Here is a 41,666-nt window from a genome sequence, read left to right as displayed (position 1 = left end):
TAAACACTAAATACCTTGAAGCAAAAAAGCTATCACGAAATGTAGAAAACTATTCATCTCGTCCCAAATGACGAGACTACTAAACCAGTTATGCTTTTAAAATTTATTTTACTAAAAAGTCCTAAAATTATACTTCAAGGATTTTTTTATTTAATAACCTTGTAAAGTTATAGGTATAGTATATTTGACTCTAACATTTAATCCTCTTTGTTTTCCTGGAATCCAATTTTCATATTTTAATAGTACACGAATAGCTTCTTGATCTAAACCATAACCTAAACCTTTAATAATTTTTGGTTCTACAATTTTACCTGTTGCATCAATAACAAATTCAATTAAAATTTTACCCTTAATTTTTAATTGTATAGATTCGATTGTATAGTTAAAATTACCACCAATAAATTTATAAAAATGAGTAATTCCTTTTTTTGGTTCAGGTTTTTGCTCAACAATTAAATAACTAATTTTATTTCCTTCTTTATCCGTGATTACACCAGAAATAAATTTTCCTTCATCATAAGATTCAACATAACTAACTTGATTTAAAGTTGATTCACCTGTCCAAACACCATTTTTATAGCCATTTTTTATAGCTCCAGAATCTTTACTTTTTTTAACCGAATTATTATAAAAACCATTTCCATCAACAACTAACTGATTATTATTTTCATCCCAAAATTGAACTATTTTATAAGATTTTCCAGTTTCCCATTCTTCAATTGTAAATTCTCCAACCTCTCTTTTATTTCCATTTTCATACCATTTTTCTACCTTTCCAAAAGGTTTTCCATCTATAAAGAATGTTGAGTCTTCTTTGTTTCCATTTTTAAAGTAAGTTAGAATTTCTTTATTTAATTTTCCGCTTTCTTTTTTATCAATAAATCCTTCTTGATAAACGCTTCCAGATTTATAGTATTTAAAAAACTTATATTCTAATTTTTCCAATGAATAATCTTTAATTACTTTTTTATAAAAATAATTTTCAGCGATAGTTTCTCTTTCCAATGAATCTAAATAAATAATTTTATCATTTGATTCTTGTGCAAAAAGCACTTTTGTAAAAAATAGAAAGAATAAGATAGTTTTTTTCATAAAAGCATTTTTAAACTGCAACAACTCCTTTAATTAATGGATGTGGATCATAACCTTCAAGTTTAAAATCTTCAAATGTAAAATCGAAAATGTTTTTTATTGCTGGATTTAAAATCATTTTTGGTAATGGCTTTATATCTCTAGATAATTGTAATTCAAGTTGCTCAAAATGATTGTTGTAAATGTGTGCATCGCCAAATGTGTGTATAAATTCGCCAACTTGTAAATTACAAACTTGCGCAATCATCATTGTAAACAAAGCATAAGAAGCAATATTAAATGGTACGCCAAGAAAAATATCTGCACTTCTTTGGTATAATTGACATGATAATTTTCCTTCTGAAACATAAAATTGAAAAAATGCGTGACATGGTGGCAAAGCTACTTTTCCGTTTTCTATATTTTCTGCAAATGATTTAGTTGTATCGGGTAAAACTGATGGATTCCAAGCAGAAACTAACATTCGTCTGCTGTTTTGATTTGTTTTTAAAGTTTCAATTAATTCGGTAATTTGGTCTATCTCTTCACTGTTCCAGTTGCGCCATTGATGACCATAAACTGGACCTAAATCGCCATTTTCATTTGCCCATTCGTCCCAAATTCGTACTCCATTTTCTTTTAAATAACCAATATTGGTATCGCCTTTTAAAAACCAAAGCAATTCGTAGATTATAGATTTTAGGTGTAACTTTTTGGTTGTTACCATTGGAAAACCATCGGCTAAATCGAAACGCATTTGATAGCCAAAAACACTTTTAGTTCCTGTACCAGTTCTATCGCCTTTTTGTGTTCCGTTTTCTAAAACGTGTTTTACTAAATCGTGGTATTGTTTCAAGAGAAAAAGTTTAAGAGTTTAAAATTGTTTAAAAGTTTAAAAAGAGTTTAAGTGTTTAAAAATGTTAAAAAGTTATGTGTTTAAAATTGTTTAAAGTTTTAATATTCTAATTTTTTACTGATAGCTACAACTGAAAACTGAATACTGAAAACTGAATACTGAACACTGAGTACTTTCTTACGATTCTCTTTTAGAAATTTCATCACGAATTCGTGCTGCTTTTTCATAATCTTCTTCTTGTACAGCCATTTCTAGAAACTCGTGCAACTCTATTAAGCTAAATTTTTTATAATCGTTTTTAGAAGTTGTGTCGTCATTTTCTATTCCAAATGTTTCTGGAGTTGAAAGTACGCCTTCATCATCAGCATTTTGATTTTCTATATCGTTTGGATTGGCGTTTAAATAAATTCCGGCTTTATCGAGAATGTTTTTATAGGTAAAAATTGGTGCAGCAAATCGAAGTGCTAATGCAATTGCATCTGATGTTCGTGCATCTATAATTTCTTCTATTTTGTCTCTTTCGCAAATGATACTTGAGTAGAAAACGCCATCGACCAACTTGTGAATTATTACTTGTTTTACTACAATATCAAATCTATCTGCAAAACTTTTAAATAAATCGTGGGTTAATGGTCTTGGTGGTTTTATTTCTTTTTCTAAAGCTATTGCTATAGATTGTGCTTCGAATGCTCCAATTACTATTGGTAATTTTCTTTCGCCATCAACTTCGTTCAAAATTAATGCATAAGCACCGTTTTGGGTTTGACTATAAGAAATTCCTTTTATTGTTAGTTTTACTAAACTCATATTATTTTGTTTTGCCACAAAGGCGCAAAGTCACAAAGCTTTTTTTTAAACTCGCAAAATTGCTGAGATAAAAAAAATATTTTTATTAATTAAATAGTGTTGAATCTTTTACATTTTCTTATTGAAAAGTGAATTAAAATTCAATACAATCGGACAATTAGCCCTGATAGAAGCGGTATCTTTTTAACCTGTCAGGTTTTAAAAACCTGACAGGTTAAAAAATTTAGCGTATAGCAGGAATTACCATCGCAAAGAAACAAAAAACTTTTGCTTCTAAAAAAAATAAGCTACCTAAAAATTAATTTTAGATAGCTTTTATTATAAATTTAAAAAAGTAAACTTTAAATTTTAATTCTGTTGTGCTTTAAATTCTTTTAATTTTGCTGTTAATCTTGGCAAAATATCAAATGCATCACCAACTATTCCATAATCAGCAACTTTAAAAAATGGCGCATCGGCATCAGCATTTATTACTACTTTTACTTTTGACGAATTTACTCCAGCAATGTGTTGAATGGCGCCAGAAATTCCTACTGCAATGTATAAATTGGTTGCAACTGGTTTTCCTGTTTGCCCAACGTGCTCACTGTGAGGACGCCAACCTAAATCAGAAACTGGTTTAGAGCAAGCGGTTGCTGCGCCAAGTACTGATGCTAAATCTTCTATTAATCCCCAATTTTCTGGACCTTTTAATCCACGACCACCAGAAACTACAACGTCTGCATCGGCAATTGTTACTTTTCCTGATGCTTTTTCTACAGAAATTACTTTTACCGAGAAATCGTCTTCATTTAATGTTGGAGCAAAATCTTCTTGAGTTAATGTTGAAGAATTTTCTACTAATCCGAAAGAATTTTTTCCAATTGAAAGTACTTTTACATCAGTTGAAATTTCGGTTGTGTTGAAAGCTTTATTAGAAAATGCTGTTCTTTTTACCTGAAAAGGCGAAGTTGAAATTGGTAAACCAACAACATTAGATGCAAATCCAGCTTCTAAACCAACGGCAACAAGTGGCGCAAGATATAAACTGTCTGTTGTTGAAGAAAGTACAATTACTTTGGCATTTTCTTTTTGTGCTGCTTGTTTTATAACATCGGCGAAAGCTTTAGCCGTGAAATTGGTTAGTTTATCGTTAGTTACTTTCAAAACTTTGTCAACACCATATGTAGATAATTCTGAAACATCTGTAGCGTTTATAGTAACTGCTGTTACAGTTGTGCCAAGTGATTCAGCTACTTTTTTAGCATAAGAAGCCAATTCGAAAGCTACTTTTTTTAATTTTCCTTCTGCAGATTCTGCGTATATTAATAATGACATAATTATTTTTGTTTAAAGTTTAAATAAAGTTTATAAGTTTACAAGTTTAGTTCTAAAACTCGAAACCCAAAAACTTGAAACGCGAAACTAAATTACCTTTGCTTCGTTATGTAAAGCATTTACAAGTCCATCCAAATCGTCTGCAGAAAATAATTTTACTACCGATTTTGGTGCTGGTTTTTCAAATTTTACAGCTTTAGTTTCTACTGACGCATCAACTGGTTCTAAAACAGTTAAAACCTTAGTTCTTGCTGTCATAATTCCTCTCATGTTTGGAATTCGTAAATCTTTTTCTTCTACAAGACCTTTTTGACCTCCAACAATTAATGGTAATGAGGTTGCAATAAGTTCTTTTCCTCCATCAATTTCTCTTGATGCTTTTGCAGATGTTCCATCAACAGTAAGTTCGGTACATGAATTTACAAAATTGTAACCTAATAATCCTGCTAACATTCCTGGAACCATTCCGCCATTATAATCTAATGATTCTTTTCCGCAAATGATTAAATCATAACTTCCTGTTTTTATAACTTCGGCTAGTTGTTTTGCAACATAAAAACCGTCAGTTGCTGCTGCGTTTACACGAATTGCTTCGTTTGCTCCAATTGCCAATGCTTTTCTTAACGTTGGTTCTGTATCTGGAGTTCCAACATTTACAACAGTAACATTTGCTCCTTGTTGTTCTTGAAACCAAATAGCTCTTGTTAGTCCAAACTCATCATTTGGATTAATAACATATTGAACACCATTGGTATCAAACTCTGAATCGCCATTTACAAAGTTAATTTTGGAAGTAGTATCAGGAACGTGACTGATGCAAACTAATATTTTCATTATTTATTTTTTAAAAGATTTTTTCAGATTGTAAAAGTATAAAATATATTTCTAATTTTAGTATGCGCGCATATAATTTTTATAAATTTTATCAGTATTATATCGATTTCGTAGCAAATGTAAATTGGGATAGTAAATATTTAACTTTTGTTGAATACTAAAAGTAAGAAAAGGCAAGTGATTATTTACAAGTAATATGTTTTAATGTCATTTTTAATTTTTATTTTTGCCATTCAAAATTTCCCTCGACTGCGCTCGGGATGACAAAAAAAGTTATACAATATGAGAACGATACAATTTAGAGAAGCAATTTGTGAGGCAATGAGTGAAGAAATGCGTCGCGACGAATCTGTATATTTAATGGGTGAAGAAGTTGCCGAATATAATGGTGCATACAAAGCATCAAAAGGAATGCTTGACGAATTTGGTCCAAAAAGAGTAATTGATACTCCAATTGCAGAACTTGGTTATGCTGGAATTGCAGTTGGATCTGCAATGAATGGATGTCGTCCAATAGTAGAATACATGACATTTAACTTTTCATTGGTTGGAATTGACCAAATTATAAATAATGCTGCCAAAATGCGTCAAATGAGTGCAGGACAATTTCCTATGCCAATGGTTTTTCGTGGACCAACAGCTTCTGCAGGACAACTTGGAGCAACACATTCTCAAGCATTTGAAAACTGGTTTGCCAATACTCCAGGATTAAAAGTAGTTGTACCAAGCACAGTTTATGATGCCAAAGGTTTATTAAAAGCTGCAATTAGAGATAACGATCCTGTTATTTTTATGGAAAGCGAACAAATGTATGGCGACAAAGGAGAAGTTCCAGAAGAAGATTATATTATTCCGCTTGGTGTTGCCGATATTAAAAGAGAAGGTACAGATGTAACCATAGTTTCTTTTGGAAAAATAATAAAAGAAGCATTTATCGCTGCAGATGAATTGGCTAAAGAAGGAATATCTTGTGAAATTATCGATTTAAGGACCGTTCGCCCAATGGATTATGATTGTATTTTAACATCAGTTAAAAAAACAAATCGACTTGTAGTGCTTGAAGAAGCTTGGCCTTTTGCAAGTGTAGCTTCTGAAATTACCTATATGGTTCAAAATAAAGCATTCGATTTTCTTGATGCACCAATTCAAAGAATTACAACTGCCGATACACCAGCGCCATATTCTCCAACTTTATTAAAAGAATGGTTGCCAAATGCTAGCGAAGTTGTTAAAGCTGTTAAAAAAGTAATGTACAAATAATATAATCTATTATATTTGAAGTCACGCTTTGTCGTGACTTTTTTTTTATAAATAACTATTACTATATATGAATAAAAATATATTTTTTCTTGCCCTAACATTTTTATTATTTGGAAGTTCTTTATTTGGACAAACAAAAATTAGTGGTATTGTAATTGACAAAAAAAATCAACCCGTTGCTTATGCAAATATAGTTTTTAAAGGTTCTAATGAAGGAATTGTAACCGATGAAAACGGAAGATTTTATATGGAATCTCAAGTTACTTACAATGCAATTGTAATAGCTTTTGTGGGTTTTGCCAATAATGAAGTTGAGTTACTAAAACCAGTTACTTACGATATGAAAATTGTAATGGAAAGTGAAGAAATGCTAAAAGAAGTTGTTATTTATAACGGTAAAACTTCTAAAAAAAATAATCCAGCATTGGATATTCTTAGAAAAATTTGGGAACGTAAACGTAAAAACGGACTTAAAATGTTTGCTCAATATCAGTATGAAAAATATGAAAAAGTAGAATTTGATTTAAATACAATTGATAGTGCTTTTATGAAAAGCAAGATTTTTAAAGGAATGGAATTTGTATTTGATAAAGTAGATACTTCTAAAATTACAGGAAAAACATATCTACCAATATTTATAAATGAGTCATTATATGATGTTTATGGTGATAATAAATTTAAGAAAAACAAGGAAACTATAAAAGCCAATAAAAACTCTGGATTAACCAATGGCGATGGAATTAACACTTTTATAAAAGATTTATATAACGATTACAATATTTATGATAATTACTTAACATTTTTTGACAAAAGTTTTACAAGTCCTTTATCAACAACAGGAATTGACGTTTATAATTATGTTTTGTCAGACAGTTCATATATTGATAACAAATGGTGTTACAATATTATTTTCTATCCAAGAAGAAAAAACGAACTCACTTTTAAAGGTGATTTTTGGGTAAACGATTCCACTTATGCAATTAAAAACATCAATATGTCGGTTTCTAAAAGTGCCAATATTAACTGGGTAAAAGAAATTTATATTGAGCAAGATTTTGAAGTAGTTAGTGATTCGGTTTTTCTATTAACTAGAGATCAAATGATGACAGATTTTGCTTTAAATAAAAAAGAAAAATCGAAAGGTGTTTATGGCAAACGAACCTCTTTATACAGAAATCATAAATTTGATGATGAAAAACCAGAAAAATTTTATAAAAATGAAGTCAATTATATAGACAATGAAGTCTATCAACGTAGCGATCAATATTGGGAAGAAAATAGATTTGAAAAGCTCAATAAAGACGAAGCTGGAGTTTATAAAATGCTTGACACACTAAAAACAGTCAAGAAATTTAAGCGACTTTATAGTTTTGCATCCATTTTAGGAAGTGGTTATGTTGAGTTTAAAAACTTTGATTACGGACCAATATTTTCATCTGTAGGAACTAATGAAGTGGAAGGAATTCGATTGCGAGTTGGAGGAAGAACCTATTTTGGAAAAAACGATATTTGGCGATTACAAGGTTACACCGCTTATGGATTTAAAGATGATAAATTCAAATATGGATTGTCTGGAAAATGGATGATTGACAAAAAAAATAGAATAATAATTTCTGGAGGAAATCGTCGCGATGTAGAACAAATTGGAGCCAGTTTAACCACAACTAACGACGTTTTGGGTAGAAGTTACGCATCATCAGCACTATTTACATCTGGCAGTAATGGTAAATTGACCAATATAAATTTATCTACAGTTGCATTAGAAATTGAACCTGTTAAAAATTTTAGAATTCTAACTGGGTTTTCCTATAGAACATTAGAATCTGCATCATCAACTTTTAGCTTAGATTACTTTACAGATGCTACTTTAACAACAACAAAAAGCGATGTAAAACAAAGCGAAGCCAACATTCAATTAGAATTTACACCAGGAATGAAAAATGTAGGTTATGGTGTAGAAAGATTACCGGTAGACAGTCCATACAGCAGGTTTTTTGTAAATTATAGTCAAGGTTTTAAAGGGTTAATGAATAGCGATTTCGATTATCAAAAAGTACAATTATATTACAAACAACCTATAGTTATTGGACCACTTGGAAGAACAAATTTAACAATGGAATTGGGTAAAACATTTGGCAAAATTCCGTTAGGATTACTAAGTGTAATTCCAGGAAATCAAACCTATTTTATAATTGGTAACACTTTTAGCAATTTAAACTTCTACGAATTTGTAGCAGATGAATATGCAACACTAGTTTGGGAACATAATTTTAACGGTAAAATATTTTCACGAGTTCCGTTTATGAGAAAACTAAATTGGAGAGAAATAATAGGCATTAGAACCGTTTACGGAACAATTTCTGACCAAAACAAACTTATAAATGCGTCAGGATTAGTTTATAATTCACCAACAAAACCATACTATGAATACAGTGCAGGAATAGGAAATATTTTTAAAGTATTTCGTTTAGACTTTAGTTGGAGAGGAAATTACCGCGATATTCAAGACGCAAGTAACTTTGCAATTAAAGGAGCATTTGGATTTTATTTTTAATTTAAAGCTATTTCCAATCGTCCATTTCAAGAATTTATATAAAAATGGCAATTTTGTAAAAAGTAAAAAGAGCTTCTATGGTCGCTTTTTTACTTCAACAAAATTTGCCATTTTTATATAAATTGCTTTTCATTACCACTTGGGCTAATACACATTATTCTTATGAAAGAAGCAATAAAATATCTATCCAAAAAAGACCAAACATTACTTCATATTCTAGAGAATTTTGGAAATCCTGTCATTCAAAAAAGAGAAGAAGGATTTGCATCCATGTGTCATATCATTCTAGAACAACAAGTTTCTATTGCTTCTGCTCAAGCTTGTTACAATAAACTACAAAGTTACTTTATAGAAATAAATCCAATAAATATTTTAAATGCAACAGACGAAGAACTAAAAAAATGTGGTATTTCTCGTCAAAAAATTATTTATTTAAAAGATTTAGCAATCAAAGTTATTACTAATGAAATAGATTTTGCAAGCTTTTCCTTAAAAACAGAAACTCAAATTCGAGCCGAGTTAATAAAAATAAAAGGCGTTGGCAATTGGAGTATTGAAGTTTATTTAATGTTTTGCCTCCAATCTCCAGATATTATTCCACTTGGAGACATTGCAATTAAAAACACTTTAAAAGAATTGTACAATTGCCAAACAATTGAAGAAATGGAACTACTTTCTAATAATTGGAAACCATTTAGAACCTTTGCATCTTATACCATTTGGCATTATTATTTAAAAAAGAGAGGTAAGATTTAAAATTAATTTAGCTCAATCAAATAATTAAATTTAAAGCTTCTTCAAACAAATTTTGTAATTGTTTTTTATAAAACCAATCAATTTGCAATAGTTCTTAAAAATTTGTTATTTTTGCACGCGATAAAATTTATAACAAAATTATATTTATGGAATCAATGATGATTTATGTGCCAATAGTTATGGCAATTATCGGTTTGCTATTTATGGCTGCCAAAAGAAGTTGGGTTTTAAAACAAGATGCTGGAGATGGTAAAATGAAAGAAATTTCAGATTACATTTACGAAGGTGCATTGGCTTTCTTAAAAGCAGAATACCGATTATTAGCAATATTTGTAGTATTAGCAAGTATAGTTTTAGCTGGAATTTCATTTGTAGTTCCAACAACACACATATTAATAGTAGTAGCTTTTATTTTCGGAGCATTTTTCTCAGCATTAGCTGGAAATATGGGAATGAAAATTGCAACTAAAACCAATGTTAGAACAACGCAAGCTGCTCGTACTAGTTTACCACAAGCACTAAAAGTTTCTTTTGGTGGTGGAACAGTAATGGGATTAGGAGTTGCTGGTTTAGCAGTTCTTGGTTTAACAGGTTTCTTTATATTATTATTCCAATTTTTCATGAAAGGTGTTTGGACTTCAACCGAAGACATGACTATCGTTCTTGAAACACTTGCTGGTTTCTCTCTTGGAGCAGAATCTATTGCTCTATTTGCAAGAGTTGGTGGTGGAATTTATACAAAAGCTGCCGATGTTGGAGCAGATTTAGTTGGTAAAGTAGAAGCTGGAATTCCAGAAGATGATCCAAGAAATCCTGCTACAATTGCAGATAATGTTGGTGACAACGTTGGTGATGTTGCCGGAATGGGAGCAGATTTATTTGGTTCTTACGTAGCAACAGTTCTTGCAGCAATGGTTCTTGGTAACTACGTTATTAAAGATATGGGTGGAAGAATTGAAGATGCTTTTGGCGGAATTGGTCCAATTTTATTACCAATGTCAATTGCTGGTTTCGGAATTATATTTTCTATAATTGGAACACTATTAGTTAAAATTAAAGATAATGACGCTAAAGAAAAACAAGTTCAAGGTGCGTTAAACATTGGAAACTGGGTTTCTATTGTTTTAACTGCAATTTCTTGTTATATTTTAGTAAAATTCATGTTGCCAGAAACTATGAAAATGGAATTCTTTGGTGAAGGATTGAAAGATATTTCTTCAATGAGAGTTTTTTATGCAACAATCGTTGGTTTAGTTGTTGGTGGTGTTATTTCATCAGTAACCGAATATTATACAGGTTTAGGTACAAAACCAGTTTTGGCAATTGTACAAAAATCATCAACTGGAGCAGGAACTAACGTAATTGCTGGTTTAGCGACAGGAATGATTTCAACGTTTCCAACAGTATTATTATTTGCTGCTGCAATTTGGAGTTCTTATGCTTTTGCAGGATTTTATGGAGTTGCACTTGCAGCTTCGGCAATGATGGCAACTACGGCAATGCAATTAGCAATTGACGCTTTCGGACCAATTTCTGATAACGCTGGTGGAATTGCCGAAATGAGTGAATTACCTAAAGAAGTTCGTACAAGAACAGATATTTTAGATTCAGTTGGTAACACAACTGCCGCTACAGGAAAAGGTTTTGCAATAGCTTCGGCTGCATTGACTTCGTTAGCATTATTTGCTGCTTATGTAACTTTTACAGGAATTGACGGAATTAATATTTTTAAAGCACCAGTTTTAGCAATGTTATTCGTTGGTGGAATGATACCTGTAGTTTTCTCTGCTTTAGCAATGAATTCAGTAGGAAAAGCTGCAATGGATATGGTATATGAAGTACGTCGTCAATTTAAAGAAATTCCGGGTATTATGGAAGGAACTGGAAAACCAGAGTATGCTAAATGTGTAGATATTTCAACAAAAGCTGCATTACGTGAAATGATGTTACCTGGAATTTTAACAATAGGTTTTCCAATTGCAATTGTACTTTTAGGAAAATTAGTTTACGGAGACAACAACCAATTAATAGCAGAAATGTTAGGTGGATATATGGCCGGAGTTACCGTTTCGGGTGTACTTTGGGCAGTTTTTCAAAACAATGCTGGTGGCGCTTGGGATAATGCAAAAAAATCTTTTGAAGCTGGAGTTATGATTAATGGTGAAATGACGTACAAAGGTTCTGATGCTCACAAAGCTGCAGTAACTGGAGATACAGTTGGAGATCCATTTAAAGATACTTCTGGACCATCAATGAACATATTAATAAAACTTACTTGTTTAATTGGATTAGTAATTGCTCCAATTTTAGGAAGTGGAGTTCATACTGATACTGCTTCTGCAAATGCAATGGCTTCTTGTTGTGTAATGCCAGAAAAATGTGCAAAAATGAGCAAAGAAGAATGTGCAAAAATGGGTTGTACAGAAGATATGACTTGCAATTCTATGAGCAAAGAAGAGTGCATGGAAAAAGGTTGTAAAAGCACAACTTGTAAATTTATGAATGCAACTGAAGCAAAAGAAGAAATTTCTAGAAAAATTATGATCGAAAAATCTATAAGTAATGGAGTTACTAAAGCTAAAGTTACTACTAATGAAAACGGAACTGAAAAAGTATTAAACTTTGAAGGAACAGATGCAGAAGTACAAGCAAAATTAGATTCTATTAAATAAGAATTGAAATGAATTATATAAAATGTCTCAAGAAATTGAGGCATTTTTTTTGGCAAAAATTTATTTTCATTCTATACTATTTCGAGAAATTTCATGTTATATTATAAATGTATATCTATGAAAATTATAAAATTACTTTTTCTACTTTCAATAATTTCTTTCTTTTCTTGTAAAGATATCGATGTAAAAAAAACTGAAATAAAAATTGAAACTTTCAATTATAAAGTAACCACAACTCCAGAATTTTTCACACAATTAATTGACAACCATTACAAAGACTTTAAAACAATTGATGTAACACAATTTGAAGAAATCTGTGAAAACCATAATTTAAAAACTACCGATTTAATAACAATTAGAAAATTTTATACTTTAGAAATTCTTCATAAACTTTTTACAAGTTCGTCTGCACAAAATGGTTCAAGAGGCGAAATTTTAAACATACCATATTTTTGGCATTGGACAAATCCAAATCCGAGACATTCAATTATTTTATTAGAAACCAATCAAAAATTGAGTGATGTTAAATCTCCAGCATCATTTTCTAAATATAAATCATTTGCAGATATTGACAGAACACCATATCTATTTTTAAGCGAACTGCTTCTTGAAAATCCAAAATATAAAACACCAAGTTTAGGAGAATTTAGCACATTTGGTTGGTGTAGCGAAAGAGAAATGGCATTTGTAAGTTTGCTAGAAACTTTAAATATAAAAGGAAAAGTGTTTTCTGATGGCAATCACAGTTGGTCAGAATTTTTAATTCCAATAACAAACAATCAAAATAAAGTTGTAAATTTTGTAGCTAAAATAGACAATACTTTTGATAACATTGAATGGAAAACAATTGCAGATAACAAAATATCTTCTTGGAAAAACAATCTAGGAAACGTTCCATTAGCAAAATGGTATAATGAAAAAGCACATTCTAAAACTGAAATTGAAAAAATAAAAACAATACAAGTTTCAGTTAAAACTTCTTCGTTTATAGAAACTCAATTGGTGAGTTACATCAATAAAAAAATCCGTTAATCAATAAAGAAAAACGGATTTTTTACCTTTTTAAGTAAAGTTAACTACACTTCTAGAACGCTATTTTCTGCTCCAGCAAATTCATTCCAACGGTAACTATCGGCTTCAACTTCGTTAAAATAAGCACCATCAACAATATATTTGTATTCAAATGAATTGTCTTTTGTAACATCAAAAGCACCTTTAAAAGTTCCGTTTTTTAATTTAGATAATTCGCCAACTTCTGGATTCCAATTGTTAAAATCTCCAACAACTGCTACACTGTTTGCCTCTTTAGCTTCCAATGAGAAAGTTACTTTACAAACTGGTTTTGTTTTTATAAATTGTTTCTTAACTGCCATAACTATTTAATATTTAGATTAATGGCACAAAGTAAAGTAATATTTTGCATACTTTAAAATTCAAATAAAGAATTATTAGTTTAGCAAAAACTTACCCAAAAAAAAGGTAATTTCTTATTAATTAGTCATTTAATTTAAATAAAATAAATATGAAAACGTTTTCACGATATATAAAATCAAATCACTATTTTTGAATTTTAAAACAATAGAACACTTTTATAATAAAATTCTATCGCTATGGAAACAGAACAACACGAAATGTACGAATACGCACGTAGAAGAATTAAACAAAAAAAATCACTCTATTTTCACTTTGTTTTACTGTTTCTTGGAGGTATTTTTTTATTCGTAGCCAATAAATTATTAAATATTGGCGAACCAACAAATTGGTACATTTGGGCAATTACTGCTTGGTTATTTATTTTTATTTTGCATTTTATAAAAGTATTTATAACCGATAGTTTTATGAACAAAAACTGGGAACGAGAACAAATAAACCGACTAGTTTCTATGCAAGAAACCAAAATAGAAAAACTAAAAAACGACGTCGAAAATCAAGTTAAAACTCAATAAATGATTATTCAAATTGCTGCAGCAGCAGAAAATAATGCACTAGGAAAAGACAATAAACTAGTGTGGCATTTACCCAACGACTTTAAAAGATTTAAAGAAATAACCTCTGGACATTATATAATTTTGGGTAGAAAAACGTTCGAAAGTTTTCCAAAACCTTTGCCAAACCGCACTCATGTTATCATTACAAGAAATAAAAATTATAAAGCCGAAGGTTGCATTATTGTAAATTCACTTGAAGAAGCATTAAATAAAGTTCCCAAAAACCAAGATACTTACATAATTGGTGGTGCCGAAATTTACAAGCAATCCATCAATATTACAGATAAAATTGAACTTACAAGAGTTCACACAACCTGCGAAGCCGACGCGTTTTTTCCAGAAATTAATTTATTAGAATGGAAATTAATTTTCGAAGAACATCATTCCAAAGATGAAAAACACAATTTCAATTACACTTTTCAAACCTTCGTTAAAAAGTAATTTTTGTTTAAAACTTGTGCAGATGAATATAAGTAGCGAATGGCTTGGGCATTTTAGCAATCCATTTTCCTGCTGCAAAAACTCGCTTTCTTTTCGTTAAAAAAACGAAAAGAAGAGCTCAAACAATTTTAGCATCAGGACTAGAAATTTTTCGTAGCACTAAATTCAAATTCTTTATTACTATTATAATTGCAAACAAATTTTGTATTTTTGCACCACAAAAAAATTGCAAAACTAAAATGTCTAAAAACATAACGCCTTACAAAGATTCAACCTTAGGAAAAAAAGAACAAGTAACCCAAATGTTCGATACCATTTCTGGAAATTACGATGGATTAAACCGAGTAATATCATTTGGAATAGACATAAAATGGCGTAGAAAAGTACTTAATCTTGTAGCAGCAAGAAATCCAAACAATATTCTAGATATTGCAACAGGAACAGGCGATTTAGCAATACTAATGGCACAAACCAACGCCACAAAAATAATAGGACTAGACATTTCATCTGGAATGCTAGAAGTTGGAAAAAAGAAAATTCTAGACAAAAAACTAGAAAATAAAATAGAAATGATAGTTGGCGATTCAGAAAATATGCCTTTTCCAGACAATCATTTCGATGCTATAACCGTATCGTTCGGAATTAGAAATTTTGAAACATTAGATAAAGGACTTGCAGAAATACTTCGTGTGTTAAAACCAAACGGAATTTTTGTAATTCTAGAAACTTCCAATCCAACTAAAACACCATACAAACAAGGATATAAATTTTATACCAAAAACATACTTCCAGTTATAGGAAAATTATTCTCTAAAGACAATGTCGCTTATGGATATTTATCAGAATCGGCTTCGGTTTTTCCATTTGGCGAAGTATTAAACAATATTTTACATAAAATTGGGTTTATAGATGTGGAAGCTATGCCACAAACATTTGGAGTTGCAACAATATATACAGCATCCAAAAAGTAAAATATAGAAATTGTTCACATCAATATGAAAAAAATAATTTGCATCATAATCATACTGTTTTCCTTGCATAACAATGCGCAATCAAAAGGAATTTTTAGTAAAGACCCAATTATAAATCTAGAAAATTTTGACAAACAAAAAATGTATTTTGGTTTTTATTTAGGATTTAATAGTTATGATTTTAAAATAGATTATTTCAACACACCACAAAAAGATATAGTTGTAAATGGAACTTCAGGGTTTAATGTTGGTGTAGTTGCCGATTTAAGATTACATGAATACATTAATTTACGTTTTGAACCAGGTTTATACAATACACAACGAAACCTTACCTACTTTGGTTTTACAAAACAATTGGACGCAGAAAGAGAAATAAAATCAACTTATATTCATTTTCCGCTACTGTTAAAATTTTCATCTAAAAGACTTGGAAACATTCGTCCGTATTTACTTGGTGGCGCATCTGCAACTTTAAATTTATCAAGTAATTCTAAATCTGTAGACGATAATTTACAACAACGTTTTAGAGTTAAACCTTGGACAACCAATTACGAACTAGGTTTTGGAATAGATTTATATACAGAATATTTTAAATTCTCTCCATCAATAAGAGGCGTTTTTGGTATTAACGACGAAATTATTCAAGATAATGACCCAAACAGTCCTTGGACAAGCAATATTGATGCTTTAAAAACTAGAGCAATTTTTATTAATTTTACTTTTCATTAAGGTTTTCTCTTAAATTCACTAAGAAATATTGCTGTTGCAGTTGCAACATTTAAACTTTCTGTTATTTGTAAATTTCCAAATCTAGGAATTGCAATACTATTAGTTACATATTTTTCTATACTTGGTGAAATTCCATTTGCTTCGTTTCCTAAGATTAAAACTGATTTTTCAATTAACTTTTCGCCATATATATTTTTTCCATCCATAAAAGTTCCATAAACTGGCATCGTATTTTTAGATAAAAAATCTTCTAAATTTTGGTAAGAAATTGAAACTCTAGAAATAGAACCCATGGTTGCTTGTATCACTTTAGGATTATAAATATCAACCGTTTGAGTTGAACATACAAGTTGTTTTATACCAAACCAATCGCACAACCTTATAATAGTTCCAAGATTTCCAGGATCACGAATATCATCAAGAACTAAAGTTAAATCATTGGCAAATACAACATTTGAAACCGGAATTTTAAACAATGCCAAGCAATTATTAGGAGTTGTTAATGCAGTTATTTTTTTTAAATCTTGCTCAGAAATTATTTCAAATTTATCTTGACTTACATTTATAAAAATCAATTCTGTTTGATACAAATAATGCAACTCAAAATTAGAATTCAGTAATTCTTCAATCACTTTTGCACCTTCGGCAATAAACAATTTATGAACTTGTCTAAATTTTTTTTGCTGTAAACTAGTAATTAACTTTATTTGGTTTTTACTAACCATAAAATAAATGTATTTTTGAATTAAATTTTGCATCCATTGAAAAAACGCTTCACAAAAATATCACTATTTATTTTAATTGCACTGATAATTGTTGCTTGTAACACAACTAAACGTGTTGGTGAAGACAAAAAATTACTAATAAAAAATGAAATTATAGTTGATAATAAGAAAAACAACAATGAAAATGTAATAAATCAATTGTATCAAAAACCAAATACTTCAATACTTGGTTACAGATTGCGTTTAAATCTTTACAACTTAGCTAAACAAAAAGCCGATTCTAATTATCATGTATGGTTAGATAAAAATGAAAAAACTAAAAAATCATTAACTAATTTATTATCAGAAAAACAAGTTGATAGATTGGGAAAATCATTTGTAATATCTGGTTTTAATAATTTTTTAATGAAAACAGGAGAAAAACCAGTAATTTTTGACTCCATAAGTACAAAAAAATCATTAAAAAGATTGCAATCTTACTATTATAATAATGGTTATTTTGATGCAAAAACTTCTTACACTAAAGACACATCTACAATAAAAAAAATAAAATTAAAGTACAATGTAGTTTTAGGAAAAGCATTTATTATTGACACCATAAAAACCTCAATTGCAACTCCAGTTTTAGATTCGTTGTATAAAACTAGAGAAAAAAATTCGTTTATAAAATCTAAAAATCAATATAAAACAGAAGATTTAAACCAAGAAAGAATTAGAATTACTAACGAATTTAGAAATAATGGTGCATTTTTATTTCAACCCAATTATATTTCTTATAATCTTGATACAATTGGAAGTAACAAAAAAACAAATGTAGAATTAATTATAAAAGACTTATCATACAGAGAAAATGACACCGCTAAAACTGCACCATTTAAATTATACAGAATTAGTAAAGTTAACATCTACACTGATTACTCGCCCAATAAAAATGATGTTAAAATAAAAGATAGTGTTGAGTATAACAATTTCACTTTATACAGTGAGCAAAAATTAAAATACCGTCCAAAATCAATTACAGATGCTGTTTTTGTTACTAAAGGAAGCTTATATTCAGACAATAATTCTACTTTAACTACTAAATATCTAAGCAATTTAAAAGTGTTTAATTATCCAACTATTCAATATAAAATTGATCCAAAAAACGCAAACTCTTTAATTGCAAGTATTTTTTTAACACCAAGAGCAAAATATACATTTAATCCATCAGTAGATTTTACGCATTCTAATATTCAAGATTTTGGTATATCTGGAAATGTTTCTTTAGCAATTAGAAATGTTTTTAATGGCGCAGAAACTTTTGATGTAGGTTTTAGAGGAAATGTTGGAGCATCAAGAGATTTAGCTAATCCTAACAATAATTTTTTCAATATTTCGGAAGTTGGTATCGATTCTAGATTAAATTTTCCTAGGATATTTTTTCCGTTTAATACAGATAAAATTATTCCAAAAACAATGCTTCCTACTACAACAATTGCTGTTGGTTTTGCCAAGCAAAGAAATATTGGATTAGACAAACAAAACTTTACTAGTTCATTTACTTACAATTGGTTACCAACTAAAAATACTTCTTTTAGATTTGATATTTTTAATATTCAATTTGTAAAAAATGTTAACGTTAGTAATTATTTTAATATTTATCAATCTTCTTTTAATGCTTTAAACTCTATTGCAATTAATACTCCTGGAGTAAATACTAATTATTTTGTAGATAATAAGCTTTCAATTGAAGAAGGAACCAATGGTTTTATTAATGCTATTTTAAATCAAAATCTTTCTACTAACGAAAATAATATAAAAACTGTAAGAAGTATTGAAGAAAGAAAGAAAAGACTAACAGAAAATAATTTAATTTTTGCCTCAAGTTTAAGTTTTACAAAAACCACAAATAAAGGACTTACTGATAATAATTTTTATTCCATCAAAACCAAAGTAGAATCGGCAGGAAATGTACTTTCTATTCTAGCAAGAGCATCCAAACAATTGCAAAATCAAGGTGGCGCAAATACTATATTTGAAGTAGAATTTTCGCAATATATAAAAACAGAATTCGAATATATAAAACATTGGGATTTATCTGGTAAGAAAGTTTTGGCTGTTAGAAGTTTTTCGGGAATTGCAATTCCGTACGGAAATTCTAAAAGTGTACCATTTTCTAGAAGTTATTTTTCTGGTGGATCAAATGATAACCGAGCTTGGCAACCGTACAGTCTTGGTCCAGGAAAAAGTGGTGGAATAAATGATTTTAATGAAGCCAATTTAAAACTATCATTTAATGCCGAATTACGATTTAATATTTTTGAAAAATTTAATGGTTCAATTTTTGCCGATGCAGGAAATATTTGGAATATTTTTGACGATGTAGAAGAAGAATCATTCAAATTTAAAGGATTAAAATCATTAGAAGAATTGGCTTTAGGAACAGGATTTGGACTTAGATACGATCAAGGATTATTTGTTGTTAGATTAGATTTAGGATTTAAAACCTACAATCCATCTAAAGAAGTAAATGAAAAATGGTTTAAAGAACTCAATTTCTCTAAATCGGTAATAAATATTGGTATAAATTATCCGTTCTAAAACTTGAAATTACTATTTTTGTAATCTTAACTAAAAAAACAATACAATGGCTCATAACATAAAACCTGGAGTTGCAACTGGAGATGAAGTACAAGCAATTTTTAATTATGCAAAAGAAAAAGGATTTGCATTACCTGCTGTAAACGTAACAGGAAGTAGCACTATAAATGGAGTTTTAGAAACTGCTGCTAAGTTAAATGCGCCAGTTATAATTCAGTTTTCTAATGGTGGAGCACAATTTAATGCAGGAAAAGGATTGTCTAATGCAGGTGAAAAAGCAGCAATTGCTGGTGGAATTGCAGGAGCAAAACACATTCATACTTTAGCAGAAGCTTATGGTGCAACTGTAATACTTCATACTGACCATTGCGCAAAAAAATTATTACCTTGGATTGATGGTTTATTAGATGCTTCTGAAAAACATTTTGCTGAGACAGGAAAACCATTGTATTCTTCTCATATGATAGATTTATCTGAAGAACCAATTGAAGAAAATATAGAAATTTGTAAAACCTATTTAGCAAGAATGAGTAAAATGGGAATGACATTAGAAATAGAATTAGGAATTACTGGTGGCGAAGAAGATGGTGTAGATAATAGTGATGTTGACAGTTCTAAATTGTACACACAACCAGAAGAAGTTGCTTATGCTTATGAAGAACTTTTAAAAATTTCTCCACGATTTACAATTGCAGCAGCATTTGGAAACGTTCACGGAGTTTACAAACCTGGAAATGTAAAATTGACGCCTAAAATCTTGAAAAATTCTCAAGATTATGTTCAAAATAAATTTAATACTGGTCATAATCCTGTAGATTTTGTTTTTCATGGTGGAAGTGGTTCAACACTAGAAGAAATTAGAGAAGGAATTTCTTATGGAGTAATAAAAATGAATATCGATACCGATTTACAATTTGCTTTTACAGAAGGAATTCGTGATTATATGGTAAACAATATTGATTATTTAAAAACGCAAATTGGAAATCCAGAAGGTTCTGATGCTCCAAATAAAAAACACTATGATCCAAGAAAATGGGTTCGTGAAGGCGAAGTTACTTTCAACACAAGATTAGAGCAAGCATTTGCTGACTTGAATAACGTAAACACATTATAAATTGTATATTGTAAATTGTATAATGTATAAACAGAATACATTATACAATTTTACATTATACAATAAAATCATAATATTAATAAATTGTTTTGGAAACAGAAGATTTAAACTTCTAACTTCCAACTTCTAACTTCCAACTTAATTATGGCTTGGTTTAAAAGAACACAAAAAGGTATAACAACGGCAACCGAAGATAAAAAAGACGTTCCAAAAGGACTTTGGTACAAATCGCCAACAGGAAAAATTATTGCCCAAGACGAACTAGCAAGAAATCTTTGGGTAAGTCCAGAAGATGATTTTCATGTTAGAATTGGTAGTAAAGAATACTTTGAAATCTTGTTCGACGACAATGAGTTTAAAGAACTAGATGCCAAAATGACTTCTAAAGATCCACTTGGGTTTGTAGACACTAAAAAATATTCTGATAGATTAAAAGATGCTCAAGAAAAAACACATTTAAAAGATGCTGTTAGAACTGGAGTTGGAAAATCTAAAGGAAAAGAATTAGTAGTTTGCTGTATGGATTTTGCCTTTATTGGCGGATCAATGGGTGCAGTTGTAGGAGAAAAAATAGCTCGTGGAATAGATTATTCTATAAAAAATAAAGTTCCGTTTGTAATGATTTCAAAATCTGGTGGAGCAAGAATGATGGAAGCTGCTTATTCACTTATGCAATTAGCAAAAACTTCTGCTAAATTGGCGCAACTTGCCGAAGCTAAAATTCCATACATTTCATTGTGTACAGATCCAACAACTGGCGGAACAACCGCTTCTTATGCAATGCTTGGCGATGTAAATATTTCTGAACCTGGCGCATTAATTGGTTTTGCTGGACCAAGAGTTGTAAAAGACACTACAGGAAAAGAATTACCAGAAGGTTTTCAAACTGCCGAATTTGTTTTAGAACACGGTTTTTTAGATTTTATAACACCAAGAAAAGAATTGAAAGATAAAATTAATTTGTACCTCGATTTGATTTTGAATGAAGAGGTAAGATAGATTTTATTTTTTTAAATAATTTAAAGCGTAAATTTTATTTGCGCTTTTTTTATTCTAAATTTAAACTTTCAACCATTGTTTTTAGTTCGTTAGGTTTTAAATTTTCTTTTTCACTTTTATCATAAATTGTGAGTAAGTAAACAGTTTCTGTTTCAATAAAAATATAAGTGATTGTTCTTGCTCCTCCACTTTTTCCTTTTCCTTTACTTTGAATTGCAACTCTAATTTTATAGCAATTATTACCTAAAAAAGTTCCTGATTTAGGATTTTTAATAATTTCTTCTATGAGTTCAGCATATTCTTCTTTGAGAGATGGAAATTTTTTTATTAATCGCTTCAACTCATTTTCAAATTTGCTGGTTGGTAAAATGCTATAACTCATTCAATAACTGTTGGGCAGTTTTTAATTTAATTTTTCCACTTTTATGCAGTTTTACTTCATTAGCAGCAATTTTTAAGTCTTCCCATAAATCTATTTTATCTTGACTCATAGGTTTTGCTTTTTTAATGAAATCTAAACTGCGTAATACCTCAAGACCAAAGTTTGCTTTGTTATCTGGGATTTCAACAAGTACTTGCATAATTTATATATTTAAACAAAGTTAGTTAAAAAATTAATTAAACTACATAGTAATGTAATTTGATACTATTGAAAATTTCATTAGGCAACATTTTGAATAGTTTGACCAGATAAATACATTTTAGCAAATTTAAGACACGCTAAAATATCATCTTTTTCTAGTTCTGGATGATCTTCAATAATATCATCACTAGATATACCAGAACCAAGTAAATCAATTACCATTTCAACTGACCATCGCATTCCTCTTATTGCAGGTTTACCGTGAAGTATTTCTTGATTTATTGTAATTCTTTCTAGTAAATTCATAATATATTGTTTTAAACAAAATTACTAAATTTTACTACTACTTTTAAAACTTAAACCAACATTTATTTACTACTACCCAATAATTTTAAAAATAATTCGTTTTGTTGTTGTAATAAAATGGTAATTTTATTTTGGTTGTCTAGGAAGTTTTGTATTAGTTCTGGTGGTGTAGAATGATTTACTGTAAAATTTTGGGCAAAAGCGGCATAAGAGTGACCTTTAAATTTAGCATTAGCAAAGTTTACATTAGAAACATCTTCAAGAAGGTTGTACACATCAGTTTCGTAATAATTACAAAGGTGTAATAGGTTTTCAAAATTTGGTTTGGCTTTATCTGCTTCCCATTTTCCAATAGCAACTTTAGAAATTTCTAACTCAAAAGCTAGTTTTTCTAACGATAATTTTTTATCTATTCGAAGATTGCGTAGTTTTGTTCCAAGTGTCATACCTTAATTTTTATGCTAAAGTAAAAAAATAAACTTTAGTTTTCAATTTTATAAACTTTAGTTTCTAAGTTGTAAGAAAAATAATGTTTTAATTTGATAAAATTATTTTTACATTCGTATGTATTATTTTGTGCACGAGATAGATGTATTTATGTTGAATGATTTAAATAAATATTAATCATTAAATTTATTATTATGAAAAAATTAGATTCAAAATTATTTCAAAAACTTGAAGATGCTATCATTTCAAAACAATCTTTAGCAAAAATCAATGGTGGTAAAGCTATGGGACCAGGTGGAACGACAAATGATTGTACTGGCACTGGCGGAGATTGTTGGGATGCTGATTGCGGTACGAATGTTGTTGATGATATGACTTGGACAGGCGGAAAAGATTCAGGTAACGATGCTTGCAACTAAATTTCTAAATTAATTGAATAGAATAATTTTTTAATTATTCTATTCTCTAACTATCATATTATGAATTTAATAAATAAAATTGTATTTTTCTCTATAATATTACTTAGTCTAAATAATTTATTTAGTCAAAATTCTAGAGATTTATTTATAAAAGATTCTATAATTAAATTGATAAACACCAATGAAATAATTACTCTACAAACTTATAATAAGGTTTATAATTATATAAAAAAATGTGATAAATTATATAATTATGAATCTGATTTACATAAAAGATTTTTAGAATTTAGTTATTCTCATGGTGACATAAAGAATTTTAAAAAAGATTTATCTATACTAGTTGAAAATTATGGATTTCAAATTATTTATATGAATAATAAAGAAAACTATTATGAAACAATCACTAAAGGTTCACTATCATTTTGGTTTAAAAAAATGTATTTAAAAAATCATTTAAATTGGTTAAAACAAAATTTTGAAAAACAATATGATTTAAAAAAAATAAACGAATTATTTCTTAAGGATCAAATTTATGCTAATTTATATTCTGATTTAAAAAACACTTTAATTTTAGACAGTTTAAATCAAAAAAAATTAGATGACATTATAATAAATAAAAATTTTGAAAATATTAAAACCTTATTTAATATTTCAAATTCGAGAAATAAAATTCCAAATTCAAAAAATTTTGCAGTTATTCAAAATAGTTACAATACATTATTTATTCATAATTTAAATGATAATATAGATAAAACTTGGGAGTTATTCTTTCCATTATTTAAAAAAGCTTACTTAAACAACGAAATTGATTATACTATTTTTCAAAATTATGATTTTTATTGTTACAAAAAGTATGGTTACCAAGAATTTAATAGTTTTAAAATTAATCAAATACCAGAACAATTTAGAAAAAACAATAATGAAATTCCTTTAAAGAATAAAGATGATTTTGATAAAATAAAGACGGAATTTAAATGGTATTAATAATTACGAGTGAAGATGATTTATCATCAAATGATGTTATAGATTGGTTAATTTATTATAAAGTGCCATTTTTAAGAATCTCTCATAACGATAAAATATATTATAAAAGTTTATCTATTAATAATCTAAAATTTGAAGTAGTTTTAAAAATAAATGAAATTACATATAATTTAACAGATTTTAAAGCTTTTTGGTATCGCAGAAGTTTTATTAATATGCTTACAAAAGAATATAATATAAAAAATAAATTAGATAGTGAAATAAAAAAACACTTAATAAACGAAGCTCAAGAATTTAACAGTGTAGTAAAACGATATATCGAATTACATTCTATAAATAAACATAATGATATTTTTTTAAACAAGTTAGAAATTTTAAGGATTGCAAGTAATACTGGATTTCAAATACCAAATTCAATTATAACAGATAACAAATCTGATTTATTAATTTTTAAAAAAACTTTTGAAAAAATAATTACAAAAAATTTTTCTCAGGGAATTTTTATAAATAATAAAGATACTATTTTAGGAAATAGTACAAAAATAGTTGACAATTCAATAATAAATTTAATTCCAGATCATTTTCACTATTCGTTTTTTCAAGAATGTATAGAAAAAAGTTTTGAATTAAGAATTTTCTTTTTGAAAAGTAAATTCTATACTTGTGCAATTTTTTCTCAAAATAATGAAAAAACAAAAATTGATTTTAGGAATTATGATACTGATAATTTGAACAGAACTCCTCCATTTGAATTACCGCAAATTATAAAAAAGAAATTAATAAAATTAATATCAATTATTAAAATAAATTCAGGGTCAATTGATATGATTGTTTCAAAAAAAAATGAATATATTTTTTTAGAAATTAACCCAATAGGTCAATTTTCACAATTGTCAATACCTTGTAATTATTACATTGAGAGAAAAATTGCATTTGAATTAATAAAGAAAAATAATGGAACTATTAAATAAACAAGAATTACCTATTATACTTAGAACAGGTAAATTTTATAAAAAAAATGGCAAATTGGTTGTTTATTCTTTTTCAAAAAAATATAATACAAGAAATTATCCAGTAAGAAAATTTCATAAACCAATTATTTTTTAAAATGATTTTGAAAAATTATTCCGAAACACCAATAGTAAAAGGATTTAATAGGAGTTGTATTTATGATTTACCAAGACAAAATTATGATTTAGTTTCAAATCATATTGTAGATAAATTAGATAAATTAAGCAATTTAAATTTTGAAGATTTAATTAAAACTTTGAATGTCGATGAAATAGAATGGGTTAATTTTTTTTTAATAAAAGAATATTATTTTTTAATTTCAAATGAATTTTCAAACAGTTTTCCTAAAATTAATTTTGAATGGCATTATCCTTTTTTAATCAATAATTGTATAATTGAAATAACAAATATTAAATTAAATGTATTAAAAATATTTTCAAGACTTGAAGATATCAATTGTAAACATTTATTAATAAAATTTAATAATATTGAAAATACAAATGAAATAATTGACTTTCTAAAATTAAATTTAGAAAATTTAACATTTAAATCTATCGATTTAATTATAGAAGATAACAAAAACAAAAAAATTAATTTACAAAATTTTTATAATCTAGTAAAAAAAGAAATAGCTCAAATTACAAGTATTAAAACTAATCCATTTTTTAAAATAAATGAATTATATTTTAAACCTCAGTTTTTAGTTAATATAAATATGTTTTCGGAATCCAAATCTTATAACGTATATTACAATAGAAAATTATATATTGATGATAATGGACACATAAAAAACGGAATTGAAACAACTAAATCATTTGGTAATATTTATAGTTCCATTGAAAATTTTGAAAAGATTATTAAAAGTAAAAAATTTAAATCTTTAAGTAAGATTAATAAAGACAAAATAGATGTTTGTAAAGACTGTGAATTTCGCTACATGTGTATTGATAATAGAATACCATTAAAAAGAGACGATAATACTTATTTTTTTCAAAAAGAATGTTCATATAATCCTTATATAAGTAAATGGCACATTGACGAGAATTATAAATCACTTACCGAAGTTGGTGTCTATTCTAATGAAAAAGAATTTTATATAAACATTAAAAAAGTTCAAAATTATAATAACATAGTTTGGAAAGATGCATAAAAATGTTTTATATATACCTTAATTTTATACTAAAGTAAAAAAATAAACTTTAGTTTTCAATTTTATAAACTTTAGTTTCTAAGTTGTAAGAAAATTAATGATTTAATTTGACGAAAATATTATTACATTTGTTTAAACACTTTTTTCAATAAATTAAGGTTTAAATTCATATTGAATATTTTAAAATGAAATATAAACAACTGAAAATTTTATTAAAATGAAAACATTAAAAGATTTTAGCAAAAATGAAGCTAATTTGAAGAGTATTTCTGGTGGAAAAATTTTTGTAGGCAATTTATTTGCAACAGAATATCAAAAACCTGCATCAGATCCTGATTGCTGTTATGTTTATAATGATTGGTTCGCAGATTCAAATGGTAACGGTCAATGGGATCAATCTTTTGAGACTGGAGGAACTTACAATCCAGGAGGAACTTATACTTGTCCATAAATCTATATGTTTTACTTAATAAATCACTAGCACTTTTTTAAAGATGTTAGTGATTATTTTTTTATATGAAAAAACTATTTTATTTTATTTTTTGTTTATGGTTCTGTTCTTGTTCAAAGGACTACTTGTTTAATAGAAATCAACAAAAGATATCTAACAAGTTGAAATCAATTATAAACAAAGACCAAGGCGTTAGAAAATATGAGGCAATGTTAAACATTAAATATAAAATTAGAGATTTTAATTTTATCTGTGATAGTCTATATAATTCCGGAGTAAGAGGAAATCTAAATAATTATTTTGATTTCTCTAAAATTGAAAATAGAGAATTACAAATTTCAAAATTTACAGAAAAACAAAAAAACGATTATAAAGATGAAATAGAATTTGGGAGAAAATTTATGAGTAATGTAGATGAATCAAACAAAAATGAAATATATAAAATAATAAAAAAATATGGATATCCATCATTCTATAATCGAAAATGGAATGATACAACAAATTTGAGAGTTGGAATTACTTTTGTCCTTACACATACAGACGTCTATAGTAAAGTTGGAAAAAAACTCTTAAAATTAATGATTGTAGAATATAAAAAAGGAAGGGTCGAAGAAGGAGAAATGAAGCATTTTTTATGGCATGCGAATGGCAGAATTACTGGCGCTCCTTATGAATATAGTTTTGATATAAAAGAATGGGAAAAGAAATTAAAAAAGTTTTAATAATTTCTGAAAGTGTAGATGGTTCAACTAATAAGGTTATAGAATGGTTAATATCTTATGGAATTAAGTTTGAAAGAAAAAATGTAGATGTAGATTTTAAAAAGTTTAGTATAAATATAAACAATAAACTAAAAACTAACTTTGATAATTATATAATTTGGAATAGAAGAGGATATATTCCTATCACACCTCATAAATTATACTCTAATATCTGGGGAAATTTCTTAAAACAGCAACAACTAACAGTTATTGAATCGATAGAATCATTTATAAATAAACAATTAATATCCTCATATTCTAAAGAATACCAAAACAATAAGATAATTAATCTACAAACTGCCAAAGAATGTGGATTCAAAGTGCCCAAAACAATAATAACTAATAACAAAGAAGATTTATTTTCATTTATTAAGAAAAATAAATCTTACATAACTAAATCAATATACTTACCACCTAATGTTGAAACAAAAGAATTTAAATATTTTGGATCTGGTACTATTGAACTTGATTTAAAAAATATTGATGATTTTTTTGCTCCATCTTTAATTCAAGAATATGTTGAAAAAGAGTTTGAAATAAGGGTCTTTTTTATCAATAATAAGTTTTATCCTATGGCAATTTTTTCTCAAAATGATTATAAAACAAAAATTGATTACCGAAATTATAATATTGAAAAACCAAATAGAAATATACCTTTCAAATTGCCAAATAATTTGGAAATAAAAATATTGAAATTTATAAATAAATTAGAATGTAATTCAGGTTCAATTGATATTATATATTCTACTAAAAAAAAATATGTTTTCTTAGAAATAAACCCAATGGGTCAATATGATTGGGTTTCGCAATACTGTAATTATAATATTGATAAAAAAATTGCAGAAATGATTAAAGATAAATTACTATATGAATAAAGAAAATTCGCAGATGCCTTTGGAGTTTCAAAAAATTAATATGCAAAAAATTGATATAAATGTTAAAATTGAAAAAGAATATTTTGTAGTGGTAGAACTTTATAAAACAAATAAAGTTATTCCAGAAAACTTTTATAAACCAATATCAAAAATTTTAGATTTTGATTACAAATAAAAACATCAAACTATATAGTTCATGTATTTTAGTTAAGGGGTCAAATAGAACAATTATCTGCGATTTACAAAGAAATTCATATACTTTAATCCCAAATGACATGTATGATATTTTAAATAATCATGATGGCAAAAGTATTCAGAAAATACAAAATGAATATGAAAACAAATACAACTATATTATTGATGAATATTTCAAATTCCTGATAGAAAATGAGTTTGTTTTTTTAACAGAAAATCCAAGTTTATTTCCGAAAATGAGTTTAGAGTGGTACGAACCATTTGATGTTAATAATGCAATACTTGATATTGAAAATCAGTTTTATCATAAAAAAGTTTTACATCAGTTAGCTAAATTAAATTGTAAAAATGTTGAAATAAGGTTTTTCAATAAAAAATTTGAAACTTCATTAAATGAAATTTTAAATTATCTAAATATTGAAAAATCCATAACAAACTCAGTAGGTTTAATTTTACCATATTTGAAAAATTCAGAAACTTTATTTGAAAAATTGATAAGGGAAAACTCTAGAATAAGATATATTATAATTTATAATAGTAAAGAGAATATTGTAATTGATTCAATTAGAAAAGGATCTGGTCATCTAATTTATTCTAAAGAAAACATATCTTCTAGTAAAAGTTGTGGCTTAATAAGTAACAAACAGTTCGTTATAAATACAAAAATGTTCACCGAATCCCAAAACCACAACACTTGTCTAAACCGAAAAATATCCATTGACAAAGACGGAAACATAAAAAACTGTCCATCAATGGCAGAAAGTTTTGGTAATATAAAAGATACTACGCTAGAAGAAGCATTAAATCATCCCAACTTTAAAAAATACTGGAATATTAATAAAGACCAAATAGAAGTGTGTAAAGATTGTGAGTTCAGACACATTTGTACAGATTGTCGTGCCTTTATTGAAGAACCAAATAATCAATATTCTAAACCTTTAAAATGTGGTTACAGTCCATATACTAATGAATGGGAAGAATGGAGCACTAATCCATTAAAACAAAAAGCAATTGAATTTTATGGTATGCAAGATTTAGTAAAAAAAAATGTCTAAAACCTTCCCAACCTACAAACAACCAGACTCCAAAGACTGCGGACCAACTTGCCTAAAAATTATAACCAAACATTATGGCAAAATAATAAACATACAAAAGTTACGTACACTTAGCGAAACTACAAGAGAAGGAAGCAATTTACTAACCTTGAGTGATGCAGCAGAAAAAATTGGGTTTAGAACACTTGGTGTAAAATTAAGTGTGAATAAATTACTAGAAGCACCTTTGCCATGCATACTGCATTGGAATAACGATCATTATGTGGTTTTGTATAAAATTAAAAAGTCAAAGTTAAAAAGTTGGTTTAGAAAAGATTCCTACGGAATGACAAATAATGCGAGTTATTGTATTTCTGACCCAGCAATTGGTTTACTAGAGTATAATCAATCAGAATTTTTAAAATTTTGGATAGGAAACAATGCAGATGAAACCACAGAAGAAGGTATTGCTTTGTTGCTAGAAGCAACACCCAAATTTTATCAATCAGAATTTGAAAAAGAAGACAAAAAAATATTTGGTTTTGGGCTTTTGTCTAATTATGTGTTGCGCTACAAATCGTTTTTAATTCAACTTGCAATTGGACTTTTGGCTAGTAGTTTATTGCAACTTATCTTTCCGTTTTTAACACAAAGTGTTGTAGATGTTGGTATTCAAAACCAAAATGTGCATTTTATTTATATGATTTTGCTGGCGCAATTGTTTTTGTTTTTTGGTAAAACCGCGTTAGAATTAATAAGAAGTTGGATATTGTTACATCTTTCTACTAGAATAAATATTTCCTTAATTTCTGATTTCTTTATTAAGTTAATGAACTTGCCAATATCATTTTTTGATGTACGCATGACAGGCGATATTATGCAACGTATAAACGATCATCATCGTATTGAACGTATACTCACAACATCATCACTAAGCGTATTGTTTTCTGTAATAAATATGTTTTTAATGGGTGGTGTTTTGGCTTATTACAATCTTAAAATTTTTGTAGTTTTCTTTGTGGGAAGTATTTTTTACTTTTTTTGGGTAACCTTATTTTTAAAAAGAAGAGAAAAGCTAGATTATAAACGTTTTGCCGAAGTTAGTCAAGAACAAAGCAAAGTGATAGAATTGATTAATGGTATGCAAGAAATAAAATTGCACAATGCCGAAAAACAAAAACGTTGGGGTTGGGAATATATTCAAGCAAGATTATTTAGAGTTTCTATGAAAAGTTTAGTGCTTGAGCAAACACAAACTATTGGTTCTAATTTTATAAACGAATTAAAAAATATAATTATTATTTTCCTGTCGGCTAAGTTGGTTATTGATGGTCAAATTACACTTGGAATGATGCTAGCAATTAGTAGTATTGTTGGAAGTTTAAACGGACCAATTATGCAATTAATAGGTTTTATTAGAGAAGCACAAGATGCCAAAATATCATTAGCAAGATTAGCAGAAATTCACAATAAAGAAGACGAAACTGAGAACGATGACGAAAAAATTTATGACATTCCAAACGATGCTGACATTGTAATTAAAGATTTGTCATTTAGATACATTGGTAGTGATGTGAATGTTTTAGAAAATTTAAACTTAACAATTCCAGCCAATAAAATAACAGCAATTGTAGGTACAAGCGGAAGCGGCAAAACTACATTAATGAAATTATTATTAAAGTTTTACGAACCTAATTCTGGCGAAATTCTTGTAAACAAAACGCCATTATCTAAAATTGCTCAAAAACCTTGGCGTTATCACGTTGGTTCTGTAATGCAAGAAGGATATATTTTTAATGATACTATTGCCAATAATATTGCAATTGGTGTAGATACAATTAACAAAGAAAAATTACTTTATGCAAGTGATGTTGCCAATATTAAAACTTTTATAGAAGATTATCCGCTTGGTTTTAATACTAAAATTGGCATGGAAGGTGTTGGGATGAGTACAGGACAAAAACAACGCTTACTTATTGCAAGAGCAGTTTATAAAGATCCAGAAATGTTATTTTTTGATGAAGCTACTTCTGCACTTGATGCCAATAATGAAAAAGAAATTATGGAAAAATTAAATAGTTTCTTTAAAAATAAAACGGTTGTAGTTATTGCGCATAGACTAAGTACAGTAATGAATGCAGATCAAATTGTAGTTTTAGAAAACGGAAAAATTGTAGAAATAGGAAATCATACCGAACTCGTTAAGTTAAAAGGAAATTATTATGAGTTGGTTAGAAACCAGTTGCAACTTGGCTCGTAGAAGGAAGATGGAAGATGGAAGTTTTTGAAAATTCTTTAAGTTTGTAATAACTTTAAATTAAATTTTTATGAGCTTTAAATTTGAAAAATTAATAATATGGCAAATTGCAATGGATTTTGGAGAGGAAATAAATACAATGACTTTAGGGTTTCCTAAAAAAGAAATTTATAATTTATCTTCACAAATAATGAGAGCAACTGATTCAATCGCTTTAAACATTTCTGAAGGTTCCATAGAACAATCAAATGCTGAATTTAATAGATTTTTGGGATATTCTGTTAGATCGCTTGCTGAAGTGGTTACAAGTTTACACAAAGCAAAAAGAAGAAATTATATAGAAGAATTAGAGTTTAATAAAAAATACGAAATTGCTTTCAATCTTATGAATATGATGTTAGCATTCAAAAATAAAATAAAAAATGCCAATAACTAATAACCTTTCTTCCTCAAACTCCCAACTTCCAACTTCTGACTTCCAACTTAGAAGCGAAGAAGTTCAAGAAATATTAACTCGAATTCCGCATTGGATTATTCGTTGGGGAAACTTGGTTATACTTTTTATAATAGGTATTGTTTTGGGAGTTTCTTGGTTTGTAAAATATCCAGATAGTATTACTGCTCCAATTATTATTACAACTAACATTCCACCTGAAAAATTAATTGCAAAAATTTCTGGCAAAATTGAAACAATTCTGGTAACAGATAAAACTAATGTAATTCAAAACCAACCATTAGCAGTTATAGAAAGTTCTGCAAATTTTAGAGATGTCTTTTTGCTTAAAAACAGTATTGATTCTATAGATATTTCTAAAAATAAATTCCCATTTAATCTTTTTATGAACGCACAACTTGGTGATGTAGAAAGTGCTTTTGCATTATTTCAAAAAGAATATGTTACCGATGAATTAAATAATCAATTACAACCTTATAAAGTACAAGGAACATCTTTAAGTGTAGAAGGAATTCAATTAAAAGAACGATTAAATTTATTGTTATCTCAAAAAGAAATAAATCAAAGTGAACTTCAACTGCAAAAAAAAGATTTAGAACGTTACGAAACTTTATTCAGCAAAGGAATAATTTCAGCCCAAGAAATAGAGAAACAAAAACTAATTTATTTTCAAGTAGAAAAAAATTTTAAAAATGTTTTAAGTTCTATTTCTCAATTAAAATCATCAGTAAATGATTTAAGTAGAAATTCAAAAACCACACAAATAAACGAAACCAAAGAAGGTGTAACCTTGCAAAGAAATGTTTTGCAATCGTTTTATCAACTTAAAAAAGCTATTAAAGATTGGGAGTTGAATTATGTTTTTCGTTCTTCCATAAATGGTAAAGTTTCTTTTTTACAAGTTTGGAAAGAGAATCAAACGGTAACTGCTGGCGAAAATATATTTTCTATAATTCCATCTGATGAAAATGGATATTTAGGCAAAATAAAAGCACCAGCATTAAACTCAGGTAAAATAAAAGTAGGCCAAATAGTAAACATAAGATTATCAAATTATCCTGATAGAGAATTTGGAATACTAAAAGGAAAAGTAAAATCTATTTCTTTACTTCCAGATAAAGATGGAAACTTATTATTAGATATTTATTTACCTAAAAAACTAGAAACATCTTATAAAAAAACAATACCTTTTCAACAAGAAATGATTGGTCAAGCCGAGATAATTACAGAAGATTTAAGATTATTAGAACGTTTGTTATACCAATTTAAAGATATTTTTAAAAGATAGTTTTTTTAAATTTATAATAAATCTATTTTTTATCTTCCAACTTCTGTCTTCCTTCTTCCATCTTCCTTCTTCCTTCTTCATACTTCCAACTTCGCACTTCCAACTTAAAACTCCTACATTCCACTACGAATAGCTTCCACAGGATCCAATTTAGAAGCTGATATTGCAGGCAAAATTCCAGCAACCAAACCAATTATTGCTGCCAAACCTGTACCAAGACAAATGTTGAAAAAGCTTAAAACAAAATCAAATTCTAATACCTTTGTTAACACAATTGCAATTAACCAGACCAGAATTATTCCTATCAATCCGCCAATTACACAAAGAATTATGGCTTCAAATAGAAATTGAAAAAGTATAAACCTGTTTTTTGCGCCAAGCGATTTTTGAATTCCAATTAAATTGGTACGTTCTTTTACGGAAACAAACATTATGTTGGCAACTCCAAAACCTCCAACTAAAAGTGAAAATCCTGCAATCATCCATCCACCAGCGTTCATACTACTTATTATTCCGTCAAGGAAATCGGTAAATCCAGAAAAAACATTAATAAAAAAATTGTCTATTTCGGCAGTTTTTACACCTCGCATTGTGCGTAATTTTTGTGAAATATCGGCTTTAAAAGCTTCCATATCTATTCCTTTTGATGGTTTTATTACTATTACTGGCAACATTGAATCGTTGTTATCGCCAAACATTTTTCTAATAAAATTTACTGGAATAAAAACCGAAGTGTCATTGCTATCGCCAAATAATCCTGCGCCTTGTTTTTTTAGAATTCCAATTACTGTGAATTTTTGACCATACATTCGTACTTGTTTGCCAATTGGGTCTACGTTTTCAAATAGACTATTGGCAATTTCGTCTCCAATTACAATTACTGCTGTACCAGAATTAGATTCGGCTTCATTGTAAAATCTACCAGAAGTAAATTCTAATCCTTGAATGTCTATAAACTCTTGAGAAACAGGAACTACATTTACAGAACTTACCGATTTTGTTTCGTGTTTTATAATTTCTGCTCTGGTAAATATCTGGTAAGCAAGTTGTTGTGCATCTGGTAAATTATTTTTAAGATATTGGTATTCTTCATAATTTACATTGGGAAATTGCTCTCGTTTCCATCTCGGAATTTCTGATGGTCCAAATGATTCTGCTGTTAAATAAATGGTGTTTTTATCTAAACTACTTAAACTTTTTTTAATTTTTTGGTCTAATGAATCTACCGCAGCAAGTACAGCTATTATTGAAAATATTCCAATTGTAACTCCTAATAACGAAAGTAAAGTTCGTAACTTATTGGTTCGCAAAGCGTTCATTGCAAAAGTGAAACTTTCTTTTAATAATCTTAAATATACTAACATTGCGGTTTTTTTCTTTGTTCAAATTTAAGGTATTAGTAATTATAATGAAACAAATGTTACAGATATTCAATACAAATGTTATTTAACCCTGATTGAAGCGGTATCTTTTATACCTGACAGGTTTTAAAAACCTGTCAGGTATAAAAATATAGCGAAAAGCAGGAAAATGGTTAGTAAAAAAGCCCAAGCCATGCGTTGCCAAAAAAATAAAAAATAATACTTATATTGAATTAAATTCTGCTAAAAATTAAAATTAATTCAGATTAAAAAAACTACTTTTGTGTGCTTAACTACACACATAATGAGCACGACTAAAAGTATTAAATCGGCACTAATTTCGGTCTTTTCAAAGGATGGTTTGGAGCCAATTGTTAAGCAACTTCATCAGCAAAATGTAACTATTTACTCGACTGGCGGAACAGAAGAATTTATTAAAAATCTAGGAATTCCGGTTGTTCCTGTTGAAGATGTTACTTCGTTTCCAGAAATTCTTGGCGGAAGAGTAAAAACATTACATCCTAAAATTTTTGGCGGCATTTTAAATCGTCAAGACAACGAAAGTGATGTGCAACAAATGGACGAATTTGAGATTCCGCAAATTGATGTTGTAATTGTAGATTTATATCCATTTGAAAAAACGGTTTCTTCTGGCGCAAAAGAAAGTGATATTATTGAAAAAATTGATATTGGTGGTATTTCGTTAATTCGTGCTGCAGCTAAAAATTTTAATGATACTGTAATTGTTGCATCTGTGAACGAATATAGTTTGTTTCTTGACATGATTGTTGAAGGAAAAGGAACTACAACACTAGAACAAAGAAGACTTTTGGCAACGAAAGCTTTTCACGTTTCATCTCATTATGATGCTGCAATTTTTAATTATTTTAATGTTGATGAAACTATTTTAAAAACTAGTATTGACAATGGTCAAGTTTTAAGATATGGCGAAAATCCGCACCAAAAAGGATTTTTCTTTGGCGATTTTGACGCTTTGTTTACAAAACTTCACGGTAAAGAATTGTCTTATAATAATTTATTGGATGTTGATGCTGCTGTGAATTTAATTGCTGAATTTAAAAATACGGAAGATACGTTGCAATGCAACGCATCGACGTTTGCAATTTTAAAACACAATAATGCTTGTGGTTTAGCAACAAGAAATTCTATGAAAGAAGCTTATTTGGCAGCTTTAGCTTGCGATTCAATATCGGCATTTGGAGGAGTTTTAATTGCAAATGGTACAATTGACGCCGAAACTGCTACTGAAATAAATTCGCTTTTTTGCGAAGTTGTAATTGCACCAAGTTATGATGAAAAAGCCATTGAAATTTTATCTCAAAAGAAAAACAGAATTATTTTAGTTTTAAAAGAGGTTGAGTTACCTGTAAAACAACTTCGTACCTGTTTAAATGGAATTTTAGTTCAAGATAAAAACAATAGCACTGACAATAAACAGTCGTTAAAAAACGTTACTACAACAACTCCGACAGATCAAGAAGTTGACGATTTAATTTTCGCTTCTAAAATTTGTAAAAATACAAAATCTAACACCATAGTATTTGCTAAAAATAATACTTTAATTTCTTCTGGAACTGGACAAACTTCTCGAGTTGATGCTTTAAAACAAGCAATTGAAAAAGCAAACACATTTGGATTTGATTTAAATGGCGCAGTTATGGCAAGTGATGCATTTTTTCCGTTTCCGGATTGTGTAGAAATTGCAAAACACGCTGGAATTACAGCTGTTATACAACCTGGTGGATCAATTAAAGACGAATTAAGCATAAATTATTGCAATGAAAATAAAGTTGCAATGGTATTTACAGGAACACGTCATTTTAAACATTAATTTGTTTAACTTTGCGCTAATTATTTATTAACTTTTAACCCCTAAACATCGTATGGGATTTTTTGATTTCATGACCGAGGATATTGCGATAGATCTTGGTACCGCTAATACATTAATCATTCACAATGATAAAGTTGTAATTGATAGTCCATCTATCGTTGCAAGAGATAGAATTTCTGGTAGAATAATTGCCGTTGGAAAAGAGGCAAATATGATGCAAGGAAAGACTCATGAAAACATAAAAACCATTCGTCCGTTAAAGGATGGAGTTATTGCAGATTTTGACGCATCGGAACAAATGATAAAAATGTTTATCAAAAGTATTCCTGCATTAAAGAAAAAAATGTTTCAACCTGCACTTAGAATGGTAGTTTGTATTCCATCTGGAATTACAGAAGTTGAAATGCGTGCAGTAAAAGAAAGTTGCGAACGTGTAAACGGTAAAGAAGTATATTTAATTCATGAACCAATGGCGGCAGCAATTGGAATTGGAATTGATATTATGCAACCTAAAGGAAATATGATTGTAGATATTGGTGGTGGAACTACCGAAATTGCTGTTATTGCTCTTGGCGGAATTGTATGCGATAAATCAGTCAAAATTGCAGGTGACGTTTTTACAAACGACATTATTTATTATATGAGAACGCAACACAATTTATTTGTGGGAGAAACAACAGCCGAAAAAATAAAAATTACAATTGGTGCAGCTACAGATCAACTAGAAACTCCACCAGATGATATGTCAGTTCAAGGTAGAGATTTACTTACTGGAAAACCAAAACAAGTGGAAGTTTCTTTTAGAGAAATTGCAAAAGCACTTGACAAATCTATTCAAAGAATTGAAGATGCAGTTATGGAAACGTTATCTCAAACACCACCAGAATTAGCAGCAGATATTTACAACACAGGAATTTACCTTGCTGGTGGAGGTTCAATGCTTCGTGGTCTTGACAAACGTATTTCTTTAAAAACAGACTTACCAGTTTACATTGCAGAAGATCCTTTAAAAGCAGTTGTTCGTGGAACCGGAATGGCGTTGAAAAACATACCAAAATTTAGAAGTATTCTTATAAAATAAATTCCAAATTTAGTAAATTCCAAATTCCAAAAATCGTTAATGCAATTACTTTTGGGATTTGGAATTTTGAAATTTGTAACTTTTAAAAACTATGCAGCAAATATTTAATTTTATATTTAAAAACAGCCATCGAATGCTGTTTTTGCTGCTTATGGTAGTATCTATTGGGCTTACAATTCAGTCGCATTCGTATCATAAAAGTAAAATAATAAATTCTGCCAATTTTTTTACTGGTGGCGTTTATGAAAAAGTAAATTCTGTAAATGAATACTTTGATTTAAAAACTAAAAATGACGAATTAGCATTAGAAAACGGAAGATTAAAAGGGTTACTTTTTAATTTAAAAGACTCTACAAAATTGCCGCTTTTTGATTCTATAAAAGGTGTTAAAAAAACAGATATTCAAATTTCTAAAGTCATCAAAAACTCTTATGGTTTTCAAGAAAATTTCTTAACTATAAATTCTGGTCAAAAACTTGGTATTGAACCAGATATGGGAGTTATTAATAGTTTAGGAATTGTTGGTATAATTGAAAATACATCTACAAATTATTCAACAGTTTTAAGTATTCTAAATGTAAAATCTCAAATTAATGCTAAAATTAAAAAGTCAAATCACTTTGGATCTTTAATTTGGAATGGTAAAAATGCAGGATTTGTTCAATTAATAGATGTACCAAGATTAGCATCGGTTAAAAAAGGAGATACCATTGTAACTGGCGGACAATCGACCATATTTCCAGAAAATATAAATATTGGAACCATTGAAAATATTTATACTGATAATCAAACAAACTTTTTCACCATAAATGTTCGGTTATTTAATGATATGACAAGTTTAGATCACGTTTATATTGTTAAAAATAAAGACAAAAAAGAAATTGATGCATTAGAAAAAAATACTGTTAAAAATGAATAGTACTTTTTTATATAACCTTGCCAGATTTATTTTGTTGCTTGCAGCACAAGTACTTATATTTAATAATTTTAACTTTTTAGGTTATATTAATCCGTTTCCATATATATTATTTATAATTTTATATCCAGTAAACGGAAATAAATATGGACTGCTGATGGCAAGTTTCTTTTTAGGATTGTTAATGGATATGTTTTGTAATTCTGGCGGAGTATTTGCAACATCTTGTGTACTTCTTGCCTTTTTACGTCCAGCAATATTTAGATTTTCATTTGGTTTAAGTTACGAATACCAAACGGTTAGAATTAATGATGTTTTAAGTCCAGGACGATTTTCGTTTATATTTTTATCAGTTTTAATTCATAATTTATCTTTATTTTTACTTGAAGTTTTTACCTTTGAATCTATATGGAGTATTTTGCTTAAAACTCTTTTAAGTACAGTATTTACAATCATAATTTGTATATTAATAATTTATCTAATAAAGCCAAATAAGCGATGAGAAAAGCTTTGTTGCCATCTTTAGTCATTATCGTAGCGTCTTTGCTATTGATAAGGATCTTCTTTTTGCAAATAGTTGACGATTCTTTCAAATTAAAATCTGAAAACAACGCGATCAAAATTAAATATGACTATCCAGAAAGAGGTTATATTTATGATAGAAATGGAGTACTTCTAGTAGCCAATCAGTCTTCTTATGACATTATGGTTATTCCTAGAGATATGAAAAAAATAGACACATTAGAATTCTGTTCTCTACTTGCTATCACAAAGGAAGAATTTATAAAAAAAATAAAAAAAGCACGAGTTTATAGCCCGATGTTGCCTTCGGTTTTTTTACCACAATTAAATAAACTAGAATACGCAGCGTTTCAAGAAAAAATAAGAAAATTTGAAGGTTTTTATATTCAAAAACGTTCACTTAGAGATTATCAAGATAATTTTGGTTCCAATGTTTTTGGATTTATCACTCAAGTAAACGAAAAAATAATTGAAAAAAATCCATACTATATTGGTGGCGATTTAATTGGAAAACAAGGCGTTGAAGAAAGCTATGAAATTGAACTTCGAGGTCAAAAAGGAGTAAAATATATTTTAAAAGATAAATTTAATAGAGAAATTGGTCCGTACAAAGAAGGAAAATACGATACAATTTCTAAGCAAGGTCAAGATTTAACGTTAACACTTGATGCAGAACTTCAAAAGTATGGCGAAGAATTAATGATTAACAAATGGGGTGGAATTGTTGCCATTGAACCAAAAACAGGAGAAATATTAGCATTAGTTACTGCACCATCTTATGATCCTGGAATTCTTGTTGGAAGACAACGATCTAAAAATTATACTTTTCTTTACAAAGATTCTATAGCAAAACCACTTTATGATAGAGGACTTTTAGCAGAATATCCTCCAGGTTCGCCATTTAAAATTTTAACGGCTTTGGTGGGTTTACAAGAAGGCGTTATAGATACAGAAACCACATTTTTTTGCCGCCGAGGTTTTAGTTATGCTCGTGGTAGATTTATGAAATGTCACGATTCTGGTGCGTCTAAATTACATAACGGAATTTATAATTCTTGTAATACTTATTTTGCCAACGTATTTATGAAAACCATAAATAAATATAAAGATCCTGGTGTTGGTGTAGATGTTTGGGCTAAACATGTTAAAAGTTTCGGTCTTGGCGATTTTATGGGAAGTGATTTACCAACTGGTAAAAAAGGTTCCATTCCTACTTCTAAAACTTATAAAAAATTATATCCTGCTGGCGGTTGGCGAAGCACAGCAATAGTTTCTAATGCAATTGGTCAAGGTGAAATTTTAATGACACCTATACAATTGGCCAATATGATGGCTACAGTTGCCAACAGAGGATATTATTTTACACCTCACGTAATTAAAAAAATAGAAGGAAAAGTTATAGATAAAAAGTTTAGAACTAAACACATGACAACTATAGACAAGAAAAATTTTGAACCTGTAATTAATGGTTTGTATGATGTTTATAATCTTGGAACAGCAAGAGGTTTAGGCGCAGTTGGAATAGAAATATGCGGAAAAACTGGAACTGCCGAAAACTTTTTACGTGTAAATGGCAAACGTGTAAAACTTCAAGATCACTCTATTTTTGTGGCTTTTGCTCCAAAGGACAATCCTAAAATTGCTATTGCTGTATTTGTAGAAAACGGATATTGGGGTGCACGTTGGGCTGGTCCAATTACTACTTTAATGATAGAAAAATATCTAAATAAAAAAATAACACGATTAGATTTAGAAAAGAAAATGTTAAACGGAAGTTTAAAATCGCAATACGATAAATTAAGACCCAAAAAAGTTCAAGACAGTCTAACTTTAATTAAAACTAAATTACTAGACAGCATTGCCAAAATTAAGCGCGAAAAAGATTCTATCAACAATAAAAAGTTAGAGAAAAATATAAAAATTGACTCTTTAAAGTCAAGAACCTAAATGAAAAATCAAAGCGTAACAAGTAATATCGATTGGATAAGTATATTCATTTACATTGCATTAGTGGCAATGGGATGGTTAAATATTTATTCGTCATC

General features: G+C 28.5%; 41 protein-coding genes. 29 read left to right on the top strand and 12 right to left on the bottom strand.

Features of this window, described 5'->3' with window-relative positions; genetic code table 11:
* Positions 1-150 precede the first annotated feature (150 nt).
* The 5 genes from ACH2BC_RS10335 to ACH2BC_RS10315 form a co-directional block, all read right to left on the bottom strand.
* On the bottom strand, positions 151-1,092 hold the full coding sequence (locus tag ACH2BC_RS10335; protein WP_395053921.1) for an energy transducer TonB: 942 nt from the start codon (positions 1,090-1,092) through the stop codon (positions 151-153).
* Positions 1,093-1,102: 10 nt separating this feature from the next.
* Positions 1,103-1,927, bottom strand: coding sequence for a thymidylate synthase (locus tag ACH2BC_RS10330; protein WP_395053920.1), 825 nt, complete (start codon positions 1,925-1,927; stop codon positions 1,103-1,105).
* Between the two features lie 177 nt (positions 1,928-2,104).
* The gene (locus ACH2BC_RS10325) at positions 2,105-2,734 is read right to left on the bottom strand and encodes a bifunctional nuclease domain-containing protein (RefSeq protein WP_395053919.1); all 630 of its coding nucleotides are present in this window, start codon (positions 2,732-2,734) and stop codon (positions 2,105-2,107) included.
* 348 nt (positions 2,735-3,082) lie between these two features.
* Positions 3,083-4,051: an electron transfer flavoprotein subunit alpha/FixB family protein gene (locus ACH2BC_RS10320; protein WP_395053918.1), complete on the bottom strand. Its 969-nt coding sequence runs from the start codon at positions 4,049-4,051 to the stop codon at positions 3,083-3,085.
* An 87-nt stretch (positions 4,052-4,138) separates the two neighbouring features.
* On the bottom strand, positions 4,139-4,885 hold the full coding sequence (locus ACH2BC_RS10315) for an electron transfer flavoprotein subunit beta/FixA family protein (RefSeq protein WP_395053917.1): 747 nt from the start codon (positions 4,883-4,885) through the stop codon (positions 4,139-4,141).
* A gap of 282 nt (positions 4,886-5,167) precedes the next feature.
* Here ACH2BC_RS10315 and ACH2BC_RS10310 point away from each other — a divergent pair, with 282 nt between their 5' ends.
* The 5 genes from ACH2BC_RS10310 (at position 5,168) to ACH2BC_RS10290 (ending at position 13,159) form a co-directional block, all read left to right on the top strand.
* Positions 5,168-6,145 carry a pyruvate dehydrogenase complex E1 component subunit beta gene (locus ACH2BC_RS10310; protein ID WP_395053916.1) on the top strand — a complete coding sequence of 326 codons (978 nt, stop codon included), beginning with the start codon at positions 5,168-5,170 and terminating at the stop codon, positions 6,143-6,145.
* A gap of 67 nt (positions 6,146-6,212) precedes the next feature.
* Positions 6,213-8,699: a DUF5686 family protein gene (locus tag ACH2BC_RS10305; protein WP_395053915.1), complete on the top strand. Its 2,487-nt coding sequence runs from the start codon at positions 6,213-6,215 to the stop codon at positions 8,697-8,699.
* 162 nt (positions 8,700-8,861) lie between these two features.
* Positions 8,862-9,455 carry a DNA-3-methyladenine glycosylase family protein gene (locus ACH2BC_RS10300; protein ID WP_395053914.1) on the top strand — a complete coding sequence of 198 codons (594 nt, stop codon included), beginning with the start codon at positions 8,862-8,864 and terminating at the stop codon, positions 9,453-9,455.
* Between the two features lie 146 nt (positions 9,456-9,601).
* The gene (locus ACH2BC_RS10295; RefSeq protein WP_395053913.1) at positions 9,602-12,127 is read left to right on the top strand and encodes a sodium-translocating pyrophosphatase; all 2,526 of its coding nucleotides are present in this window, start codon (positions 9,602-9,604) and stop codon (positions 12,125-12,127) included.
* 117 nt (positions 12,128-12,244) lie between these two features.
* On the top strand, positions 12,245-13,159 hold the full coding sequence (locus ACH2BC_RS10290; protein WP_395053912.1) for a hypothetical protein: 915 nt from the start codon (positions 12,245-12,247) through the stop codon (positions 13,157-13,159).
* 44 nt (positions 13,160-13,203) lie between these two features.
* On the opposite strand, the gene ACH2BC_RS10285 is transcribed toward ACH2BC_RS10290, so the two are convergent.
* Entirely contained in the window at positions 13,204-13,500 is a 297-nt protein-coding gene (locus ACH2BC_RS10285; protein WP_395053911.1) for an isoamylase early set domain-containing protein, read from the bottom strand.
* A 237-nt stretch (positions 13,501-13,737) separates the two neighbouring features.
* Here ACH2BC_RS10285 and ACH2BC_RS10280 point away from each other — a divergent pair, with 237 nt between their 5' ends.
* The 4 genes from ACH2BC_RS10280 to ACH2BC_RS10265 all read left to right on the top strand — a co-directional run bounded on the left by ACH2BC_RS10280 (position 13,738) and on the right by ACH2BC_RS10265 (position 16,256).
* A complete protein-coding gene (locus ACH2BC_RS10280) occupies positions 13,738-14,073 on the top strand; it encodes a 2TM domain-containing protein (RefSeq protein ID WP_395053910.1) in 336 nt (111 codons plus the stop codon).
* Positions 14,074-14,556, top strand: coding sequence for a dihydrofolate reductase (locus ACH2BC_RS10275; RefSeq protein WP_395053909.1), 483 nt, complete (start codon positions 14,074-14,076; stop codon positions 14,554-14,556). It abuts the gene before it with no gap.
* Between the two features lie 239 nt (positions 14,557-14,795).
* Positions 14,796-15,527 carry a bifunctional demethylmenaquinone methyltransferase/2-methoxy-6-polyprenyl-1,4-benzoquinol methylase UbiE gene (gene ubiE, locus ACH2BC_RS10270; RefSeq protein ID WP_395053908.1) on the top strand — a complete coding sequence of 244 codons (732 nt, stop codon included), beginning with the start codon at positions 14,796-14,798 and terminating at the stop codon, positions 15,525-15,527.
* 24 nt (positions 15,528-15,551) lie between these two features.
* Entirely contained in the window at positions 15,552-16,256 is a 705-nt protein-coding gene (locus tag ACH2BC_RS10265; protein ID WP_395053907.1) for a porin family protein, read from the top strand.
* Here the strand turns inward: ACH2BC_RS10265 and ACH2BC_RS10260 are convergent.
* Positions 16,253-16,981: an RNA methyltransferase gene (locus tag ACH2BC_RS10260; protein WP_395053906.1), complete on the bottom strand. Its 729-nt coding sequence runs from the start codon at positions 16,979-16,981 to the stop codon at positions 16,253-16,255. The two genes, ACH2BC_RS10265 and ACH2BC_RS10260, sit on opposite strands and share 4 nt — an antisense overlap.
* Before the next feature lie 36 nt (positions 16,982-17,017).
* Between ACH2BC_RS10260 and ACH2BC_RS10255 the strand changes: the two genes are divergently transcribed.
* The 3 genes from ACH2BC_RS10255 (at position 17,018) to accD (ending at position 21,674) form a co-directional block, all read left to right on the top strand.
* A complete protein-coding gene (locus tag ACH2BC_RS10255; protein ID WP_395053905.1) occupies positions 17,018-19,561 on the top strand; it encodes a BamA/TamA family outer membrane protein in 2,544 nt (847 codons plus the stop codon).
* Between the two features lie 46 nt (positions 19,562-19,607).
* Positions 19,608-20,675: a class II fructose-bisphosphate aldolase gene (gene fbaA / locus ACH2BC_RS10250; RefSeq protein ID WP_395053904.1), complete on the top strand. Its 1,068-nt coding sequence runs from the start codon at positions 19,608-19,610 to the stop codon at positions 20,673-20,675.
* 144 nt (positions 20,676-20,819) lie between these two features.
* Complete coding sequence (gene accD / locus ACH2BC_RS10245) at positions 20,820-21,674, top strand: acetyl-CoA carboxylase, carboxyltransferase subunit beta (RefSeq protein ID WP_395053903.1); 855 nt, start codon at positions 20,820-20,822, stop codon at positions 21,672-21,674.
* Positions 21,675-21,723: 49 nt separating this feature from the next.
* Here the strand turns inward: accD and ACH2BC_RS10240 are convergent, their stop codons facing one another.
* The 4 genes from ACH2BC_RS10240 to ACH2BC_RS10225 form a co-directional block, all read right to left on the bottom strand.
* Positions 21,724-22,056 carry a type II toxin-antitoxin system RelE/ParE family toxin gene (locus ACH2BC_RS10240; protein ID WP_395053902.1) on the bottom strand — a complete coding sequence of 111 codons (333 nt, stop codon included), beginning with the start codon at positions 22,054-22,056 and terminating at the stop codon, positions 21,724-21,726.
* On the bottom strand, positions 22,046-22,255 hold the full coding sequence (locus tag ACH2BC_RS10235) for a hypothetical protein (protein ID WP_395053901.1): 210 nt from the start codon (positions 22,253-22,255) through the stop codon (positions 22,046-22,048). Before ACH2BC_RS10235 ends, ACH2BC_RS10240 begins: the two co-directional genes overlap by 11 nt.
* Positions 22,256-22,335: 80 nt before the next feature.
* Positions 22,336-22,563, bottom strand: coding sequence for a DUF433 domain-containing protein (locus ACH2BC_RS10230; protein WP_395053900.1), 228 nt, complete (start codon positions 22,561-22,563; stop codon positions 22,336-22,338).
* Positions 22,564-22,625: 62 nt separating this feature from the next.
* The gene (locus ACH2BC_RS10225) at positions 22,626-23,009 is read right to left on the bottom strand and encodes a helix-turn-helix domain-containing protein (protein ID WP_395053899.1); all 384 of its coding nucleotides are present in this window, start codon (positions 23,007-23,009) and stop codon (positions 22,626-22,628) included.
* A gap of 195 nt (positions 23,010-23,204) precedes the next feature.
* Between ACH2BC_RS10225 and ACH2BC_RS10220 the strand changes: the two genes are divergently transcribed.
* The 12 genes from ACH2BC_RS10220 (at position 23,205) to ACH2BC_RS10165 (ending at position 33,889) form a co-directional block, all read left to right on the top strand.
* Complete coding sequence (locus tag ACH2BC_RS10220; RefSeq protein ID WP_395053898.1) at positions 23,205-23,429, top strand: hypothetical protein; 225 nt, start codon at positions 23,205-23,207, stop codon at positions 23,427-23,429.
* A gap of 60 nt (positions 23,430-23,489) precedes the next feature.
* Positions 23,490-24,413, top strand: coding sequence for a hypothetical protein (locus ACH2BC_RS10215; RefSeq protein ID WP_395053897.1), 924 nt, complete (start codon positions 23,490-23,492; stop codon positions 24,411-24,413).
* Positions 24,404-25,384 carry a grasp-with-spasm system ATP-grasp peptide maturase gene (gene gwsG, locus ACH2BC_RS10210; RefSeq protein ID WP_395053896.1) on the top strand — a complete coding sequence of 327 codons (981 nt, stop codon included), beginning with the start codon at positions 24,404-24,406 and terminating at the stop codon, positions 25,382-25,384. The genes ACH2BC_RS10215 and gwsG overlap by 10 nt, the downstream gene beginning before the upstream one ends.
* Before the next feature lie 143 nt (positions 25,385-25,527).
* The gene (locus tag ACH2BC_RS10205) at positions 25,528-26,574 is read left to right on the top strand and encodes a hypothetical protein (protein ID WP_395053895.1); all 1,047 of its coding nucleotides are present in this window, start codon (positions 25,528-25,530) and stop codon (positions 26,572-26,574) included.
* A gap of 217 nt (positions 26,575-26,791) precedes the next feature.
* A complete protein-coding gene (locus ACH2BC_RS10200; RefSeq protein ID WP_395053894.1) occupies positions 26,792-27,025 on the top strand; it encodes a hypothetical protein in 234 nt (77 codons plus the stop codon).
* 161 nt (positions 27,026-27,186) lie between these two features.
* The gene (locus ACH2BC_RS10195) at positions 27,187-27,747 is read left to right on the top strand and encodes a hypothetical protein (RefSeq protein ID WP_395053893.1); all 561 of its coding nucleotides are present in this window, start codon (positions 27,187-27,189) and stop codon (positions 27,745-27,747) included.
* Complete coding sequence (locus ACH2BC_RS10190) at positions 27,720-28,661, top strand: hypothetical protein (RefSeq protein WP_395053892.1); 942 nt, start codon at positions 27,720-27,722, stop codon at positions 28,659-28,661. The genes ACH2BC_RS10195 and ACH2BC_RS10190 overlap by 28 nt, the downstream gene beginning before the upstream one ends.
* Positions 28,654-28,836: a hypothetical protein gene (locus tag ACH2BC_RS10185; protein ID WP_395053891.1), complete on the top strand. Its 183-nt coding sequence runs from the start codon at positions 28,654-28,656 to the stop codon at positions 28,834-28,836. The genes ACH2BC_RS10190 and ACH2BC_RS10185 overlap by 8 nt, the downstream gene beginning before the upstream one ends.
* A complete protein-coding gene (gwsS, locus tag ACH2BC_RS10180) occupies positions 28,823-29,911 on the top strand; it encodes a grasp-with-spasm system SPASM domain peptide maturase (protein ID WP_395053890.1) in 1,089 nt (362 codons plus the stop codon). The genes ACH2BC_RS10185 and gwsS overlap by 14 nt, the downstream gene beginning before the upstream one ends.
* On the top strand, positions 29,904-32,150 hold the full coding sequence (locus ACH2BC_RS10175) for a peptidase domain-containing ABC transporter (RefSeq protein WP_395053889.1): 2,247 nt from the start codon (positions 29,904-29,906) through the stop codon (positions 32,148-32,150). Before gwsS ends, ACH2BC_RS10175 begins: the two co-directional genes overlap by 8 nt.
* A 67-nt stretch (positions 32,151-32,217) precedes the next feature.
* Entirely contained in the window at positions 32,218-32,583 is a 366-nt protein-coding gene (locus ACH2BC_RS10170; protein WP_395053888.1) for a four helix bundle protein, read from the top strand.
* Complete coding sequence (locus tag ACH2BC_RS10165; protein WP_395053887.1) at positions 32,570-33,889, top strand: HlyD family secretion protein; 1,320 nt, start codon at positions 32,570-32,572, stop codon at positions 33,887-33,889. The genes ACH2BC_RS10170 and ACH2BC_RS10165 overlap by 14 nt, the downstream gene beginning before the upstream one ends.
* Before the next feature lie 113 nt (positions 33,890-34,002).
* On the opposite strand, the gene ACH2BC_RS10160 is transcribed toward ACH2BC_RS10165, so the two are convergent.
* A complete protein-coding gene (locus ACH2BC_RS10160; protein ID WP_395053886.1) occupies positions 34,003-35,253 on the bottom strand; it encodes an ABC transporter permease in 1,251 nt (416 codons plus the stop codon).
* Positions 35,254-35,554: 301 nt separating this feature from the next.
* On the opposite strand from ACH2BC_RS10160, the gene purH reads away from it, so the two are divergent.
* The 5 genes from purH to mrdA all read left to right on the top strand — a co-directional run bounded on the left by purH (position 35,555) and on the right by mrdA (position 41,568).
* Entirely contained in the window at positions 35,555-37,102 is a 1,548-nt protein-coding gene (gene purH / locus ACH2BC_RS10155; RefSeq protein ID WP_395053885.1) for a bifunctional phosphoribosylaminoimidazolecarboxamide formyltransferase/IMP cyclohydrolase, read from the top strand.
* 52 nt (positions 37,103-37,154) lie between these two features.
* On the top strand, positions 37,155-38,183 hold the full coding sequence (locus tag ACH2BC_RS10150) for a rod shape-determining protein (protein WP_395053884.1): 1,029 nt from the start codon (positions 37,155-37,157) through the stop codon (positions 38,181-38,183).
* Positions 38,184-38,274: 91 nt separating this feature from the next.
* Entirely contained in the window at positions 38,275-39,102 is an 828-nt protein-coding gene (mreC, locus tag ACH2BC_RS10145) for a rod shape-determining protein MreC (protein ID WP_395053883.1), read from the top strand.
* Positions 39,095-39,601 (top strand): rod shape-determining protein MreD, encoded by a 507-nt coding sequence (locus ACH2BC_RS10140; RefSeq protein ID WP_395053882.1) that lies wholly within the window; start codon positions 39,095-39,097, stop codon positions 39,599-39,601. Before mreC ends, ACH2BC_RS10140 begins: the two co-directional genes overlap by 8 nt.
* Positions 39,598-41,568, top strand: coding sequence for a penicillin-binding protein 2 (gene mrdA / locus ACH2BC_RS10135; RefSeq protein ID WP_395053881.1), 1,971 nt, complete (start codon positions 39,598-39,600; stop codon positions 41,566-41,568). The genes ACH2BC_RS10140 and mrdA overlap by 4 nt, the downstream gene beginning before the upstream one ends.
* Positions 41,569-41,666: the final 98 nt, after the last annotated feature.

It is taken from the genome of Flavobacterium sp. (genome assembly GCF_043760115.1).
Taxonomy (GTDB): domain Bacteria; phylum Bacteroidota; class Bacteroidia; order Flavobacteriales; family Flavobacteriaceae; genus Flavobacterium.
Note: the sequence above shows the minus strand (reverse complement) of the source record. Positions and strands in the feature narration are given on the sequence as shown.

Excerpts from the sequence above, each read along its gene's own strand:
- ACH2BC_RS10335 (WP_395053921.1), bottom strand. The coding sequence starts at position 1,092 with ATGAAAAAAACTATCTTATTCTTTCTATTTTTTACAAAAGTGCTTTTT.
- ACH2BC_RS10325 (WP_395053919.1), bottom strand. The coding sequence starts at position 2,734 with ATGAGTTTAGTAAAACTAACAATAAAAGGAATTTCTTATAGTCAAACC.
- ACH2BC_RS10320 (WP_395053918.1), bottom strand. The coding sequence starts at position 4,051 with ATGTCATTATTAATATACGCAGAATCTGCAGAAGGAAAATTAAAAAAA.
- ACH2BC_RS10315 (WP_395053917.1), bottom strand. The coding sequence starts at position 4,885 with ATGAAAATATTAGTTTGCATCAGTCACGTTCCTGATACTACTTCCAAA.
- ACH2BC_RS10310 (WP_395053916.1), top strand. The coding sequence starts at position 5,168 with ATGAGAACGATACAATTTAGAGAAGCAATTTGTGAGGCAATGAGTGAA.
- ACH2BC_RS10305 (WP_395053915.1), top strand. The coding sequence starts at position 6,213 with ATGAATAAAAATATATTTTTTCTTGCCCTAACATTTTTATTATTTGGA.
- ACH2BC_RS10300 (WP_395053914.1), top strand. The coding sequence starts at position 8,862 with ATGAAAGAAGCAATAAAATATCTATCCAAAAAAGACCAAACATTACTT.
- ACH2BC_RS10295 (WP_395053913.1), top strand. The coding sequence starts at position 9,602 with ATGGAATCAATGATGATTTATGTGCCAATAGTTATGGCAATTATCGGT.
- ACH2BC_RS10290 (WP_395053912.1), top strand. The coding sequence starts at position 12,245 with ATGAAAATTATAAAATTACTTTTTCTACTTTCAATAATTTCTTTCTTT.
- ACH2BC_RS10285 (WP_395053911.1), bottom strand. The coding sequence starts at position 13,500 with ATGGCAGTTAAGAAACAATTTATAAAAACAAAACCAGTTTGTAAAGTA.
- ACH2BC_RS10280 (WP_395053910.1), top strand. The coding sequence starts at position 13,738 with ATGGAAACAGAACAACACGAAATGTACGAATACGCACGTAGAAGAATT.
- ACH2BC_RS10275 (WP_395053909.1), top strand. The coding sequence starts at position 14,074 with ATGATTATTCAAATTGCTGCAGCAGCAGAAAATAATGCACTAGGAAAA.
- ubiE (WP_395053908.1), top strand. The coding sequence starts at position 14,796 with ATGTCTAAAAACATAACGCCTTACAAAGATTCAACCTTAGGAAAAAAA.
- ACH2BC_RS10265 (WP_395053907.1), top strand. The coding sequence starts at position 15,552 with ATGAAAAAAATAATTTGCATCATAATCATACTGTTTTCCTTGCATAAC.
- ACH2BC_RS10260 (WP_395053906.1), bottom strand. The coding sequence starts at position 16,981 with ATGGTTAGTAAAAACCAAATAAAGTTAATTACTAGTTTACAGCAAAAA.
- fbaA (WP_395053904.1), top strand. The coding sequence starts at position 19,608 with ATGGCTCATAACATAAAACCTGGAGTTGCAACTGGAGATGAAGTACAA.
- accD (WP_395053903.1), top strand. The coding sequence starts at position 20,820 with ATGGCTTGGTTTAAAAGAACACAAAAAGGTATAACAACGGCAACCGAA.
- ACH2BC_RS10240 (WP_395053902.1), bottom strand. The coding sequence starts at position 22,056 with ATGAGTTATAGCATTTTACCAACCAGCAAATTTGAAAATGAGTTGAAG.
- ACH2BC_RS10235 (WP_395053901.1), bottom strand. The coding sequence starts at position 22,255 with ATGCAAGTACTTGTTGAAATCCCAGATAACAAAGCAAACTTTGGTCTT.
- ACH2BC_RS10230 (WP_395053900.1), bottom strand. The coding sequence starts at position 22,563 with ATGAATTTACTAGAAAGAATTACAATAAATCAAGAAATACTTCACGGT.
- ACH2BC_RS10225 (WP_395053899.1), bottom strand. The coding sequence starts at position 23,009 with ATGACACTTGGAACAAAACTACGCAATCTTCGAATAGATAAAAAATTA.
- ACH2BC_RS10220 (WP_395053898.1), top strand. The coding sequence starts at position 23,205 with ATGAAAAAATTAGATTCAAAATTATTTCAAAAACTTGAAGATGCTATC.
- ACH2BC_RS10215 (WP_395053897.1), top strand. The coding sequence starts at position 23,490 with ATGAATTTAATAAATAAAATTGTATTTTTCTCTATAATATTACTTAGT.
- gwsG (WP_395053896.1), top strand. The coding sequence starts at position 24,404 with ATGGTATTAATAATTACGAGTGAAGATGATTTATCATCAAATGATGTT.
- ACH2BC_RS10200 (WP_395053894.1), top strand. The coding sequence starts at position 26,792 with ATGAAAACATTAAAAGATTTTAGCAAAAATGAAGCTAATTTGAAGAGT.
- ACH2BC_RS10190 (WP_395053892.1), top strand. The coding sequence starts at position 27,720 with ATGGGAAAAGAAATTAAAAAAGTTTTAATAATTTCTGAAAGTGTAGAT.
- ACH2BC_RS10185 (WP_395053891.1), top strand. The coding sequence starts at position 28,654 with ATGAATAAAGAAAATTCGCAGATGCCTTTGGAGTTTCAAAAAATTAAT.
- ACH2BC_RS10175 (WP_395053889.1), top strand. The coding sequence starts at position 29,904 with ATGTCTAAAACCTTCCCAACCTACAAACAACCAGACTCCAAAGACTGC.
- ACH2BC_RS10170 (WP_395053888.1), top strand. The coding sequence starts at position 32,218 with ATGAGCTTTAAATTTGAAAAATTAATAATATGGCAAATTGCAATGGAT.
- ACH2BC_RS10165 (WP_395053887.1), top strand. The coding sequence starts at position 32,570 with ATGCCAATAACTAATAACCTTTCTTCCTCAAACTCCCAACTTCCAACT.
- ACH2BC_RS10160 (WP_395053886.1), bottom strand. The coding sequence starts at position 35,253 with ATGTTAGTATATTTAAGATTATTAAAAGAAAGTTTCACTTTTGCAATG.
- purH (WP_395053885.1), top strand. The coding sequence starts at position 35,555 with ATGAGCACGACTAAAAGTATTAAATCGGCACTAATTTCGGTCTTTTCA.
- ACH2BC_RS10150 (WP_395053884.1), top strand. The coding sequence starts at position 37,155 with ATGGGATTTTTTGATTTCATGACCGAGGATATTGCGATAGATCTTGGT.
- mreC (WP_395053883.1), top strand. The coding sequence starts at position 38,275 with ATGCAGCAAATATTTAATTTTATATTTAAAAACAGCCATCGAATGCTG.
- ACH2BC_RS10140 (WP_395053882.1), top strand. The coding sequence starts at position 39,095 with ATGAATAGTACTTTTTTATATAACCTTGCCAGATTTATTTTGTTGCTT.
- mrdA (WP_395053881.1), top strand. The coding sequence starts at position 39,598 with ATGAGAAAAGCTTTGTTGCCATCTTTAGTCATTATCGTAGCGTCTTTG.